General features: G+C 59.7%; 49 protein-coding genes (1 of these 49 running past the window's edge). 33 read left to right on the top strand and 16 right to left on the bottom strand.

What is annotated here, in order from left to right; translation table 11 throughout:
• The 5 genes from AB4P91_RS17195 to AB4P91_RS17175 form a co-directional block, all read left to right on the top strand.
• Positions 1 to 830: the 3' portion of a PLP-dependent aminotransferase family protein gene (locus AB4P91_RS17195; protein ID WP_150592117.1), read on the top strand. The gene continues 604 nt to the left of window position 1, outside the view; 830 of the gene's 1434 nt are visible here — the last part of the coding sequence; its start codon lies beyond the left edge, outside the window; it ends in the stop codon at positions 828 to 830.
• Between the two features lie 123 nt (positions 831 to 953).
• Positions 954 to 1247, top strand: a complete 294-nt coding sequence (locus tag AB4P91_RS17190; protein WP_150592118.1) for a putative quinol monooxygenase — start codon at positions 954 to 956, stop codon at positions 1245 to 1247.
• Between the two features lie 227 nt (positions 1248 to 1474).
• Positions 1475 to 1879, top strand: a complete 405-nt coding sequence (locus AB4P91_RS17185; RefSeq protein WP_395603280.1) for a cupin domain-containing protein — start codon at positions 1475 to 1477, stop codon at positions 1877 to 1879.
• 217 nt (positions 1880 to 2096) lie between these two features.
• Positions 2097 to 2792 carry an ATPase gene (locus tag AB4P91_RS17180; protein WP_395603279.1) on the top strand — a complete coding sequence of 232 codons (696 nt, stop codon included), beginning with the start codon at positions 2097 to 2099 and terminating at the stop codon, positions 2790 to 2792.
• A 249-nt stretch (positions 2793 to 3041) separates the two neighbouring features.
• Positions 3042 to 3632 (top strand): hypothetical protein, encoded by a 591-nt coding sequence (locus AB4P91_RS17175; RefSeq protein WP_395603278.1) that lies wholly within the window; start codon positions 3042 to 3044, stop codon positions 3630 to 3632.
• 145 nt (positions 3633 to 3777) lie between these two features.
• Here the strand turns inward: AB4P91_RS17175 and AB4P91_RS17170 are convergent, their stop codons facing one another.
• The gene (locus AB4P91_RS17170) at positions 3778 to 8685 is read right to left on the bottom strand and encodes an NAD-glutamate dehydrogenase (RefSeq protein WP_395603277.1); all 4908 of its coding nucleotides are present in this window, start codon (positions 8683 to 8685) and stop codon (positions 3778 to 3780) included.
• 504 nt (positions 8686 to 9189) lie between these two features.
• Between AB4P91_RS17170 and AB4P91_RS17165 the strand changes: the two genes are divergently transcribed.
• The 11 genes from AB4P91_RS17165 to AB4P91_RS17115 all read left to right on the top strand — a co-directional run bounded on the left by AB4P91_RS17165 (position 9190) and on the right by AB4P91_RS17115 (position 24909).
• Entirely contained in the window at positions 9190 to 9543 is a 354-nt protein-coding gene (locus tag AB4P91_RS17165) for a hypothetical protein (protein ID WP_150687140.1), read from the top strand.
• Positions 9544 to 10475: 932 nt separating this feature from the next.
• Positions 10476 to 12185 carry an ATP-binding cassette domain-containing protein gene (locus tag AB4P91_RS17160; RefSeq protein ID WP_395603276.1) on the top strand — a complete coding sequence of 570 codons (1710 nt, stop codon included), beginning with the start codon at positions 10476 to 10478 and terminating at the stop codon, positions 12183 to 12185.
• A 199-nt stretch (positions 12186 to 12384) separates the two neighbouring features.
• Positions 12385 to 13344, top strand: a complete 960-nt coding sequence (locus AB4P91_RS17155; protein ID WP_003218556.1) for a MoxR family ATPase — start codon at positions 12385 to 12387, stop codon at positions 13342 to 13344.
• Between the two features lie 5 nt (positions 13345 to 13349).
• A complete protein-coding gene (locus AB4P91_RS17150) occupies positions 13350 to 14294 on the top strand; it encodes a DUF58 domain-containing protein (RefSeq protein ID WP_395603275.1) in 945 nt (314 codons plus the stop codon).
• Positions 14291 to 14788, top strand: coding sequence for a DUF4381 domain-containing protein (locus AB4P91_RS17145; RefSeq protein ID WP_395603274.1), 498 nt, complete (start codon positions 14291 to 14293; stop codon positions 14786 to 14788). The genes AB4P91_RS17150 and AB4P91_RS17145 overlap by 4 nt, the downstream gene beginning before the upstream one ends.
• Positions 14781 to 15860, top strand: a complete 1080-nt coding sequence (locus AB4P91_RS17140; RefSeq protein ID WP_395603273.1) for a vWA domain-containing protein — start codon at positions 14781 to 14783, stop codon at positions 15858 to 15860. The genes AB4P91_RS17145 and AB4P91_RS17140 overlap by 8 nt, the downstream gene beginning before the upstream one ends.
• Positions 15857 to 17593: a tetratricopeptide repeat protein gene (locus tag AB4P91_RS17135; RefSeq protein ID WP_395603272.1), complete on the top strand. Its 1737-nt coding sequence runs from the start codon at positions 15857 to 15859 to the stop codon at positions 17591 to 17593. The genes AB4P91_RS17140 and AB4P91_RS17135 overlap by 4 nt, the downstream gene beginning before the upstream one ends.
• Positions 17590 to 19227 (top strand): BatD family protein, encoded by a 1638-nt coding sequence (locus tag AB4P91_RS17130; RefSeq protein ID WP_395603271.1) that lies wholly within the window; start codon positions 17590 to 17592, stop codon positions 19225 to 19227. Before AB4P91_RS17135 ends, AB4P91_RS17130 begins: the two co-directional genes overlap by 4 nt.
• A 218-nt stretch (positions 19228 to 19445) precedes the next feature.
• The gene (locus AB4P91_RS17125; RefSeq protein ID WP_395603270.1) at positions 19446 to 20690 is read left to right on the top strand and encodes an exonuclease SbcCD subunit D C-terminal domain-containing protein; all 1245 of its coding nucleotides are present in this window, start codon (positions 19446 to 19448) and stop codon (positions 20688 to 20690) included.
• Positions 20687 to 24328, top strand: coding sequence for an AAA family ATPase (locus tag AB4P91_RS17120; protein WP_395603269.1), 3642 nt, complete (start codon positions 20687 to 20689; stop codon positions 24326 to 24328). The genes AB4P91_RS17125 and AB4P91_RS17120 overlap by 4 nt, the downstream gene beginning before the upstream one ends.
• Positions 24325 to 24909 (top strand): glutathione S-transferase, encoded by a 585-nt coding sequence (locus tag AB4P91_RS17115; RefSeq protein ID WP_395603268.1) that lies wholly within the window; start codon positions 24325 to 24327, stop codon positions 24907 to 24909. Before AB4P91_RS17120 ends, AB4P91_RS17115 begins: the two co-directional genes overlap by 4 nt.
• A gap of 8 nt (positions 24910 to 24917) precedes the next feature.
• Here the strand turns inward: AB4P91_RS17115 and AB4P91_RS17110 are convergent, their stop codons facing one another.
• The 8 genes from AB4P91_RS17110 to AB4P91_RS17075 all read right to left on the bottom strand — a co-directional run bounded on the left by AB4P91_RS17110 (position 24918) and on the right by AB4P91_RS17075 (position 31668).
• Positions 24918 to 25175 (bottom strand): hypothetical protein, encoded by a 258-nt coding sequence (locus AB4P91_RS17110; protein ID WP_042559497.1) that lies wholly within the window; start codon positions 25173 to 25175, stop codon positions 24918 to 24920.
• Positions 25172 to 25384: a hypothetical protein gene (locus tag AB4P91_RS17105; protein WP_150592131.1), complete on the bottom strand. Its 213-nt coding sequence runs from the start codon at positions 25382 to 25384 to the stop codon at positions 25172 to 25174. The genes AB4P91_RS17110 and AB4P91_RS17105 overlap by 4 nt, the downstream gene beginning before the upstream one ends.
• A 258-nt stretch (positions 25385 to 25642) precedes the next feature.
• Positions 25643 to 25822 carry a hypothetical protein gene (locus AB4P91_RS17100; RefSeq protein ID WP_042559499.1) on the bottom strand — a complete coding sequence of 60 codons (180 nt, stop codon included), beginning with the start codon at positions 25820 to 25822 and terminating at the stop codon, positions 25643 to 25645.
• Between the two features lie 156 nt (positions 25823 to 25978).
• Positions 25979 to 27154, bottom strand: coding sequence for a lactonase family protein (locus AB4P91_RS17095; protein ID WP_150592132.1), 1176 nt, complete (start codon positions 27152 to 27154; stop codon positions 25979 to 25981).
• Positions 27141 to 27452 (bottom strand): DUF5629 family protein, encoded by a 312-nt coding sequence (locus tag AB4P91_RS17090; RefSeq protein WP_038368119.1) that lies wholly within the window; start codon positions 27450 to 27452, stop codon positions 27141 to 27143. Before AB4P91_RS17090 ends, AB4P91_RS17095 begins: the two co-directional genes overlap by 14 nt.
• A 165-nt stretch (positions 27453 to 27617) precedes the next feature.
• Positions 27618 to 29198, bottom strand: a complete 1581-nt coding sequence (locus tag AB4P91_RS17085; protein WP_395603267.1) for an aldehyde dehydrogenase (NADP(+)) — start codon at positions 29196 to 29198, stop codon at positions 27618 to 27620.
• A gap of 9 nt (positions 29199 to 29207) precedes the next feature.
• Positions 29208 to 30200: an AraD1 family protein gene (araD1, locus tag AB4P91_RS17080; protein ID WP_395603266.1), complete on the bottom strand. Its 993-nt coding sequence runs from the start codon at positions 30198 to 30200 to the stop codon at positions 29208 to 29210.
• Positions 30201 to 30345: 145 nt separating this feature from the next.
• Positions 30346 to 31668, bottom strand: coding sequence for an MFS transporter (locus tag AB4P91_RS17075; protein ID WP_150592135.1), 1323 nt, complete (start codon positions 31666 to 31668; stop codon positions 30346 to 30348).
• 193 nt (positions 31669 to 31861) lie between these two features.
• On the opposite strand from AB4P91_RS17075, the gene AB4P91_RS17070 reads away from it, so the two are divergent.
• Together AB4P91_RS17070 and AB4P91_RS17065 are read left to right on the top strand one after the other, a co-directional pair.
• Complete coding sequence (locus AB4P91_RS17070) at positions 31862 to 33598, top strand: IlvD/Edd family dehydratase (protein ID WP_395603265.1); 1737 nt, start codon at positions 31862 to 31864, stop codon at positions 33596 to 33598.
• 186 nt (positions 33599 to 33784) lie between these two features.
• Positions 33785 to 34504 carry a FadR/GntR family transcriptional regulator gene (locus tag AB4P91_RS17065; protein WP_150592137.1) on the top strand — a complete coding sequence of 240 codons (720 nt, stop codon included), beginning with the start codon at positions 33785 to 33787 and terminating at the stop codon, positions 34502 to 34504.
• Between the two features lie 262 nt (positions 34505 to 34766).
• On the opposite strand, the gene AB4P91_RS17060 is transcribed toward AB4P91_RS17065, so the two are convergent.
• Positions 34767 to 37151 carry an RND family transporter gene (locus AB4P91_RS17060; RefSeq protein ID WP_395603264.1) on the bottom strand — a complete coding sequence of 795 codons (2385 nt, stop codon included), beginning with the start codon at positions 37149 to 37151 and terminating at the stop codon, positions 34767 to 34769.
• Positions 37148 to 38191, bottom strand: a complete 1044-nt coding sequence (locus tag AB4P91_RS17055; protein ID WP_150598187.1) for a YCF48-related protein — start codon at positions 38189 to 38191, stop codon at positions 37148 to 37150. The genes AB4P91_RS17060 and AB4P91_RS17055 overlap by 4 nt, the downstream gene beginning before the upstream one ends.
• A gap of 451 nt (positions 38192 to 38642) precedes the next feature.
• Here AB4P91_RS17055 and AB4P91_RS17050 point away from each other — a divergent pair, with 451 nt between their 5' ends.
• From AB4P91_RS17050 to AB4P91_RS17020, 7 genes are all read left to right on the top strand, one after another.
• Complete coding sequence (locus tag AB4P91_RS17050) at positions 38643 to 39233, top strand: amino acid synthesis family protein (protein WP_098964278.1); 591 nt, start codon at positions 38643 to 38645, stop codon at positions 39231 to 39233.
• A 31-nt stretch (positions 39234 to 39264) separates the two neighbouring features.
• Complete coding sequence (locus AB4P91_RS17045) at positions 39265 to 40098, top strand: alpha/beta fold hydrolase (RefSeq protein WP_150592140.1); 834 nt, start codon at positions 39265 to 39267, stop codon at positions 40096 to 40098.
• Positions 40095 to 41576: an aldehyde dehydrogenase gene (locus AB4P91_RS17040; protein WP_395603263.1), complete on the top strand. Its 1482-nt coding sequence runs from the start codon at positions 40095 to 40097 to the stop codon at positions 41574 to 41576. The genes AB4P91_RS17045 and AB4P91_RS17040 overlap by 4 nt, the downstream gene beginning before the upstream one ends.
• Before the next feature lie 12 nt (positions 41577 to 41588).
• Entirely contained in the window at positions 41589 to 42074 is a 486-nt protein-coding gene (locus AB4P91_RS17035) for a flavin reductase family protein (protein ID WP_395603262.1), read from the top strand.
• Between the two features lie 130 nt (positions 42075 to 42204).
• The gene (locus AB4P91_RS17030; RefSeq protein ID WP_395603261.1) at positions 42205 to 42594 is read left to right on the top strand and encodes a carboxymuconolactone decarboxylase family protein; all 390 of its coding nucleotides are present in this window, start codon (positions 42205 to 42207) and stop codon (positions 42592 to 42594) included.
• 58 nt (positions 42595 to 42652) lie between these two features.
• Positions 42653 to 43417 carry a GntR family transcriptional regulator gene (locus AB4P91_RS17025; protein WP_150592144.1) on the top strand — a complete coding sequence of 255 codons (765 nt, stop codon included), beginning with the start codon at positions 42653 to 42655 and terminating at the stop codon, positions 43415 to 43417.
• Between the two features lies 1 nt (position 43418).
• On the top strand, positions 43419 to 43982 hold the full coding sequence (locus AB4P91_RS17020; RefSeq protein WP_150592145.1) for an NUDIX hydrolase: 564 nt from the start codon (positions 43419 to 43421) through the stop codon (positions 43980 to 43982).
• A 125-nt stretch (positions 43983 to 44107) separates the two neighbouring features.
• Here AB4P91_RS17020 and AB4P91_RS17015 read toward each other — a convergent pair whose 3' ends face one another.
• Positions 44108 to 44404, bottom strand: coding sequence for a DUF1330 domain-containing protein (locus AB4P91_RS17015; protein ID WP_150598182.1), 297 nt, complete (start codon positions 44402 to 44404; stop codon positions 44108 to 44110).
• Positions 44405 to 44474: 70 nt separating this feature from the next.
• Between AB4P91_RS17015 and ribBA the strand changes: the two genes are divergently transcribed.
• The 5 genes from ribBA (at position 44475) to AB4P91_RS16990 (ending at position 49931) form a co-directional block, all read left to right on the top strand.
• On the top strand, positions 44475 to 45584 hold the full coding sequence (gene ribBA / locus AB4P91_RS17010; protein WP_395603260.1) for a bifunctional 3,4-dihydroxy-2-butanone-4-phosphate synthase/GTP cyclohydrolase II: 1110 nt from the start codon (positions 44475 to 44477) through the stop codon (positions 45582 to 45584).
• Between the two features lie 389 nt (positions 45585 to 45973).
• Positions 45974 to 46999: an ABC transporter substrate-binding protein gene (locus AB4P91_RS17005; RefSeq protein WP_395603259.1), complete on the top strand. Its 1026-nt coding sequence runs from the start codon at positions 45974 to 45976 to the stop codon at positions 46997 to 46999.
• On the top strand, positions 46996 to 47943 hold the full coding sequence (locus AB4P91_RS17000; protein WP_042559517.1) for an ABC transporter permease: 948 nt from the start codon (positions 46996 to 46998) through the stop codon (positions 47941 to 47943). Before AB4P91_RS17005 ends, AB4P91_RS17000 begins: the two co-directional genes overlap by 4 nt.
• 6 nt (positions 47944 to 47949) lie before the next feature.
• Entirely contained in the window at positions 47950 to 48759 is an 810-nt protein-coding gene (locus AB4P91_RS16995; RefSeq protein WP_047301679.1) for an ABC transporter permease, read from the top strand.
• A 17-nt stretch (positions 48760 to 48776) separates the two neighbouring features.
• Positions 48777 to 49931 (top strand): ABC transporter ATP-binding protein, encoded by a 1155-nt coding sequence (locus AB4P91_RS16990; protein WP_395603258.1) that lies wholly within the window; start codon positions 48777 to 48779, stop codon positions 49929 to 49931.
• A gap of 221 nt (positions 49932 to 50152) precedes the next feature.
• Here AB4P91_RS16990 and map read toward each other — a convergent pair whose 3' ends face one another.
• Together map and AB4P91_RS16980 are read right to left on the bottom strand one after the other, a co-directional pair.
• On the bottom strand, positions 50153 to 50944 hold the full coding sequence (gene map / locus AB4P91_RS16985; protein ID WP_150592151.1) for a type I methionyl aminopeptidase: 792 nt from the start codon (positions 50942 to 50944) through the stop codon (positions 50153 to 50155).
• Entirely contained in the window at positions 50941 to 51168 is a 228-nt protein-coding gene (locus AB4P91_RS16980; RefSeq protein ID WP_150687125.1) for a ParD-like family protein, read from the bottom strand. The genes map and AB4P91_RS16980 overlap by 4 nt, the downstream gene beginning before the upstream one ends.
• Before the next feature lie 506 nt (positions 51169 to 51674).
• Here AB4P91_RS16980 and AB4P91_RS16975 point away from each other — a divergent pair.
• On the top strand, positions 51675 to 53051 hold the full coding sequence (locus tag AB4P91_RS16975; protein ID WP_115147322.1) for a pyridoxal-phosphate dependent enzyme: 1377 nt from the start codon (positions 51675 to 51677) through the stop codon (positions 53049 to 53051).
• Positions 53048 to 54220, top strand: a complete 1173-nt coding sequence (locus tag AB4P91_RS16970; protein WP_395603257.1) for a cystathionine gamma-synthase — start codon at positions 53048 to 53050, stop codon at positions 54218 to 54220. The genes AB4P91_RS16975 and AB4P91_RS16970 overlap by 4 nt, the downstream gene beginning before the upstream one ends.
• A 395-nt stretch (positions 54221 to 54615) precedes the next feature.
• Here the strand turns inward: AB4P91_RS16970 and AB4P91_RS16965 are convergent, their stop codons facing one another.
• Entirely contained in the window at positions 54616 to 55614 is a 999-nt protein-coding gene (locus AB4P91_RS16965) for a toll/interleukin-1 receptor domain-containing protein (RefSeq protein WP_395603256.1), read from the bottom strand.
• Between the two features lie 69 nt (positions 55615 to 55683).
• Positions 55684 to 56682, bottom strand: coding sequence for a bile acid:sodium symporter family protein (locus AB4P91_RS16960; RefSeq protein WP_150598175.1), 999 nt, complete (start codon positions 56680 to 56682; stop codon positions 55684 to 55686).
• A gap of 85 nt (positions 56683 to 56767) precedes the next feature.
• Between AB4P91_RS16960 and AB4P91_RS16955 the strand changes: the two genes are divergently transcribed.
• Positions 56768 to 57556 (top strand): helix-turn-helix domain-containing protein, encoded by a 789-nt coding sequence (locus AB4P91_RS16955; RefSeq protein WP_150592156.1) that lies wholly within the window; start codon positions 56768 to 56770, stop codon positions 57554 to 57556.
• Positions 57557 to 57671: the final 115 nt, after the last annotated feature.

Genomic DNA, 57671 nt, shown 5'->3' with positions numbered 1-57671 from the left:
TCAGCCCCGGCAGCCTGGTGGCGATGGAAGACCCGGGTTATCCGCCGGCACGCCTGTTGTTCGGCACTCATGGCGCCGAGGTAGTCGGTATTCCCGTGGATGCCGAGGGGATACAGGTCGAACACATCCCTGATGGGACGCGGCTGATTTATGTCACGCCGTCGCATCAGTTTCCGCTGAGCATGCCGATGAGCCCGGCGCGCCGCGAAGCCTTGCTGGCTCGCGCGCATGAACTGGGGGCGATCATCATCGAGGACGACTACGACAGCGAATTTCGCTACGAAGGGCGTCCGACCGATTCGCTGCATAGCCTCGACCAGCGCGGCATCGTCGCCTACGTCGGCACCTTCTCCAAAACCCTGCTGCCGGAGCTGCGCCTGGGTTACGCGATCCTGCCGCCATCGATCCTCGAAGCGGTGATCCGCGCCAAGCAACTTACCGACCTGCATGCCTCGACCCTGCCGCAATGGGCGCTGGCCAAATTCATCGCCGAGGGCTGCCTGCTCAAGCACATCCGCCGCTGCCATACGATTTACGCCCAGCGGCGCGAACGGATTCTGGCGCGCATGGCCAGCGATCTGTCGCCGTGGTTCGAGGCCGTGCCGCCCAGTGCCGGGTTCCACATGGCCGCGTTGTGCAAGGTGCCGATCGACCTGCCGCTGCTGATCGAACTGGCGAAAAAAGTCGAGGTCGGGCTGTATTCCATCGACGGTTTCTATTACCAGCAACCCGTGCGCAGCGGTTTGTATTTCGGCTTCGGCGCCATCGAGACTTTGGACATCGATATCGCCCTGGATCGCCTGCGCGACATTCTGCAACAAGTTGCCTGAATGATTGGTCTCGGCGATTAACCGCCGATTGGTTATTGGTGATCGACAAGGGCAGGCCTATTCTGCACAGGCGTTATCCCTCAATGAGCAGGATTCGTCCGGCCTGATTCAGGAGTGTGAGTAATGTCCAACGAAGTGATCAACACGGTGCAACTGCAGGCTGCCGCCGGCCGCTCGGATGAGCTGGGCAAGCAACTGCAGAAGATCGTCGACACCCTGCGCGAAACGCCGGGCTGCGATTCCTATCTGGTCGACCGCTGCCCCGAAGACAACCACCGCTGGATGGTCAGTGCACGATGGCAGTCGGAGGCGGCAATGCAGGCCCATTTCAACCGGCCCGAGGCGCAGGGGTTTATCGACCTGATCGACAGTCGATTGGCCAACAGTGTGGATTTCAATAGTTTCCCCATCGTTTGATCTGACGCCATCGCTGGCAAGCCAGGCTCCCACAGGGTTTCGTGCCGTTCATTAATCATATGAACGACACAAAAACCTGTGGGAGCCTGGCTTGCCAGCGATGGCTTATCTGGAAGCGCTGAAAATCCACAGATTGGTCACCCAATCTTCCCGAATATTGGCCGTTTGAATGCCCCGTCCTGCGGACTACTGTGATTGCACCCCCCAATCATCACAGGTAACCCGCCATGAAAGCCCTGCCCTTGTTCACCGCTGCCCTCGCCTTGAGCTTTTGCGCTTGTGCCGCTTTCGCTCATGACCCGTCCGAGAAAATCACCGTCCTGCAAGACCAGATGTTGAAAAACGTCCCTGGCAAAAAAGCCATGATGATCGAAGTCGATTACAAACCGGGACAATCGTCCATCGCCCACAAACACGAGGGCACTGCCATGGCCTATGTGCTGGAGGGCGAGGTGATCTCCCAGGTCAAGGGCGAAGAAGCGGTCACTTACAAGAAGGGTCAGTTCTGGTACGAACCGGCCGGCTCCGAGCATCTGGTGTCAAAAAATGCCAGCCAAAGCAAACCGGCGAAGTTGCTGGTGTTCATGGTGCTGGCCCCGGATGAACAAGTGTTGATCCCGCTGAAAAACTGATGGCTGTTTAGTCGGCCATAAATAAAAAGGCGCAAACCGACAATCGGCGCCTTTTTATTTCCTGCAGCAATTACCCGCAACGGGTTACAGCAAATGAAACTATTCAAGTCGTTTTAACCCAGCAAAGGATCAGCTCGGTGGGTTTAGTCTGGATCAACTGTCGCCAAGAACGACATTGAAAACATTCCGACTGATGTTGTTTCACGGGAGAAACACCATGAAACTTGCGCTCACCAGTGTATTAGCGATATCGGTTCTGGCCCTGTCAGCCTGTTCGATCCCCACCGCCCCCAGAGCGGTTTCATCACTGGACACTCTGCTTCCTCACCCCACCGGCCGCAGCAGCGCCACCCTGGTAAAAAGTGGCCCCGGCGTTTCGCTCGGCGTGGTCTACAGCCCAGGCACCCAGATCAATCGCGAATACCTGCGCGACTATCAGGCCAACGCCGGCACCGGGTTCGGCCAAAGCCTACTGGTGCAATCGATCCATGACGCCTACGTCGCCAGCTCGAAACCGGACATGGCGGTGGACTGGGTCAACACCTCCCTTAAGCGTCAGTTCGGCTCGGTGACGGTGTATCCGGACATCCAGAGCCTGCGTGCGGCCAAGCCTGATGTGGTAGCCATCGTCGATACCCATAGCCAATTGATCACGTCACGCAGTTCTGACATCAAGGCCGATGTCAGCGCCGATTTTTATGACGCCCAATTGAACTATATCGCTACCGCAAAGGGCTCCGAGGCAAGAGAACTGACACCACTCTGGGCGGACTTCAAACGTTCGGAAGAAATTGTTGCGGATATTAATCAGCAGCAGGATGTGCAAACAAGCGCTCTGAAAAAATTCGACCAGTCGCTAAACAACGTGTTGAAACCTTCTGCAAATACCGTATCAATGCTAAAAAACAATTAAGACCATTGATAACAAGTGTCGCCTCTGGCTGGATAATAAGCAGAGGCGATGCTTTATACGCACACAACATCATAAAAGAATCCGCAATCCGACTGCACTACGTCACATCTTTACCAGTTATGCCAAACCGATAACGTAATCTTAGTTGGTGCAATACCAAGTAACCGTTCCAGGCTTTTAAAAAACTCAATGAATTGCATACTGTCGTTGCAACACAGAACTTAAACCCAACCAAACAAGGACGAACCCATGGGTATTTCGCATAGCCGATCTTTTCTGGCAAAAATCAAATTCGATGATGCCGACATCGTATTCTTCGACAAACATCCTTTCGGAAAAAACTACGAGTTTCGCAAGAGTCATATCACTACATCCCACGGCCCCGAAAAATCCGGTGACGCCCTGCTGAGTTACTCTCCAGCCAGGTGGGATGGCCCGGACTACGCTTACTTTATTGGCCATGACGATTACACGTACACGATACAATTTCGCAGCGGCACAAACCATGCGTTATATCTCGGTACCGGCGTCAAAAGCAGCTTTCCTCTGGGAGCCTTCCCTGAATCGAACACTACGAGCTCTTTCGCACTGTTCGATGACAATTTGAATGTCGTCACTCTGGATGACATGACATCAAACAATGCCAGCGTTTATTTGAAATTGAACCAGGGCGATTTCATCAAGAGGCAATTGCTCGACGATAAGATCTACACTTTCAGCGGGCAACAGGGGACCTTGGTCAAACTCAATATTGAAATCGTCGAACGCGGCTTTGATGACCTGGCGGATTACGGATTCTCGCGCTCGGCGCAACAATTCCTCAGACTGGATTCGAACTAAAGTTCGTGTATTTCGAATGAAGGTGCAGTCGACGCGTAATAGCACCGACTGTATCCGAGAGATTTTCGCGGCTGCATTTGTTGAGCCCGCATAAACAAAAAAGCCCCGCATCTCACGATGCGGGGCTTTTTCATTCACTTGCCGATCAGACAGCCGGCTCGAGCTCGGCGTTGGCCGAGGTCGTCGTCGGTGCAGGAACGACTGCCTGGCCGCTCAACGCCAGATCCAGCAGTTCACGGTTGGCGACTGCATACATGGCGTAGTCAGTGCCGCTCGCGGCACGGATTTCCACCAGCATGGCGCGCCAGCGCGAGATCATGCTTTCGTGCTGCGCCATCCACAGCGCCAGACGTGTTTCCACGTCCTGAGTGCCGTCGCCCTGCTGCAGGACAGAGATGGTGATCGCACGTTGCTGCCAGTCGACATCATCACGGAACGCTTCACGGGCCAGCGCCTGCCAGTTGTTTTCAACCGGCAGAGCACTGATCTGTTGCAGGTACCAGGTGATGTCCAGCGCACTGCCCACGGCGAAGTAGGCCTTGGCCACTTCGGCAGGGTTCTGGCCAGTCACGTCGGACGCTTCGATGATCGGCAGCAGGGTGTACAGGTGCGAGGTGCCCGCCACCATACGCGCCAGCAACTCCGGCACACCGGCTGCGACGTAAGCCTGATAACGCGCCTGCCAGTTTTCACGGATTTCGCCGCTCAGCAGTTCGTCGAGCTTCAGACCCAGCTCTTTGAGGTGCGGACCGAAATGCGCGACGTCACGGGCAGCGTTCTGCTCGTTACGACGGGCACGCAGGAACCAGCGAGTGGCACGACGCCCCAGACGCATCAACTCGTCCATCAGCTCAAGTTGCACGTCAGCGGAAACCTGGTAGTCCAGCGCTTCGATCTGACGGAACCAGTGCGGGAGGTGGAAGATGTCGCGCACGATCACATAAGCGCCGGCCACGTTCGCCGGGCTCATGCCGGTCGACTCTTTGAGTCGTTGAACGAAGGTGATGCCCATGTGGTTGACCAGATCGTTGGCGATCTGGGTGCTGACGATCTCGCGCTTCAGGCGGTGACGACGCATGGCTTCAGAGAACTTGCTGACCAGTGTCGGCGGGAACGCCGTTTCCATGTCGCGGGTCAGGTAATCATCATCCGGCACCTGGGAGCCCAGCAGCTGCTCCTTGAGGTCGATCTTGCTGTAGGAGATCAGCACCGACAGCTCAGGACGCGTCAGGCCGTGGCCTTCAGCGATACGCTCAGCCAGTTGCTCTTCGGTCGGCAGGAACTCGATGGCACGGTCGAGCTTGCCACGGCCTTCCAGATCGCCCATCAGACGCTTGTACTCAGCGATGCGCTCATATGCACGACGCGCCGCCAGGGACAAGGCCTGAGTCTGCTTGTAGTTGTTGCCCAGCACCAGATTGCCGACTTCGTCGGTCATGCTCGCCAGCAACTGGTTGCGTTGCTTGTCGGTCATGTCTCCGGCCTGAACCACTTCGTTCAGCAGGATCTTGATGTTCACTTCGTGGTCGGAGCAGTCCACACCACCGGCGTTGTCGATGAAGTCGGTGTTGGAGCCGCCGCCATTGAGGCCGAATTCCACACGACCCAGCTGGGTCATGCCGAGGTTACCGCCCTCGCCCACGACTTTGCAGCGCAGTTCGTTGCCATTCACGCGCAGCGCATCGTTGGCCTTGTCGCCGACATCGGCGTGGCTTTCGGTGCTGGCCTTGACGTAAGTACCGATGCCGCCGTTCCACAGCAGATCCACCGGCGCCTTGAGCAAGGCGTTCAGCAGCTCGGTCGGGGTCAGCTTGTCAGCCTTGATGTCGAAGCGTTCCTGCATCTGCGGGGAGATCGCGATGCTCTTCGCGCTGCGCGAGAAGATACCGCCACCTTCAGACATGATGCTGGTGTCGTAATCGGTCCAGGCCGAACGCGGCAGGTCGAACATGCGCTGACGCTCGACGAAGCTGGTCGCCGGATTCGGGTTCGGGTCGATGAAGATGTGCAGGTGGTTGAACGCAGCAACCAGTTGCAGCTTGTCCGACATCAACAGACCGTTACCGAACACGTCACCGGCCATGTCGCCGACGCCAACCACCGTGATGCTGTCTTCCTGGACATTGATGCCGCGCTCGCGGAAGTGGCGCTGTACGCCAACCCATGCGCCTTTGGCGGTGATGCCCATTTTCTTGTGGTCGTAACCGGCCGAACCACCGGAGGCGAACGCGTCACCCAGCCAGAAGCCGTAGTCGATGGCGATGCCGTTGGCGATGTCGGAGAAGGTTGCAGTGCCCTTGTCCGCTGCTACTACCAGGTATGGGTCGTCATCGTCGTGGCGAACCACGTTCAATGGCGGAACCAGCGCGCCGTCTTTCAGGTTGTCGGTGATGTCCAACAGACCCGAAATGAAGATGCGGTAGCAGGCGATGCCTTCGGCCGCGATCTCGTCACGGCTGCCGCCCAGTGGCAGACGACGCGGCAGGAAGCCGCCCTTCGCACCCACCGGCACGATGACCGAGTTTTTCACTTGCTGGGCTTTTACCAGGCCGAGGACTTCAGTGCGGAAGTCTTCTTCACGGTCGGACCAGCGCAGACCACCGCGAGCAACGTTGCCGAAGCGCAGGTGCACGCCTTCAACGCGTGGCGAGTAAACGAAGATTTCGAACTTCGGTACTGGCTTCGGCAGCTCTGGAATGGCGTGCGGGTTGAACTTGAAGCTGAAGTACGACTTGTTCTGGCCGTTGGCGTCAGTCTGGTAGAAGTTGGTACGCAGCGTGGCTTTGATCAGGTCGAGGTAACGACGCAGGATGCGGTCTTCGTTGAGCACCTGAACGTCGTCCAGTGCCGTCAGAATCGCTTGCTCCAGACGCTGTTGCTTGTCTTCCAGATCGTCTTCGCTGAGCTTGCGCGCCAGATAGAAGCGGGTTTTGAACAACCGGGTCAGTTCGCGAGCGATGTCGGTGTGGTTATTCAGGGTGCTGGCGATGTAACCCAGATCGAAGCCCAGACGAATCTGCTTCAGATAACGGGCGTAGGCACGCAGCAGCGCCACGTCGCGCCACGGCAGGCCGGCAGTCAGGACCAGACGGTTGAACGCATCGTTCTCGGCTTCGCCACGCACGATGTGGACGAAGGCGTCCTGCAGGGTGTCGTTGAGTTGCTGGATGTCGAGGTCCAGGCCTTCAGCGGCCGTGAACGCGAAATCGTGAATCCAGAACTCGCGGCCGTTGGTGTGACGCAGGCGATACGGGAACTCACCCAGAACGCGCAGGCCAAGGTTTTCCAGAATCGGCAGCACGTCGGACAGTGCCAGCGGCGTGTCGGCGTGATACAGCTTGCAATGCAGCTCGCGCTGGCCGGAAACCTGACCCAGCGGCTGATAGAAACTCATCACCAGCGGATTTTTTTCGTTCAGGCTTAGCAGGTGCTGCATGTCGACCACGGCCGAATGCGCAGCGAAACGCTCGCGGTAGCCGGCCGGGAAGCCTTTCGGGAAGTCAGCCAGCACGTTGGTGCCGTGGGCTTCGCCGAAGCTTTCGACGGTCAGTGCGGCGTAGTCGTCCTGCCAGCTGCGGCAGGCCTGAACCACTTCTTTTTCCAGCAGCAGCGGGTCGATGTCGAGACGGTTTCTCGGATCGACACGCAGGATCAACTGCACGCGCGCCAGTACCGACTCAGAGAAGAACGTCCAGAACTCGCAGTCGGAGGCCTTCAGACGCTCCATCAATACTTGCTGGATCTTCTGACGCACTTCGGTGGAATAGATATCGCGCGGCACATAGGCCAGGCAGTAGCAGAAACGACCGTACGGGTCTTTGCGCAGGAACACGCGGATTTTGTTGCGTTCCTGGATCTGCACGATCGACATCACGGTGGTGAACAGTTCGTCGACCGGAGTCTGGAACAGATCATCACGCGGCAGCACTTCGAGCACCTGCGCCAGTTCCTTGCCCAGGTGAGCCTTGGACTGGAAGCCGGAGCGGTGTTCGATTTCCTCGACCTTGCGGCGGATGAACGGAATGACCCGCACGCTCTCGCCATACACCGAGGAGGTGTACAGGCCCATGAAACGGTGTTCTTTGATGACTTTGCCGTCGGCGTCGATTTCACGGATCGACACGTAGTCCGGGTAAGCCGGACGGTGTACACGGCTTGGGTGCGCAGCCTTGGCGAACGACAGCAGAGTCGGTTCGCGCAAGTAGTTCACGGCGTAGTCTTCGATGCGCAGGTCATCGTAGGTCAGCCCGGTGCGCAGCAGTTTGGTCAGGCCGAGGAAGGAGCTCTGGTCGTACTCGATGTGGCCGCCATCGGCCTGATCGGTAACCACGAACTCTTCATAGCCGAGGAAGGTGAAGTGGTTGCCCACCAGCCATTCCAGGAAACTTTTGACTTCGTTCTTCTCGTCGGCATCGACGGCAAAGGCACTGTTGTCGAGCTTGGTGAGGATTTCCTGCACCTTGGTTTTCATCGGTTCAAAATCGGCGACCGCAACGCGGACTTCACCGAGAACCTGCTCCAGCTCTTTGCTCAGCACATTCAATTCGGCCGCGTTGGCGCAGCGGTCGATTTCCAGGTACATCAGCGATTCGTGCAATACGCCTTCGCCGGTGCTGCCTTTTGGCAGGATTTCCAGCAACTCGCCCTTGCTGCCACGACGCACGCTGAGCACGGTGGTTTGCAGGGTGTGGATGCTGTAGCCGCGGCGGTTCAGCTCGGTACGGACCGAGTCGACCAGAAATGGCAGGTCATGGTGCAGGACTTCGACCGCGGTGTGGGTCGACTGCCAGCCATGACGCTCGTAATCGGGGTTGTAGACGCGCACTTGCGGTTGCGCGTGATCGAAGCGCTCAAGCAGGCGCCACGCAGAAAGAGTACAGCCAGCGAGGTCGGAGAGGCGACGCTGGGTCAGCTCGTCCAGGGAAATGATGCCGAAGAATTGTTCAGCGAACAGCGCCACTTGTGGCAGTGCCTGTTCACTGATGTGCTGCGCCAGTGCCGCTTGCAGTTGGTGCTGGAAGTCGGCTTTGCTGGCTGCGGTGAAGAACGCCATCTGTGGTACTCCGCTTAAGCTTGTTATTGATGGAAAGCGTCGCGTGCAACACCCCTTTCGGGGCTTGTGTCGCCCTGTTCCTGATTCTCGGGCAGAGGAAACAGGGGGACAGGTGGGTGAAGCTGGACGGGACACTCAGGTCACATTCACCTTCCATGAATGAGCATCTGCAAAAACGACTGTCCGAGGCTGCCGGCAATGCCTTTACGGGTGCTCATCCGATGCGCAGCTTAATGGGTGCGACAATGTGTCTGCTTGCGGTGCTGCGACATATTCGGTCATTGGCACGTAAACCAAGGCTCTGGCTGGGTTAAACACTAGCATCCGTGGCGCAGAACGTCGGTCTGAATGCCCGGTTTCACGGTACATCCGTGCCAGAAATGACCATTGACCCATGTCGCGTTCACGACACATCCTCTGACACTCTCACATGCAGAAATTCCCGAGGGCTGGCAGAATCGCGCCCAATTGCGACCCACACGCCCCTTGAGGCAGGAATTCCCCATGCAAATGACCACCGCCCTACTGATCGTCAACCCGTGCGACGACGAAGAAGACAACATGGCCATGCTCTGCTGCCACAGCGACAAGGGCGACATGTTCCTGATGAGCCGTTATCCGGACGAGGATGAGCTGGAGATTACGCTGGATGGCGAGCCTTCGACGCTCGATGGCGTCAAAGTCACCCTCACCTCGTCACTGCTGAAGATCGAGATTGCGGCGGCAGATGCCGATGCGTTGAACGGAGATGATGTGCTGGAGATCAGCTTCAACCCGGATATGGTGGATATGGATGAGGTTGTGGAGACTCTGAAGAACATCCTTGATGGCACCGGGACCTTCGTCAGCGAAGTTTGATGGCGTCTGGACGGGCCCCATCGCTGGCAAGCCAGCTCTCACAGGGATCGCTTGTTGCACTAATCCCATGCACAACGCCGAAACCTGTGGGAGCTGGCTTGCCAGCGATGAGGCCAGAACTGGCAGCTCGATAGTCCCCTGCTACAAAAATCCAATAATCCCCCGAAGCATTTCCCGCACTTTGCGCGAAACATTATTAAACGTTGCAACTCATTGAAGTGGAAAGTTAAAAACCACCACCTCTTACAACCGAAAAAACCGTAAGCAACCCCCTACTCAGCAGCAAGAACAATCCCACAGAAGCTGGGGAAATATCGCTGCCGGTCTCGATTGAAAAATCAGATAGCCCACTGTTATTAATAAATCACTTGCATTCCTATCGCTGCAAGTGCGCCAACTACCGGTTAGCGCCACATCAATAACAAGGAGTTAATATCATGGGTAAAAAATGTACCGAGATCGGTCCTTGGGATAGTCTTCAAGAGATGCTGTATACATCAGACAGTTTTGTGGCTTCTGAAGTGAGCTTCTTTGCCTCACTAACTAACTGACCGACACTGCAGGAAAGTGCCGGAGGAACCCTCCGGCATTTATACTATAGGAGACTGTTATGTCTGAGCGGGAGTTTTGTCCTTTTGTAGCGCAATCAAAAATTGAGAAGATAATACACTCCTTAGATCTAGAGGCGATCACACGCTATACCGACAACCGTTACAACTAAAAACCCTGAACAACAACATCACAGACTCAGGCCGGAAACTTTACTATAGAGTCATTACCGACTTCCCCGGAAACGGCATTGTTTGCCAAAGCTATATACCTGGCCTTGAACGCTTTAACATTATAAGGAATGGAAGTTTGGTAGCACCACAGGCCATCTTGCGTCAATTACCCGCGAGATGATGTTAGCGCTACACCACTGAAGACATTCAATGCAAACACTCATCAGAACCGCTTGCAAAAATCACGCATGGTTATTGATCTCAACCATCACCACTGTCATAGCGCTGAAAATCCTTGCATTAGCACCGCCACTGCTCCTAGGCAAAGTCGTCGACGCACTAAACAGCCAAACCCCGACAGCGCTCAACCTACTGCTGTTTTTGACAGCAGGAATTACCTTGGCCGGATGCATTCAAGCCGCCATCAATCCGTTGCAAATCTTTTTCCTTTCCAAGTTGGTACAACAGGTCGTGATGGACGCGTCAATTGGCTGGATAGCACAGCTGATGCGCAAAGAGTTCCAGCAATTCAACACGTGGCGTATTGGCCATTTCATTAAGTCAGTAGAGCGTGGGATTACCGCTCATGAGCAATTGCTGACGTTTTTCATCACCACAGGTTTGCCTCTTTGTCTGGAGTTCATCATCGTCGGGCTGGCTTTTTACTACATGGGTGGGGCAGATATTTTTCTGGCAATGACTGGCATGGCGATCGTTTACTTGTTTGCCGCCCACCGAATCATCAAATGGCGCAGAAAGCACATTGATGCGGTTAATGAGCAGGAGGACGAACTAAGTGCGCTGCTTTTCAGCACCCTGAATACCGGCAAATCGATAAAGCTGGAAAGCGCCCAGCACACGGCAACTCAACCCTTGAACCATGCCTTTCGGCAGTACGCCAAAGCGGCAGTGACGGTGGCCAGTTCCGGAGGGTTCTTGAGTGGAGCGAAAATCCTCTTTGTCAGCCTTTCTACTGGAGGGTTGCTGGGTTGGGGAGTCATTGACCAGTTGTCAGGCGAACCAAGTATCAGCGTGGGCCAACTGGTTGCCGTATTCGCCATTGCCGGAAGCTTTTTGCTCAACATCTCGGCGTTGACTGAAGGTTATCGAGTGCTCGATCAGTTTTTGGCTGATCAGCGAAGACTACGCTACTTGCTGTCACTGCCAGACTTTGATGATAACAGTCGACAAGCCGGTATCACGTCGCAGAACGAGTCGACGCTCGCACTTGATCCTTGCACAGTCAGCGACAACAACGCTGTGCAGTTGACCATCAGCAAAACCATGACGTTTTACCAAGGCCAGTCGGTTGCAATTACCGGCCCCAGTGGTGCCGGCAAATCCACCCTGCTTGAAGCGCTGGCCGGGCTGAACGCTTCAGCGAGAGTCCACCTGAGTATCGATGAAGTGCAAATCGGCAAACTGAACGCCCAGACTCACTTGGAGGTGTTGAGGTATTGCCCTCAATTGCCGCAGTTTCTGGAGGGTAGTTTTGCCAAGTCGGTGTTATTTGGTATGGAACTATCACCAGAGCTGCACTTGGCGATTGAACGTTTAAATCTTGAGGACATTGTTTCGCAACGCAAACTCACCGAGAACGCCTCCAATATTTCCGGTGGGGAGGCGAAACGCCTGTCTTTGCTTCGCCTGATAAACAGGCCGGGGCGGTTCAATCTGTTCGACGAACCCAGCGCCTCCATTGAACCGAAGTTGGCCGCACCGGTTTGGGATCTTTTGTTCGATACGTTTGCGACTCGCGGATTGATCTGTGTCACCCATGATGTCGCCCACCTGTACCGCTTTGATCGAGTCATCGTCATGCAGAGCGGCGCGATTATTGAAGATGGTCCCTGGCAGGAATTGGTCGACACAGCCGCAGTCAAACTTCTGTTAACTGATCTTCAGATGGTTGATGAGTAAAAAACTTCAAAAGATGACCGCCTTCGGCACCTCCTACACGTGATCGCATTCCAATGCAGCAGCTGCCGCAGGCTGCGATCTTTTGCTCTTTTCTACAAAATGCCGTTAGTCGCCACCCCCCGCGATGGATTAAAGTAACGCCCCCAGCCCCGGCGTTACCCGAACGCCTGTGGCCACCCCTTTCCAGGAACAGTCACCGATGGAACATCGTGAAGCGCTGCTGGCGCTGCGAACCTTTCTTTCAACGCAGATTCTCGGCCAGGAAAAACTCATCGAGCGTTTGCTCATCGCCCTGCTCGCTGACGGCCACATGCTGGTCGAGGGCGCTCCGGGTCTGGCCAAGACCAAAGCGATCAAAGAACTCGCCGAGGGCATCGAAGCCCAGTTCCATCGCATCCAGTTCACCCCCGACCTGTTGCCTGCCGACATCACCGGCACCGAGATCTATCGCCCGGAAACCGGCAGTTTCGTGTTTCAGCAGGGGCCGATTTTCCACAACCTGGTGCTGGCGGACGAAATCAACCGGGCCCCGGCCAAGGTGCAATCGGCGTTGCTTGAAGCGATGGCCGAGCGTCAGGTCAGCGTCGGGCGCAGCACCTATGAGCTGTCGCCGCTGTTTCTGGTGATGGCCACGCAGAACCCGATCGAGCAGGAAGGCACCTATCCGTTGCCGGAAGCGCAACTCGACCGCTTCCTGATGCACGTCAAAATCGGCTTCCCCGACGCCGCCGTCGAACGGCGCATCCTCCAGCAAGCCCGTGGCGAAGCGCTGAACGGCGAGACCAAACCCGAGCGCCGGGTCAGCCAGCAGGCGATCTTCGCCGCCCGCAAGGAAATCCTTGGCCTGTACATGGCTGACGCCGTGGAGGAATACCTCGTGCAACTGGTCATGGCCACGCGCACCCCGGCCAAGTTCGACCCGGAAATGGCTGAATGGATCGCCTATGGCGCCAGCCCGCGCGGTTCGATCGCCCTCGATCGCTGCGCCCGGGCCCACGCCTGGCTGGCCGGGCGCGACTTTGTCAGCCCCGAAGACATTCAGGCGGTGCTGTTTGATGTGCTGCGTCACCGCATCATTCTGTCGTTTGAAGCCGAGGCCGCCGGTATCGACCAGGATCGCGTGGTGCAGCGGATTCTCGACGTCGTAGCCGTCGCTTGACCCCCATGAACGCCCCTCTGCCGTCCGAACCGGGCATCCGCGTCAGCCTCGCCGAGCTGATCGAGATGCGCCACCGGGTTCGCGAAGTGCAGCTGTTTTCCACGCCGAGCCAGCGCAGCCCGCTGATCGGCTTGCATCACTCGAAATTCCGCGGGCGTGGCGTCGACTTCGATCAGGTACGGGTTTATCAGGCCGGCGACGACGTGCGCACCATCGACTGGCGTGTCACCGCTCGCACCCAGGAGCCGCACACCAAGCTGTTCCATGAAGAACGCGAACGGCCGATCTTTATCATGGTCGAGCAAAGCACGCGGTTGTTTTTCGGCTCGGGGCTGATGTTCAAGTCGGTGCTGGCGGCGCAAGTGGCGGCGTTGATCGGCTGGGCCGCGCTGGGTCATAACGACCGGGTCGGCGGCCTGGTGTTCGGCGACAACGAGCACTACGAAATAAAGCCACGACGGAGCAAACAGAGCCTGCTGCAACTGCTCAACCGTCTGGTGAAGGTCAACCAGTCGCTGCACACCGAGCGCGAACCGGATCGCGACACGCTCGGCGTGGCCCTGCGCCGTGCCCGTGAAGTGCTGCGTCCGGGCAGTCTGGTGATCGTGATTTGCGATGAGCGCGCACTGTCTGACAGCGCCGAGCAGCAACTGAGTCTGCTCTCGCGGCATTGCGACCTGCTGATGCTGCCGCTGTCCGACCCGCTTGATCACGCCCTGCCCGCCGCCGGCCTTTTACGATTCGCCGAACGAGGCGCGCAACTGGAACTCGACACGCTCAATTATGACTTGCGCCAGACCTATCGCGCCCAGGCCGAAGCACGCATCGCCCGTTGGGAATTGCTCGCGCAAAAGCTGCGGGTGTTGCTGATGCCGCTGAGCACCCAAAGCGAGATGGTCGAGCAGATGCGCGAGTTCCTCAACCCGCAGCGACCGGGGAAAGGTCGATGAACGCTCTCGAACAACTGCAACCGCTGATCTCCCCGCCGCCGATTGCCTTCTGGCCGCCGGCGCCGGGCTGGTGGCTGCTGCTTTTGTTGTTACCGCTGCTCGGCTTCGCCGTGTGGCGTCTGCGCCGTTTCATCCCGATGAAAAAACGTCCGGTCGTGCGCGCCGAACAGCCGCTCGACCCGGTGCGCATCGCCGCCCTCGCCGAACTGGCACAAATGCCCAAACCCTACGACGGCGCTCCGGCCGGGGCCTGGCTGCAACAACTCAACGGCCTGCTCAAACGCCTGTGCCGCAACCATTACCCCTACAGCCAGAGCCACACGCTCAATGGCCGCAAGTGGCTGGCGTTTCTCGACAACCGTTGCCCGGCCGCCGGCCTGACGCGCTGGATGGTGCTGGTCGAAGGCGCCTACAAACCGGAATGCAAACTCGACGACAAAGCCATCGCCGGCCTGACCCAAGCGGTCGACACGTGGATTCGCAAGCATGTTTGAATTCGCCTGGCCGTGGATCTTCGTCCTGTTGCCGCTGCCGTGGCTGATGCGCCTCGTGCTGCCGGTGGCCGACAGCGGCGAGCCGGCATTGAAAGTCAGCTTCCTCTCCGACCTTGAAGGCCTTGCGCGTCGTCGTGCTCGGGCCAACCTGCCGGCGTGGCGCCAACAGGCACCGTTTATTTTGCTGTGGCTATTGCTGTTGAGCGCCGCTGCGCGCCCGCAATGGCTTGGCGAACCGCTACCGATTGCGGCCAGCGGGCGGGATCTGCTGGTCGCGGTGGACGTGTCCGGATCGATGGACTTCCCCGACATGCAATGGCAGGACGAAGACGTCAGCCGCCTGGCTCTGGTGCAACACTTGCTGGGCGATTTCCTCGAAAGCCGCGACGGCGATCGCGTTGGCCTGATCCTCTTCGGCAGCCAGGCTTATCTGCAAGCCCCCCTGACCTTCGATCGCCACACAGTACGCGTCTGGCTCGACGAAGCGCGGATCGGCATCGCTGGCAAGAACACCGCCATCGGCGACGCCATCGGTCTGGCCCTGAAACGCCTGCGCCTGCGCCCGGCGCAAAGTCGCGTGCTGATTCTGGTCACGGACGGCGCCAACAATGGCGGCGAGATCGATCCACTGACCGCTGCCAGACTCGCGGCCAGCGAAGGCGTGAAGATCTACCCGATCGGCATCGGCGCCAACCCTGAAGACAGCGGCTCCACCGCGTTGCTAGGGGTCAATCCGAGCTTGGACCTCGACGAGCCGGCGCTCAAAGCCATTGCTGAAGTGACCGGCGGCCAGTATTTCCGCGCCCACGATGGTCTCGAGCTGCAAGCGATCAAGGACACCCTCGACCAACTAGAGCCGGTGACCCAGCAACCGACCCAGGCACGACCGGCGCAAGCCTTGTATCACTGGCCGCTGGCGTTGACCTTGTGGCTGAGCCTGCTGTTGGTCGTGCGCGAATTGTGGCCGGACAACCCGTTGCAACGCCTGTTCAACAAGGAGCTGTACCTGCAAAGTCCGCTGCCTGACTGGCGTGAGCGCCTCAAACGCTTGCGTCTGCGGAGGCGCCGATGATCGCTCTTTGGCCGCACTGGTTCCGTCCGTGGTGGTTGCTGTTGCTGCCGCTGCTCGGCTGGCTGATCTGGCAACTCTGGCATCGGCAAAAACGCGCTGGCCGCTGGCAGATGATTTTGCCGCCGGCATTCCACGCCACCCTGCTCAGCGGCGGTAGTGGTCGCGACAGCAAACTGCCGTGGGTCGCCTTGGGCGTGGCATGGCTGCTGACGATTCTGGCGTTGCTCGGGCCGAGTTGGGAGCGCGTCGAACAGACCAGTCAGAAACCCGCCGACCCGTTGGTGGTGGTGCTGGAACTGACTCCGGAAATGCTCGCCACCGACTCGCCGCCAACCCGGCTTGAGCAGGCGCGGCGCAAGTTGTTTGACCTGTTGCAGGCACGCAGCGATGCGCAAACCGCGATTGTCGTCTACGCCGGCAGTGCCCACACGCTGGTGCCGCTGTCGGATGACCTGGCGACCAGTCGCAACCTGCTCGACGCCCTCAAACCTTCGCTGATGCCGCAAAGCGGTCATCGCGCTGACCTTGCGGTGAGCAAGGCGCTGGCATTGCTCAAACAAGGCGCGCTCGGCCAAGGGCGGATTCTGTTGATCGGCTCATCCCTGAATGAAGAAGAGCGCCAAGGCATTCGCCGTGCGCTGAGCGGTGAGTCGGCGCAACTGTTGATGCTCGGCGTCGGCACCGCTGAAGGCGCACCGATTGCTCAGGAGGACGGCAGTTTCCTCAAGGACGAACAAGGCGCAATCCGCGTGCCGCAACTCGACAGTCCGGGCCTCGGCGCCTTCCTCAACAGCGTTGGCGGCGACTATCACGTCACACGGCTGGACGAAGGCGATCTGGGCGCCCTCGGCCTGCTCAATGGCCCGCGCAGTTTGCGCGACGACGGCCAGACCGTGCGCCTCGACACCTGGGCTGATCAGGGTTACTGGCTGCTGCTGCCGCTGTTATTGCTGGCGGCGTGTGCCGGGCGTCGCGGCTGGTTGTTCTGTCTGCCGCTGCTGTTCTGCCTGCCGCAGCCCAGCTACGCTTTTGACTTCGAAGACCTGTGGCTGCGCCCCGACCAGCGCGGACTGCACTTGCTCAAGCAGAAACGCCCCGCCGAAGCGGCGCAACATTTTGCCGATCATCAATGGCAAGGGGTGGCGTTGTACGAGGCCGGCGACTACAGTGGCGCCGCCCAGCGTTTCGCCGAAGGCAGCGATGCCCGCGCCCACTACAATCGAGGCAACGCGCTGGCGAAAAGCGGTGAGCTGGACGCCGCCATCGATGCCTATGAACAGGCCCTGGAGTTGCAACCGGACTTGCGCCCGGCGCAGACCAACAAGGCGCTGGTGGAAAATCTGCTGAAGCTGCAAAAAACACCACCGCCCGCTGAACCGGAGCGCAAACCGACGGAGCAAAACCTGCCCGGCGATGAACCGCCGCCAGCGACCGCGCCGCCACCGGCGGTACAAAGTGAAACCCAAAGCGAGGCTCAGCCCGCCGAGTCGGCCAGCGAACCACCACCGACCGCCCCGCCGCTGCCAGGCCCCGACGAATTGCCAGGCAGTGACGAGGAAGAAGAAACGAACACCGTGCCGACGCTGCGTCCCAGCGAGGACAACCTCGAAGGCGAGCAACGTCAGGCACTGGAACAATGGCTGGGCAAGATCCCGGATGACCCCGGCGAATTGCTGCGACGCAAATTCTGGTACGAACAGCAACAACATCAGGATCAGGAAACCATTCGATGACCCGCTTCACCGTGCTCTTGCTGCCCCTGCTGATCTACACGGCCACCGCGCACGCGGCCGAGTTGATCGCCAGCGTGGATCGCAGTCGCCTGAATTCCGGCGAGACGGTCGAACTCACCCTCGAAACCAGCGACGTCACCCAGTTCGGCAAACCCGACCTGACACCGCTGGAACCGCTGTTCGAAGTACGCGGTACGCGGCAGGTCAACCAGTTGAACACCCTCAGCGGCGACAACCGCGCCACCACGCGCTGGATCATCACCCTGTTGCCAAAGGAAAACGGCAGCGTGCTGATTCCACCGCTGCAACTGGGCGATGTCCAGAGCCAGCCGATCACCGTGCAAGTGGTCGAAAGCGATGTTCGCGAGGACAAGAACAGCCTCGATCCGGTGTTCATCGAGGCCAGTCTCGATCAGTCCAGCGTTTACGTGCAGGCCCAGGCGATCCTGACCTTGCGCATCTACCATTCGGTGTCGCTGTATGACGACAGCAGCCTGACCCCGCTGCAAATCGCCGACGCGCGCGTCGAGCAACTGGGTGACACGCGCACCTACGAGAAAGACATCAATGGCGTGCGCCATGGCGTGATCGAAATGCGCTATGCGATCTACCCTCAGCACAGCGGCTTGTTGACCATTGCGCCGCAGACGTTCAGCGCAACGCTGGTCGAGACTCAGCCCGCCCAGGACTCGACCGCACAAGGGCCGAAACCCGGCAAGTTGATGCGAGTCAGCTCCGCGCAAATCCCCCTCACGGTCAAACCCAAGCCGCTGACCTACCCGATCGATGCGCCATGGCTGCCGGCCCGCAGCTTGAGCCTGAGCGAAAGCTGGAACCCTGAGCCAGAACACACTCAGGTCGGCGATTCGCTGACACGCAGCCTGACCCTGAAGGTCGAAGGCCTGGCCAGCTCTCAATTGCCCGCCATGCCCGCCACCGAAGTCAACGGCCTGCGGCGCTACCCGGATCAACCGGTGCTGAGCAACCAGAGCAGCGACCGTGGTCTGATCGGCAGCCGGGAAGAACGCGAAGCGCTGGTCCCGAGCCGCAGCGGTTTAATCGACCTGCCAACGGTGGACGTCGTGTGGTGGAACACTTTCGAAGATCACCTGGAACACACGAGCTTGCCGGCGCGCACCCTGCAAGTGGCCAACAACCCGAGCCTGCAAGTCGACACCCCGACCGGCAGCCTGCAACCGAACGCGGTCGACAATGATGTGTTGTGGTGGTGGAAACTCAGCACACTGATTCTGGCCTGCACCACCCTGCTCGGCTTCGGCCTGTGGTGGCGTGCGCGCTGGCAACCGGCGATCCTGCGCGCCACACAAACCGGCCCGAGCCCGCGCACGTTGATGGACGACATCAAGCGTGCGAGCCAGGCCAACGACCCGCACGCCACCCGTCAGGCGCTGGATGCCTGGGCGCGTCAGCAACCGGAAACCCTGGCCGATATGGCGGCGCGTTTTGTGCCGTTGTCGGATGCGCTGGATGGGCTCAATGGTGCGCTGTACAGCGAGACTGGCCAGCACTGGCAAGGCGAGGATCTGTGGCGGGCGATCCGCACGATTCCTGCGGCGGAACGGGTGCAGGACCCGGTGGGTGACAGTGGGTTGCCGCCGCTTTATCCAAAGTAAAATCAAAAGACCGTTGCCTTCGGCAACGCCTACAGGGCATCAATGTTCACCCCGCCATTTCGCTGAGAACGGCCCCCTGTAGGCCCGGCGGCAGCTCGCGAACTCCAGATCCATCACGCCTTTGGGCAAGTCGGCGCTTTTGCCAGTAAACTCTCCCCTCTTTCGCCGCCCCTCATTTCCCCGCGGCCATCACCTCTTTAATTGTTGCGGAGTCCACCTTGCGTCTGTTTCACACCTCCGACTGGCACCTTGGGCAAAACCTGCACGGCCAGGAGCGCGATTTCGAGCATGCGTGCTTCCTCGAATGGCTGCTGCGCCAGCTGAAACTGGCACAGCCGGATGTGCTGTTGATTGCCGGTGACATCTTTGACACGGTCAATCCGCCGGTCAAAGCCCAGGAACGCCTTTACGACTTCATCGTCAGCGCCCACGAGCAGCAACCGTTGCTGACCATCGTGATGATCGCCGGCAACCACGATTCCGGCTCGCGGATCGAACTGCCCGCGCCGTTGATGCGCCGTTTGCGCACCCACGCACTGGGTCGCGTGCTGTGGCTGGACGATGGCCAACTCGATGCCGAACGTCTGTTGCTGCCGCTGCCGAATGCCCAAGGCGAAATCGCCGCGTGGTGCCTGGCGTTGCCGTTCCTGCGTCCGGCCGAAGTGACTGGCGCGCACTTGGGTGACAACTATTTGCGTGGCATTGGCCAAGTGCATGAATGGCTGATCGAAGCGGCCAACGCCAAGCGCCAACCCGGTCAGGCATTGATCGCCATCAGCCACGCACACATGGCCGGCGGCTCCGTTTCAGAGGATTCCGAGCGCAGCCTGATTATCGGTAACGCCGAAGCCCTGCCCGCCAGTCTGTTCGGGCCGAGCATCAGCTACGTCGCCCTCGGCCACTTGCACAAACCGCAGAAGGTCAACGGTGAGGAGCGCATTCGCTACAGCGGCTCGCCGATTCCGTTGTCGTTCTCGGAGATCGGTTATCAGCACCAGATTCTCGACGTCACCCTCGACGGCGAAACGCTGGTCAGCGTCGAACCGAAACTGATCCCCCGCGCCGTCAACTTGCAGCGCATCGGCCCGGCACCTTTGGCCGAGATTCTGCTGCAACTGGCGGACTTGCCGAACGTCGATCTGCTGGCTGAAACCCAGCGCCAACCCTGGCTGGAAGTGCGCGTGCGCCTCGACGAGCCGCAACCGGATCTGCGCCATCAGGTGGAAACCGCCCTGCAAGGCAAAGCCGTGCGTCTGGTGCGCATCGCCGCCGAATACGCCGGCAACCGGGGTGCCGATGGCGTGGAGGACGGCACCGCGTTGATCGAACTTGACCAACTCACGCCCCAGGAATTGTTCAGCCGCGCGTGGCTCGACAACTACGGCAGCGAGGTCGATGAGCAAACGCTCAAGGACTTCGCCGAACTGTTGCAAGACGTGCAAATGGAGGGCGAGCAGCCATGAAGATTCTCGCCATTCGTTTGAAGAACCTCGCCTCGCTGGCCGGGCCGTTTGAAATCGACTTCACCGCCGAGCCGCTGGCCAGCGCGGGTCTGTTCGCGATCACCGGCCCGACCGGCGCTGGTAAAAGTACCCTGCTTGATGCCTTGTGCCTGGCGCTGTTCGGCGCCGTGCCGCGTTTGAACAACACCGGCCGTGACGCCAAAGTCCCGGATGCCGACGGCGAAATCGCCACCGGCGACCCGCGCACGTTGCTGCGTCGCGGCACCGGTGAAGGCTACGCCGAGGTGGATTTTGTCGGTATAGATGGCCGTCGTTATCGCGCGCGCTGGGAAGCCAATCGTGCACGGGAAAAGGCTGGCGGGAAGTTACAGGCCAGTCGGCAGAGCCTGCGCGACATCGATCAGGATCAACTGCTCGCCAGCCAGAAAGGTGAATACAAGACTCAACTGGAAGCCGCGCTGGGCCTGAATTTCGAACAGTTCACCCGCGCCGTGCTGCTGGCCCAGAGCGAGTTCAGTGCCTTCCTCAAGGCTGACGACAACGATCGCAGCGAACTGCTGGAAAAACTCACCGACACCGCGCTGTACACCCAGCTCGGGCGCCGCGCCTTCGACAAGACCAAGGAGGCCCGCGAAGCGCACAAGCTGTTGCAGGATCAGGCCACCGGCGTCACCCCGCTTGCGCCCGAAGCCCGGGCGGAACTGGATGAGCGTTTCAATGCCGCGCAACAACAGCTGAAGCTGCAGCAGACGCAGCTCAAGCAGCTTGAACAGCAGCACGGCTGGCTCAAGGAGTTGCGCCTGTTGCAGGAATCGCAGCAAGCCGCGACCGAGCAACTGCACGGCGCGCAACAACAATGGGAAAGTCTGGCCGGCGAGCGCGTGAAACTGACGCGCCTGGAGCAACTCGGCCCGCAACGCCACCAGTTCGCGCGTAAAACCGACCTGGATGCGCTGCTGACACCGCTGGCGGCACAGATTGCCGCGCATACCCAGCAACACGCAGAACTGGGCAAGCAGCAGACGCTGCTGGAGCAAAACCTGGCGGCGGCGAAAGTCGCCCTGAGCGAGGCACAACAGCGCCAAAGCGAGAATGCCCCGCTGTTGCGTCAGGCGTTTGAAGAACAAAGCACCCTCACCCGTCTGGCCAAAGAAGCAGCCAGCAGCGCCGATGCCAAACAGCGTGCACAGCACGCCTGCACACAAGGCCAGAGTGACATACAAGCCTTGCTGGAAAAGCAGGGCCAGGTCGCTGAACGCCTGCAACACATCGCCGCCGGACTTGAGAAAAGCGCGCACCTGGCGCCATTGAGCGATGCGTGGAATGCCTATCGCGATCGCCTGCAACAGCTGATGCTGATCGGCAACCGTTTGAACAAAGGTCAGGCCGAACTGGCCTCGCTCGAAGAGAGCGCCACGCGCAACGCTGAAGCATTCGCCGCACAAAAGCAGCAGCTCGAAGTGCTGTTCAAGGAGGCCGGTGCCGAACCCGATGCCGTCGCCGAGCAGATCGGCATCCTCGGCAATCTGTTGCAGGACAATCGCAAGCAACTGCGCGCCTTTGAAGACCTGTCGCGCCTGTGGGCCAGCCAACAGGATCTGCACAAGCGCAGCAGCGAGCTGCAACAACGCCAGCTCAGCGCCCAACAGGAGCGTGAGCGGCTGACCCAGGACGGCGTAAAAACCAAGGCCGAACTGACCGTCGCCGAACAAACCCTCAATGTCACCCGCGAACTGCTGGAGCGTCAGCGTCTGGCCCGCAGTGCCAGTGTCGAAGAGCTGCGCGCGCAGTTGCAGGACGATCAGCCCTGCCCGGTCTGCGGCAGCAACGAGCACCCGTATCATCAGCCCGAAGCGTTGCTGCAAAGCCTTGGTCGCCACGATGAAAGCGAACAGGCCAACGCCCAGCAAGTGGTCGATCAGCTCAAGGAAAAGCTGGTTGAACTGCGCGCTGAGGTCGGTGGTGTCATTGCTCAGCAAAAAGAGCTGCTGCAACAACAGGAACAATTGGCCGCTCAGCAACAGGCGCTGGCGCCGAGCCTCGACGCTCATCCGCTGTCCGCGCAGTTGCATAATCAGGACGCCGATAAACGCGACGCCTGGCTCACCCGCCAAAACGAGCAATTGAATCAGAGCATCGCTCAGGACGAACAACGCCAAGGCGCCCTGCTCACCCTGCAACAGGATGCCGCGCGCCTGACCCAACAATTGCGGCAGGCCGAAACCGCGCATCAGCAAGCGGCGCAGCACTTGAGTAACCAGCAGCGCGAGTTGAGCAGCGATCGCCAGCGCCTTGATGAAGAACTCACCGCGTTTGGCAGCCTGCTGCCGGCGGACACGCTTCAAGCCTTGCGCCTGGAACCGGCCGCGACGTTCATGCAGCTCGACCAGCAGATTGCCGAGCGCCTGGCGCAAGTCGAGCAGCAGAAGGAAGAACTGGCCGAGCAGCAACAACGTCAGCAAACGCTGGAGAAAGAACAGGACCGCCAGCAGACCCGCCTGCAGCAATCGCAAGCCGCCGAGCAGCAATTCAATGCGCTGGCCGAGCAACAACAGGCTTGCCAGCAAAAGCTCACGCAACTGCTCGGTGAGCACAGCAGCGCCGAGCACTGGCAGCAGCAACTCGAACACGCCGTTGAACAGGCTCGCAACGCCGAAACCGGCACGGCTCAAGAGCTGCAAAATATCAGCACGCAACTGGTGCAGATCGCCGCCGAACTCAAGGCCCGGCGTGAACGTTTACAAGCGCTGGAAAGTGAAGACAAGGATCTCACCGGCAAGATTGCCGACTGGCGCGCCCGCCATCCCGAGCTGGACGACGGCGGTCTCGAAGACCTGTTGCGGGTCGATGACGCGCAACTGACTGAATTGCGCCAACACTTGCAGCGCAACGAAAAAGCCATCGAACAGGCCAACGTGCTGTTGCAGGAACGCGATCAGCGCTTGCTCGATCATCAGGCCCAGCACAACGGCGATCTCGATGCCGAACAACTCGCCAGCGCCCTTGTTGATCTGCAGAACCAGTTCAACGTCAGCGAGCAGCACTGCGCTGAATTGCGCGCCGAGCAGGCTGAAGACCAGCGCCGGCAGAACGCCAATCAGGCACTGGCGCAGCAAATCGCCGACGCCTACGCCGAGTACCAGCGCTGGGCACGTCTGAGTGCGCTGATTGGTTCGGCGACGGGCGACACTTTCCGCAAGATCGCCCAGGCCTACAACCTCGATTTGCTCGTGCACCACGCCAACGTGCAGTTGCGCCAACTGGTCAAACGCTATCGCCTGAAACGCGGTGGCAGCATGCTTGGCCTGCTGGTGATGGACACGGAGATGGGCGACGAATTGCGTTCGGTGCATTCGTTGTCCGGCGGCGAGACGTTCCTGGTGTCGCTGGCCCTTGCGCTGGGCCTGGCCTCGATGGCGTCGAGCACGCTGAAAATCGAATCACTGTTTATCGACGAAGGCTTTGGCAGCCTTGATCCGGAATCCCTGCAACTGGCGATGGATGCCCTCGACGGCTTGCAGGCGCAGGGCCGCAAGGTCGCGGTGATTTCTCACGTGCAGGAAATGCACGAGCGGATCCCGGTACAGATTCAAGTGCTGCGTCAGGGCAACGGCTTGAGCACGCTGGAGGTGAAATGAACACGCTGTATTCATTCCGCCGCTGCCCCTACGCCATGCGCGCGCGGATGGCCCTGCGTTATTGCGGCGTGCCGGTGGAGATTATCGAGGTCAGCCTCAAGGCCAAACCCGCCGAGATGCTCGCGATCTCGCCCAAAGGCACGGTGCCCGTGCTGGATGCGGACGGTCGGGTGATCGATGAAAGCCTGGAAATCATGCGCTGGGCGCTGGCACAGAATGATCCGCAGGATTGGTTGCTCGGCGGTGATGCTCGGATTGCCGAGTTGATCGAAGCCAATGATCAGGTGTTCAAGGGCCACTTGAACCGCTACAAATATGCCGAGCGCTATCCCGAGCAGCCGATGGAAGTTTATCGGGCCGAGGGCGAGATGTTTTTGCGCAGGCTCGAAGAGTTGCTTGAAGGGCGCGATTACTTGCTGAGTGATCATCCGAGCCTGGCGGATGTGGCGTTATTGCCGTTCGTACGCCAGTTCGCCCATGTCGATCGGGAGTGGTTCGCGCAAACGCCGTACGTTCGCTTGCAGGCGTGGCTTCAGCGATTCCTCGAATCCGAGCTCTTCACCTCGATCATGAAGAAGTAACCACGGGGTCAGGCCAAAACCTGGCACATGCCCAGGGCCGAGCAATCCACTTCGAACGGCCCGAGGAAATTCGCTGCGGCCTTGCTCGGCGGATTGCCGGCCAGCAGCCCCAGCGTATTCGCCCGTTCGATGTCGTGGGCGATGTTGTGATTGGCCTCTATGGCCCGCGCCAGCGCTCCCACCGAGCCTTGACCAATGCCCAGCAACGATGCGCCGTTAGTCATCAATGCGAGACTGGCGATAACCCAAAGTCTGTAGCCTTTCATGCGCCGCCGACTCCTGCGAGTTCCGCCCGGTCTACCATCGCGCTTTGCGAGCGGTGTTCGAACTGAATACCGGGACTTGCGACCTGAATCGGTGCGTCGAAGCGGTGTTCCATCTGCGATGAGAGGCTGACGATCAGTACCAGCGCCAGGTAAAGGCCGATGGCCAGGTAGGCGCCGAATTTGGCAGAAGAGATGATTGTGCTGGCCATGGTGTTCTCCCGTGGGCATGTGTCGATGCCCACAGAATCGATCAAAAAAGCTGTGGCAACCACTCAGGGTTTTCCATAGTGAACATCAGCTTCGTTGATCATTAAGCCAATCTATTTCGTCGTTGAATAAAACCTATGACACAAGGATTTTTCGCACCCACAAACGTGCAGGAGCTGCCGAAGGCTGCGATCTTTTGACGTTGAGGATCAAAAGATCGCAGCCTTCGGCAGCTCCTGCAGGGAGTTTTGTCTGTGTGTTCAGTGCTGGGCTTTGTGATCCAGCGCAGCGTAGAAGTTGGCGCTCTGTTGCAGATATTTCTGGGTGTAGCTCTGGGCGTGGGATTTTTTGCCGTTGATTTCGACGTTGGCACTGGCTGGCAGAACCACGGTGGCGGAGATGGCGGAAGCGGCGATGACGGAGAAGAGATTGAAGTTCATGGCGGTAACCCTCGTGTTCGGTTGGCTTGCTTGCCCGGTTGGGCTGTGGAGCCAACTTAACGCTCGAGGGTTGATCGCTTGAAATGCTTTGTAACAGTAGCAGTTATCAGCGCGATTAATACATAGAGACAGGCCCCGTGAATCGGGGCCTGTGGCTTATTGTCGCACTACAAATTTGAGGTCGCTGGGCGCATCCATTGGCAGTTTCTGCACGGTTTTACCGAGCAGGCCGGTCTTGCCATCGCGTTCGACGACGACAATCTCATTGCTCTTCTGATTGGCAATCAACAGGAATTTGCCACTCGGGTCGAGGCTGAATTCGCGCGGGTGATCACCGTCCACCGAACGTTTTTGCAGTTCCTTGAGCTGGCCGGTGGCCGGATCAATGCTGAACACGACCAACTGATTGGCGGTGCCACGGTTGCTGACGTAGAGGAATTTACCGTCAGCGCTGGCATGCAAAGCAGCGGCAGCCTTGTCCGAGGTCGGCTGGCCAGCCGCCAGATCAACCAATTGCGTCTGGGTCAGCACGCCGTCGTTGTAATCGAACACGGCAACCTGAGCGCTCATTTCCATGGTCAGCCAGGCGTGTTTGCCATCAGCGCTGAACAGCAGGTGACGCGGACCACTGCCCGCCGGCATAGGCACGGCAGCGGTTTTCGCCGGTGTCAGCGGCAGCTCCGGGTTGGCCTTCGGGTCGAACTGGTAGATGAAGACCTTGTCCGCGCCCAGATCATTGGAGAACACGTAGCGACCGTCCGGCGAAGAGACCGTTGAGTGCACATGGTTCGACGCCTGACGCTCGGGATTGACCCGGCTCGCCGGGTGCGCGCTCATCTGCACCACCGGTTTGAGTTTGCCGTCGGCCGCTACCGGCAACACCGCCAGGGTGCCGCCCGGATCTTCCATCACCGAATAGTTGCTGACGAACAAATGGCTGGCGTCATGGCTGAGGCTTGAATGGGTCGGTTCGTTGCCCAGGCTTTGGACTTGATTGATCAAACTCAGCGCATGGGTTTTCGGATCAATCGCATAACTGCTGACGCGACCGACCGGATCGGTCTGGCCCGGACCGTTTTCGTTGACCACGAACAAGCGTTTCTGGTCTTTGGACAGAGTGAGCCACGACGGGTTTTCGCTTTTCACCACTTGCAGTGGTTTGGCTTCGATCTGACCGGTGGCGCTATCGAAGCTCATCCGATAGATGCCTTGGCTGGCGCCGGCAGTGTAAGAGCCGACCAGCAGCTGAAAGCTTTCAGCGGATGCACTGGAAAGGCCCATCGCACCGACGCTGCCGGCCATCAGCAACGGCCAGAATTTACGCATTTTCATCAGTTTCATCCTCGTCATCGCTACTGCTGACGACGTCGCCGTGGCAGACCAGGCGGTGTTCGCCAATAGCTTTGGTCTCATTGAAATAACCGACGATCAACCAGCTCTGCAGAGAATCATCGAAGGTGGCTGCAGCGACCTGCGCCGGCGTGAATTCCCAATGCTTGGCCGCTCGGCCATCGATGCATTCGATGTGCAGATTGTCGTCTTCATCGAGGGCGAATTCGAAAGCGTGCAGGCCGTCGATTTCGACCATACCGCAGTGTTCGAGGGCGTTGAGAAGAGTTTGGGCAGTCATGGTGAACAGTCTTTCTAGGGGGGAAAGAGCGAATGATAGCTTATTGTCGATACAGATCCCTGTGGGAGCTGGCTTGCCAGCGATAGCAATCTGTCTGACACATCAATGTGGGATGTGCCGCAGTCATCGCTGGCAAGCCAGCTCCCACAGGTTATGGGTGTTGCCTTACAACGCTTCGCGCGAAGGCTTGCCATCCACCAGGCGCTGGATACGCAACGGGTTGGCGTTTTTCAGCGGTTCCGGCAGCAAGGTGTCGGGGTAGTTCTGGAAACACACCGGACGCAGGAACCGATCAATGGCCAGTGTGCCGACCGAAGTGCCACGGGCATCGGACGTCGCAGGGTACGGGCCGCCATGGACTATCGAATCACACACCTCGACACCGGTCGGATAGCCGTTGAGCAGGATGCGCCCGACCTTCTGTTCCAGCAGCGGCGTCAACTCCGCGAACGCTTGGAAGTCCGCCGGCTCGCCGATGATCGTCGCCGTGAGCTGCCCGTGCAAACCGTTCAATGCGGCACTGAGTTGCGCCTGATCGGCCACCTCGACAATCACCGTGGTTGGGCCGAAGACTTCTTCCTGCAGCACTTCATCGCCGTTGATCAACAGGCTGGCGTCCGCTTTGAACAGCTGCGGCTGCGCTTGATTACCCTGCTGCGGATTACCGGCCAGATGTTCAATGCCCTGGTGCGCGAGAAGCTTCTGCAAGCCGTTGCCGTAACTGCCAAGGGTGCCGGCATTGAGCATGGTTTGCGCCGGTTGGTCGCCGATCAAACCTGCCACCTGTTGCACGAATGCGTTGAACTCAGGCGAGCGAATGCCGATGACCAAACCCGGATTGGTGCAGAACTGACCGCAGCCCTGCACGACCGACGCGGTGAGGTCGCGAGCGACGCTTTCCGAGCGAGCGGCCAGCGCCTGTGGCAAGACGATCACCGGGTTGATGCTCGACATCTCGGCAAATACCGGGATCGGTTGCGGGCGTGCCGCGGCCATGTCGCACAGCGCCCGTCCACCCTTGAGCGAACCGGTGAAACCCACAGCCTGAATCGCCGGATGCTTGACCAGCCACTCGCCGACGCCACCGCCGTAGATCATGTTGAACACACCCGCTGGCACCTCGGTTTTTTCCGCCGCACGAATCAATGCATCAGCCACCAGTTCGGCCGTGGCCATGTGACCGCTGTGCGCCTTGAACACCACCGGGCAACCGGCAGCGAGTGCCGATGCGGTGTCGCCACCGGCAGTCGAAAACGCCAGCGGAAAATTGCTCGCGCCGAACACGGCAACTGGACCGAGGCCGATGCGGTACTGACGCAGATCCGGGCGCGGCAATGGCTGGCGATCCGGCAACGGCAAATCGATCCGTGCCCCATAGAAATCGCCACGGCGCAGCACTTTGGCGAACAGACGCATCTGGCCGCTGGTGCGACCGCGTTCGCCCTGAATACGGCCAGCCGGCAACGCGGTTTCGCGGCAGACAACGGCGACGAAATCATCACCGAGCGCGTCCAGTTCATCGGCAATCGCGTCGAGAAACTGCGCGCGGCGCTCGGCGCTGAGGCTGCGATAGGCCGGGTAGGCGGCAGCGGCGGCTTTGGCGGCGGCATCAACTTCTTCGGCCGTGGCCTGGATGAAATCGTGAGGCAGCTGTTCGCCCGTCGTCGCGTCAACGCTTTGCAGTTTGACGTTGCCGGCAGCACTACGCTGACCGCCGATGTAGTTGTGACCGAGAATCTGAGTCATGGGATCTCCTTAAAGGGTGCCGATGCTGTCCGGTTCGAAAACGGCCTGAACCGGGGCGATGCCATTGATCAGCGGTGCGCCGAATTCGGCCTGGCTGATTTCGAAAACGTCACCCGGTTGGGTGCGAATGCCATCGGCGAACGACAGGGTCGCGGTGCCGAAAAAGTGAATGTGCACGTCGCCCGGGCGCAGGAATTGGCTGTACTTGAAGTGGTGGTATTCGAGGTTCGCCAGGCTGTGGCACATGTTGGCCTCGCCACTGAGGAACTCGTTCTGCCACAACACTTCGCCATCACGCAGGATACGACTGGTGCCTGCAAGGTGTTGGGGTAGCTCACCGACGCGAAGTTCCGGACCATAACTGCAACTGCGCAATTTCGAGTGGGCCAGGTACAGGTAATTCTTGCGCTCCATGACGTGATCGGAGAACTCGTTGCCGACGGCGAACCCCAGGCGATACGGCTTGCCGTCGTGGCCGATGATGTACAGACCGGCCATTTCCGGCTCTTCGCCAGCGTCTTCGGCAAACGGCGGCAACGGGAAGGCTTCGCCGGGACGCACGACGATGCTGCCGTCGCCCTTGTAGAACCATTCCGGCTGAACACCGGCCTGCCCCGCCACCGGCTTGCCGCCCTCGACGCCCCATTTGAAGATTTTCATGGTGTCGGTCATCGCGGTTTCGTCACCGGCCTGCTGGTGCATCTTGTCGCGGGCCGAGGCGCTGCCCAGATGCGTCAGACCGGTGCCGCTGACCAGCATGTGTGCCGGGTCCGGGTGATCGAGCGGCGGCAGAATGCGCAGGTCTTTGAGCAATTGCGCATAGTCGTGGCTGCTGCCCAGGCCGAGGGTTTTGACTTGCTGCTCCAGAGTGCCGCCGGCTTCGATGGCGGCCAGGGCCAGATCACGCACGCTGCGGGCGTCCTGCACTTCGCGCACCACAGCGCCTTCGACCACGCCGACGCGGCGTTCGCCGTTACTCAATTCGAATTGAACCAGATGCATAAGGTTTCTCCTGTTCTTTCAAAATCACCGTAAATCCCTGTGGGAGCGAGCTTGCTCGCGAAGACGGTGTGTCAGTCACCAATAATTCTCAATGTGCCGGCCTCTTCGCGAGCAAGCTCGCTCCCACAAGGGCCAGCGCCAGTCTTTAGGTTCTGGTCGCACCGCGGGCACTCGCGGCAAACTGGTCAGCCGGCAACACGTGCTTACGCTCCAGCACGCGATACACCACGCCGGTCAGAATCAAACCAAACACCATCACCCCCGACAGGAAATACAACCCCGAAGCCAGATTGCCGGTGTGTTCCTTCAGCGCCCCGATCACGAACGGCCCGATGTAGCCGCCCAGGTTGCCCACCGAGTTGATCAGCGCGATCCCCGCCGCCGCACTCGCACCGGCAAAGAACCGCCCCGGCAGCGTCCAGAACACCGCCGTGCAGGAAAACAGCGCAAACGCCACCAGACACAGCGCCGCCAGTTGCGCCACCGGCAATGACAGCCAGGCGCTGAGGAACAAACCGATCGCGCCCAGCACATACAACACCGCCAAATGCCCGTAGCGATCGTTCAAGCGATCGGAACTGCGCGGGATGATCAGCAGGCCGATGATCCCGAAGATGTAAGGCACCGACGACACGAAACCGGTCACCAGATCGCTGCCGCCGAACTGTTTGATCAACGTCGGCAGCCACAAGCCGAGTCCGTAGATGCTCAGGGTCACCGGCAGATAGAACAGCGCCAGCAGCAACACGCGTTTGTCTTTCAGCGCATGCAAAGGATTGCCGTGACGGGTCTGGCCGTATTCCTGCAGATCCTTTTTCAGCTCGCCGGTTAGCCAGTCTTTCTCGGCCTGATCCATCCATTTCACCTGTTGCGGGCCGTCAGGCAACCAGCGCAGCACCGGCCAGGTCAGCAGGATCGCCGGGGTGCCGATGACGATGAACAGCCACTGCCAGCCGTGCAGACCAAGAATGCCGTCCATGCCCAGCAAACCGCCGGACACGGGACCGGTGATCATCATGGCGATGGGTTGCGAAAGAATGAACAGCCCGAGGATCTTGCCGCGATGGCGCACCGGGAACCATTGGGTGATGTAATAGAGAACGCCGGGGAAGAACCCTGCCTCTGCCGCGCCGAGCAAAAAGCGCATGACATAAAAGCTGTGCGGGCCCTGGACGAAGGCCATGCCGATGGTGATCGCGCCCCAGGTGATCATGATCCGCGCAAACCAACGCCGCGCGCCGAAGCGTTCGAGCATCAGGTTGCTGGGAATTTCAAAAAGGAAATAACCAATGAAGAACAGCCCGGCACCGAGGCCATAGGCCGCATCGCCGATGCCGATGTCGGCGCCCATGTGCAGCTTGGCGAAGCCGACGGCGGAGCGATCCACATAGGCGATCAGGTACAGCAGGATCAGGAAGGGAATCAGTTTCAGTGTGATGCGCCGAATCAGGCGCAATTCCTGGCTCATGAGATCGGTCTCCGATTGTTGTTGTTATAGAACCTCGGGGGACGCCTCTCACGGAAAACCGCCAGGGCCATCCCTCCGTCGAAAACGACTATATAGTATTACTAATTACCCAACAACACTTCCAAACGGTCGAATTTGAGCTTATGTTAGGCCATCGCTGGAACACTATAGTCATACAATAAGAGAATCGATCATGTCTGATAAGAAACCCACCCTGCGCTCCGCCCAATGGTTTGGCACGGCCGACAAGAACGGCTTCATGTACCGCAGCTGGATGAAGAATCAGGGCATCGCCGACCACCAGTTTCATGGCAAGCCGATCATCGGCATCTGCAACACCTGGTCGGAATTGACCCCGTGCAACGCGCATTTCCGCCAGATCGCGGAGCACGTCAAACGCGGGGTGATCGAGGCCGGGGGCTTCCCGGTGGAATTCCCGGTGTTCTCCAACGGCGAATCCAACCTGCGCCCGACCGCCATGCTCACCCGCAACCTGGCGAGCATGGACGTTGAGGAAGCGATTCGCGGTAACCCGATTGACGGCGTGGTGCTGCTGACCGGTTGCGACAAAACCACTCCGGCGCTGCTCATGGGCGCAGCCAGTTGCGACGTCCCGGCCATCGTCGTCACCGGCGGGCCGATGCTCAACGGCAAGCACAAGGGCAAGGACATCGGCTCCGGCACCGTGGTTTGGCAGCTCAGCGAACAGGTCAAGGCCGGCACCATCACCATCGACGATTTCCTCGCGGCCGAGGGCGGCATGTCGCGTTCGGCGGGCACCTGCAACACCATGGGCACGGCGTCGACCATGGCGTGCATGGCCGAAGCACTGGGCACTTCGCTGCCCCACAACGCGGCAATTCCAGCGGTGGATGCGCGGCGTTATGTGCTGGCGCACATGTCCGGCATGCGGGCGGTGGAGATGGTTCGCGAGGATCTGAAACTGTCGAAGATCCTGACCAAGGAAGCCTTTGAAAACGCGATTCGCGTCAACGCTGCCATCGGCGGTTCGACCAACGCCGTGATTCACTTGAAAGCCATCGCCGGGCGCATTGGCGTCGAGCTGGATCTGGACGACTGGACGCGCATCGGCCGCGGCATGCCGACCATCGTCGATCTGCAACCGTCCGGGCGTTTCCTGATGGAAGAGTTTTACTACGCCGGTGGCTTGCCAGCCGTGCTGCGTCGCCTGGGTGAAGCCAACCTGATTCCGCATCCGAATGCCCTGACCGTCAACGGCAAGTCCATCGGCGAGAACACCAAGGACGCGCCGATCTATGGCGAAGACGAAGTGATCCGCACGCTCGACAATCCGATCCGTGCTGACGGCGGTATCTGCGTGCTGCGCGGTAATCTCGCGCCACTGGGTGCGGTGCTCAAGCCGTCCGCCGCCAGCGCCGAACTGATGCAACATCGCGGCCGTGCAGTGGTGTTCGAGAACTTCGACATGTACAAGGCGCGAATCAATGATCCGGAACTGGAGGTTGATAAAGATTCGATTCTGGTGATGAAGAACTGCGGGCCGAAGGGTTATCCGGGCATGGCCGAAGTCGGCAACATGGGCCTACCGGCCAAGCTGTTGGCACAAGGCGTGACCGACATGGTGCGCATTTCCGATGCGCGGATGAGCGGCACGGCGTACGGCACGGTGGTTTTGCACGTGGCGCCGGAAGCGGCAGCCGGTGGGCCGTTGGCCACGGTGAAGGAAGGCGACTGGATCGAGCTCGATTGCGCCACTGGCCGTTTGCACCTGGACATTCCGGATGCCGAACTGGCGGCGCGCATGGCCGATCTGCAACCACCGCAACAATTGCTGGTGGGCGGTTATCGTCAGCTGTACATCGACCATGTGTTACAGGCGGATCAGGGCTGTGACTTTGACTTCCTGGTAGGTTGCCGTGGAGCAGAAGTACCGCGTCACTCCCATTAAGAACCCCGCCCTTCCCTGTGGGAGCGAGCTTGCTCGCGAAAGCGGTGGGTCAGTCAACCACGTGGCGTCTGACACTCCGTATTCGCGAGCAAGCTCGCTCCCACAGTTGTCTTTGTCTGCCTCAAGATTGTGCCGTGCCTGCTATGATGCGCGGCATCTCCATCGCTCAGGATCGCGCCGCCCCCCATGGATTACCGTAAACCTTCCGACCGCAAAAGCATGCACTCGCGCATTGTCCAGGAACTGGGCAAGCAGATCGTCTCCGGACGCTTTTTGCCCGATGACAAACTGCCCGCCGAAGCCTTGTTGTGCGAGGAGTACGCGGTCAGCCGGCCGGTGTTGCGTGAAGCCACGCGGGTGTTGGTGGCCAAGGGTCTGGTGTATTCGAAGCCGCGCGTCGGCACGGTGGTCAAGGCGCGCCGCGAATGGCACATGCTCGACCCGGACGTGCTGCACTGGCTGATGCAAAGCAGCCCGCAGAATGAGTTTTTCAACGTGCTGACCAGCGTGCGCAGCATCATCGAACCTGCCGCCGCCGCCCTCGCCGCCCAGCATGCGACCGATGCCGACATTGCCGCCATTGGCGAAGCCTACCAACGCATGGAAGCGGCGCCGACGCCGGAAGCACTGCTGCAACCGGATCTGGATTTTCATAGCCGCATTGCCGATGCGACGCACAATGATTTGTTGGCGAACCTGTGCAACATGTTGTCGGTGGCGATTGCCGAGGCGTTGAAACATTCGAATCAGCGGCCGAATCTGCATGAATTGGCGCTGCCAAGGCACAAGGCGATTTTGACGGCCATTGAAAATCGCGATGCGCTGGGGGCGCGGCATGCGACGTTGGTGCAGCTGGATGATGCGCGCAGTGCGTTGAGTGTTGTGTTGGGGGCTGAGCTTTCTTAAGACTTTAGATTGATTGCCCTCACCCTAGCCCTCTCCCAGAGGTAGAGGGGACTGACCGAGTTGTGCTTCTTGATACATCGACCTGAAAAACCGAGTCGATTATGGATTCACAGCAGGACGTTCAGATCGGCGAAAATTCCCAATATCCCCCGTTCGGTTCCCTCTCCCTCGGGGAGAGGGCTAGGGTGAGGGGCTCTTGATCTTCACCCACAAAAAAAGCCGCAACCCTAAGGTTGCGGCTTTTTCATTTCAGCCCTTCAGATCAATGCGCAAACAGCGAATTGCCCTTCTGCCCCGCCAGTTTCTCTGGCTTGATCAGGAACTTCGCCAGTGCCGGCAGCAGCCACAGCGCACCGAACATGTTCCACAGCAGCATGAAGGTCAGCATCAGGCCCATGTCGGCCTGGAACTTGATCGCGGAGAAGATCCAGGTGCACACGCCGATGGCCAGGCACAGACCGGTGAACAGCACCGCTTTACCGGTGGACTTCAGGGTCTGGTAGTAGGCTTCCTGCAACGGCAGACCGGCACGCAGGAAACTTTCCAGACGGCTGTAGATGTAGATCCCGTAGTCGACGCCGATACCCACGCCCAGCGCCACCACCGGCAACGTTGCCACTTTTACACCGATGCCCATGAACGCCATCAGCGCGTTGCCGAGTACCGAGGTCAGCACCAGCGGCAGCACGATGCACAAGGTCGCCGCCCACGAGCGGAAGGTGATCATGCACATCACCGCCACGCAGATGTACACCAGGATCAGGATGGTCAACTCAGCCTGTTTGATGACTTCGTTGGTGGCCGCTTCGATGCCGGCGTTACCCGCGGCGAGGATGAATTCCAGGCCGTCCTTGTTGTTGTCCTTGGCGAACTCCTGCACTGCATGCACCGCCCGATCAAGGGTTTCCGCCTTGTGGTCGTTGAGGAACACCAGCACCGGCGCCAGCGAGCAGCTGTTGTTGTACAAACCATCAGCACGGGCAATCGAGTTGTTCAGCACGTCCGGATTGCGCGACAGGGTTTCCCATTTCAGGTTGCCCTCGTTCATGCCTTTGATCATCTGCTTGGACACCGTCACCAACGAGATCGCCGACTGCACGCCCTCGGTGTTCTGCATCTTCCACATCAGTTCATCGATCGGTGCCATGGCTTCAATGCGTGAACAGCCTTCAGCCTTGGTCTTGACCATCACCACCAGCACGTCGGAACTGGTCGAATAGTTGCTGATGATGAAGTTGTTGTCCTTGTTGTAGCGCGAATCAGGACGCAACTCCGGCGCGCCTTGGTCGAGGTCGCCGATTTTCAGGTTCTGGCTGTACCAGAGGCCACCACCGAAGGCGACCAGCGCCAGGGCTACAGAGATCGGTGCAACTTTCGGGCTGGCAAAGTTCGACAGCAGGCGCCAGAACGGGTGTTCGCGGTTCGCATCCTTCTTGCTCTTGGCGATAGCGCGTTTGCTGATGCCGACATAGGAGATGGCGACCGGCAACAGGATCAGGTTGGTGAACACGATCACCGCCACGCCGATGGACGCACCGATGGCCAATTCACGGATAACACCGATGTCGATGATCAGCAGCGTGATGAAGCCGACCGCATCCGCGAGAATCGCAATCATCCCCGGCAGGAACAGTTGCCGGAACGTGCGTCGTGCAGCCGTAAGCGCGTTGTCCGCCTCGCTGGATTGCAGCGCGATGCCGTTGATCTTCTGCACGCCATGAGAGATGCCGATGGCGAAAATCAGGAACGGCACCAGCATCGAATACGGATCGAGTCCGAAGCCGAAGAAGTGCATCAAGCCGAGTTGCCAGACCACCGCCACCAGCGTTGTGCTCAATACCGCGATGGTGCTGCGCACGCAGTTGGTGAACCACAGCAGCAGAATCAGGGTGATCACGAAGGCGACGCCGAAGAACAGCACCACCATCACCAGACCGTCAATCAGGTCGCCGACCTTCTTGGCGAAACCGACGATGTGGATCTTGATGTTCGGGTTCTGCGCTTCGAACTTGTTGCGGATCTTGTCTTCGAGTTCATGAGAGAACTTGCGGTAATCCAGCGCCAGCAACTTGCCCTGATCCTGCGGGTCCGGGTAGGACTCCAGCAGCGGGATGTCGACGATGCTCGACTTGAAGTCGTTGGCCACCAGACGGCCGACCTGACCGGACTTGAGCACGTTGTTGCGCAGCAGATCGAGGCTGTCCTGCGAGCCGTTGTAGCTCTGCGGAATCACCTCACCGCCGGCGAAACCCTCCTCGGTCACTTCGGTCCAGCGCACGCTCGGGCTCCACAGCGACTTCAGCCCGGAGCGGTCAACGCCCGAGATGTAGAACACCTCGTCGTTGATCTGGCGCAGGGTCTCCATGTACTCCTTGGAGAAGATATCGCCATCGGTGGCTTCCACCGAAATCCGCACGGTGTTGCCCAGGTTCGCCAGATCGTTGCGGTGCTCCATCATCTTCTCGATGAACGGATGCTGCAGCGGGATCATTTTTTCGAAACTGGTGGACGGCCGGATCAACGTGGCCTGCCAGAACAGGAAAATGCTCACCACCAGGCAGATGAGGATCACCGCCGGGCGGTTGTTGAAAATCAGGCGTTCGAGGACCGTCGCCTTTTCCTGGGTTTGTGTGTTCAAGGAAGTCATAGCCCCGCCTTCTTATTATTGATCTCGGCGCCGTTCGGCAGCGTGGTGTGGACGCCACCCTGCCCGGTCAGAATCAGGTTGCCATTGCCGGCGGCGGTGACCGACGACAGGGATATGCGATCCGCGCGGTTGAACACACTGAAAGTTTCACCGTTGTCGCTGCTGCTGATCACCGAACCGCCGTTGCCGACGATCACGATAGAGCCGTCGTCGAGCAAGGCAGCGCCGGAAAGGCCGAATTCCAGTGTTCCGCGCGCGGCTTTCAGCTCGATCTGTTCCCAGCTGCTGCCGAAATCGCTCGAGCGGTAGAGGTTGCCGCGCAAGCCGTAAGCCAGCAGCGTCTGCGGTTGAGCCGTGCCGATCACGCCGAAGAGCGAGCCTTCGTATGGGCCTTCGAGTTTTTCCCAGGTCTGGCCCTCGTCGGCGGAGCGAAACATGCTGCCCGACTCGCCGACGATGAACAGGCCGGCGTCTTTCACTGCAGCGATGGCGTTGAGGTGGAACTGGTCTTCGTTGTCGAGGCGGTCACTGACGTCTTCCCAGTTTTTGCCGCCATCGGTGGTTTCCAGCAGCGCGCCGTAAGCGCCCACGGCAAAGCCGCTGTTGGCGTCCTTGAACCAGACGTCGAGCAGCGGCGATTCGCGTTTGAGGTCTTCAAATTGTTTGGTCCAGGTCAGACCGCCGTCCTCGCTGGCGAGAATCTGCGCGTCATGGCCGACCGCCCAGCCGTGCTTGTCGTCGACAAAATACACGGCCGTCAGCAACTGCCGGCTCGGCACCTTCGCCTGCGTCCAGGTCTTGCCCTGGTCGTCGGAATACAGAATGTGCCCGCGATCCCCGACTGCGACCAAACGGGCGCCGGCGTGGACGACGTCAAGAATGAGGCTTTTCGCGGCTTTGGCTGATTCGGTGGCATAAACCACGTCGGCTGGAGCCTGGGCGGCAATCACAGGTGCCGACAAGATGGCAAAGCCCAGCATCGAGAGTGCTGTGGCCAGCAACGCGGTGTTGCGTAACGCCGGCGGGCGGCAACGACTCATAGACCTTCCCCTATTTATTATTGTTAGGCCATTTGGCCTTAAAGGGCGCCGCAAGGGTGTTCGAGCGATCGCTGGTCAGAAGCATAGTCCTGAAACCCGCAATCCAGAGCCCCTTCGGAAGCTGGCTCATCCTATCGGGCTTTGGAAACGTCTGACAATCGGCGCCACGTTATCTTTTGTTAACCGCACGGATCAGGTGTCAGTGAATTCCAAGGTGGGAGCGAGCTTGCTCGCGAAGGCGCCGGAGCAGCCACCTTCTTTATTGGCTGGCCCGCCGCTTTCGCGAGCAAGCTCGCTCCCACAGGGGCGTGGTCGGGATTTGCAGTGACGGCTGAATGCACCGCCATTCGCCGGATAGATGATTCGAAACTCGCTTGGGGGACTTGCACGATAGGTATTATGGTATACCATCAGACGGGAAGACACTTTCAATCCCCCACCGGAGCAGCTCATGAGTTTCGAAATTCGCAAGATCGTCAGCTATGTCGAAGAAACCTTCATCGAAGGCGGCAAAGCCACCGACAAGCCAGTGACCATGGTTGGCCTCGCCGTGGTGATGAAAAACCCTTGGGTGGGCAACGGCTTTGTGGAAGACCTCAAGCCGCAGATCCGCGCCAACTGCTCCGACCTCGGCGCGCTGATGGTCGAGCGTCTGGTCGGGATCATTGGCGGCGCAGAAAAAATCGAGGCTTACGGCAAAGCCGCTGTGGTCGGCGCTGATGGCGAGATCGAGCATGCCTCCGCCGTGATCCACACCCTGCGCTTCGGCAACCACTACCGCGAAGCGGTCAAGGCCAAGAGCTACCTGAGCTTCACCAACAAGCGCGGCGGCCCGGGTACCTCGATTCAAATCCCGATGATGCACAAGGACGACGAAGGCCAGCGTTCGCACTACATCACCCTGGAAATGCAGATCGAAGACGCGCCGCGTGCCGATGAAATCGTCGTGGTGCTGGGTTGCGCCGACGGTGGTCGCCTGCACCCGCGCATCGGTAACCGTTACATCGACCTGGAAGAACTGGCCGCCGAAAAAGCCCAGTAATCACAATAAAAAAGGCAAGCAGGAGCGCTCCATGATTCGGCTCACCGCTGAACTCACCCCGGCTGGCACCAGTTACCTGGCGACCGGCGAAGGCCAGCCCGTGGTTTTGATCCACGGCGTGGGCCTGAACAAAGAAATGTGGGGCGGCCAGATTGTCGGCCTCGCCAGCCAGTATCAGGTGATCGCCTACGACATGCTCGGCCACGGCGCGAGTCCGCGACCGGCCAGCGGCACCAACCTGCTCGGTTACGCCGACCAGTTGCTGGAGCTGCTCGATCACCTGAACTTGCCTCAGGCAGCGGTGATCGGTTTTTCCATGGGCGGCCTGGTCGCGCGGGCATTTGCCCTGCACTACCCACAGCGCCTGCAAAGCCTGGTGGTGCTCAACAGCGTGTTCAACCGCAGCGAAGCGCAGCGCGCCGGCGTCATCGCCCGCACTGCGCAAGCCGCCGAACACGGGCCCGACGCGAATGCCGAAGCGGCCCTGTCGCGCTGGTTCAGCCGCGAATATCAGGCGGCGAATCCGGCGCAGATCGCCGCGTTGCGGCAAACCCTGGCCAACAATGATCCGCAGGGTTACCTGACCACATACGAGCTGTTCGCCACGCAAGACATGTATCGCGCCGACGACCTGGGCAGCATTCAGGCGCCGACGCTGATTGCCACCGGTGAGCTCGATCCGGGCTCGACCCCGGAAATGGCCGAGCAACTGGCCCTGCGCATCCCCGGCGCCAAGGTTGCCGTGCTGCCCGAGCAACGGCATATGATGCCCGTAGAGTCGCCGCGTCTGGTCAACCAGACACTGCTGGAATTTCTCGAATTCGCACACGCCCGACAAAATCAAATAAAGGGGATCGTTGCATGACGCTCGCACGCTTCCAGATGTGCATCGGCGGAGAATGGGTCGACGCCCTCTCCGGCAAGACTTTCGAAAGCCTCAACCCGGCCACGGCCCAAGCCTGGGCCGAATTGCCCGACGCTGATGAAGCTGACGTCGAACGCGCCGTGCAATCGGCGCATAACGCTTTCGACAGCCCGGCGTGGCGTGGTCTGACCGCCACTGCGCGCAGCAAAATGCTGCGTCGTCTCGGTGACTTGATCGCTGAGAACAAGGAACAACTGGCGCAACTGGAAAGCCGCGACAACGGCAAACTGATCCGCGAAACCCGTGGTCAGGTCAGTTATCTGCCTGAGTTTTTCCACTACACCGCAGGCCTTGCCGACAAGCTCGAAGGCGGCACCTTGCCGCTGGATAAGCCGGATCTGTTCGCCTACACGGTTCACGAAGCCATGGGTGTGGTCGCCGCGATCATTCCCTGGAACAGCCCGCTCTATCTGACCGCGATCAAACTCGCCCCGGCCCTCGCCGCCGGCAACACGATTGTGATCAAACCGTCCGAACATGCTTCGGCGACCATTCTTGAATTGGCGCGACTGGCCCTTGAAGCCGGGATTCCGCCGGGCGTGGTCAACGTCGTCACCGGTTACGGCCCGAGCACCGGCGCCGCCCTCACCCGTCATCCGCTGATCCGCAAGATCGCCTTCACCGGCGGCGCGGCCACGGCACGGCATGTGGTGCGCAGCAGTGCCGAGAACTTCGCCAAGCTGTCGCTGGAACTGGGCGGAAAATCGCCGAACATCATCTTCGCCGACGCCGATCTCGACAGCGCGATCAACGGGGCGATTGCCGGGATTTACGCGGCATCCGGTCAGAGTTGTGTGTCCGGCTCGCGACTGTTGGTGCAGGACGAAATCTACGACGAGTTCGTCAGTCGACTGGTGGAGCGCGCCCAGCGCATTCGCATCGGCAACCCGCAGGAAGACAGCAGCGAAATGGGCCCGATGGCCACCGCGCAGCAGCTCGCGGTGGTTGAAGGTCTGGTCGCCGATGCCCTTGCCGAAGGTGCGATTTTGCGTACCGGTGGCAAACGCCCGACGGGGCTCGGTGACGGCTGGTTTTATGAACCGACGCTGTTCGAGTGCGACAGCAATTCGATGAAGATCATGCAGGAAGAAGTCTTCGGCCCCGTCGCATCAGTCATTCGCTTTAAAGATGAAGCCCAAGCGCTGGCGATTGCCAACGACTCACAGTTCGGTCTCGCCGCCGGCATCTGGACCCGTGATTTGGGCCGTGCCCATCGCCTGGCTCGGGATGTGCGGTCGGGAATCATCTGGGTCAACACCTACCGCGCGGTGTCGGCGATGGCACCGATCGGCGGCTTCAAGAACAGTGGCTATGGACGCGAAAGCGGCATCGATTCGGTGCTGGCCTACACCGAACTGAAAACGGTGTGGATCAACCTTTCTCAGGCGCCAATGCCTGATCCGTTTGTGATGCGCTAGGAGACCTGCGACATGATCGAACCCGGCATATATAAAGAAGTGATGAGCTCATTTCCGTCCGGCGTCACGGTGGTCACCGCCCTCGACCCGGATGGCGGCATCGTCGGCATCACCGCGAGCGCCTTCAGCGCCCTGTCGATTGACCCGGCATTGGTGCTGTTCTGCCCCAACTACGCCTCCGACACCTACCCGATCTTGCGCGACAGCAAGCGCTTCGCCATTCACCTGCTCTCAGCCGAGCAGACTGCCGAGGCCTACGCCTTTGCCGGTAAAGGCAAGGACAAGGCCAAAGACATCGAGTGGCATTTGAGCGAACTGGGCAACCCGATTCTGGCCAGGGCTACGGCGATCATCGAGTGCGAGTTGTGGCGCGAATACGATGGTGGCGATCACGCGATCATCGTTGGCGCGGTGAAGAATCTGATTCTGCCGGCACAACCGGTGACACCGATGATTTATCACAAGGGCAAGCTCGGGCCGCTGCCGACCCTGGCCTGAGACAACAATGCAAAACCCGGTGGGAGCTGGCTTGCCAGCGATGAGGGCTTAACATTCAACATTGATGTTGGCTGATAGTCCGCCATCGCTGGCAAGCCAGCTCCCACAGGGACTGAGGTGAGGCAAGAATATGAGTAACGAAAAGTACGAAAAAGGCCTGAAGATCCGCTCTCAGGTATTGGGCGAAGCCTATGTGCAACGCTCTATAGAGAACGCCGACGACTTCACCCGCCCGTTGCAGGAAATGGTCACCGAATACTGCTGGGGCCATGTCTGGGGTCGCGAGGGTTTGTCGCTCAAGGAGCGCGGCATGATCAACCTGGCGATGATCTCGGCGCTCAACCGCCCGCACGAACTCAAGCTGCATGTGCGTGGCGCCTTGCGTAACGGCCTGAGTCGTGAGCAAATACGCGAAATTCTGCTTCAAGTCGGCATTTATTGCGGCGTCCCGGCGGCCGTGGACAGTTTCCGGCTGGCCCGCGAAGCCTTTGCCGACGCCGACGCCGAGGCCTCCAGTTAACCCCTCGGCTGTTTTGATGCCCGTCTGGCATGGACAGCCACAGTAAAGAGCGGACCCCATGAAACGCCAGCCACTCGACGACAGCTTCAAGGTCAATCGCAACCCCGTTACCCTGCGCGAAATCGTGCTGGATAAACTGCGTAGCGCGATCATGAATTTCCAGCTTATGCCGGGCGACCGTCTGGTCGAACGCGATCTGTGCGATCGTCTGGGCGTCAGCCGCACGTCGGTGCGCGAAGCCTTGCGTCACCTCGAATCCGAAGGCCTGGTGGAGTTCGCCGATGCCAAGGGCCCGCGCGTCGCCATCATCACCCTCGCCGATGCCGTCGATATCTACGAACTGCGTTGCGTGCTGGAAGGCCTGATCGTGCAGCTGTTCACCCTGCGCGCCAAAGCCAAGGACATCAAAGCACTGGAGAAAGCCCTCGACGAGAACCGCAAGGCGCTCAAGGACGGCGAATTGCAGCAAGTGATCGACTCGGTACAAGGTTTCTACGATGTGCTGTTGGAAGGTTCAGGCAACCACGTCGCGGCCACGCAATTGCGTCAGTTGCAGGCACGCATTAGCTACCTGCGCGCGACCTCGGTGTCTCAGGAAAACCGTCGCGGCGCGAGTAACCAGGAAATGGAAAAAATGGTCGAGGCGATCAAGAGCGGCGATCCGCTGCTGGCGCATCAGGCTTGCGTGGACCACGTTCGCGCTGCCGCTGCCGTTGCGCTCGACTACCTCAAGCGCAAGCAGGAAGAAACCGGCATCGCTGTCAAAGGCACGCCACCGATCACCCTGCCCATCCCGCTCAAAGAACCTCGTATAGGTCACTGACATGTTCAGCCCGAGCTTTTGCCCAAAATGCGGTGGACCTGATCTCGGTCAGCAGGTACCGCCGGGCGATACGCACGAGCGCCTGATGTGCCGCGGTTGCGGCTTCATCCACTACGTCAATCCGAAGATCATTGCCGGCTGCATCATTGAGCAGGACGGTAAATACCTCCTGTGCCAACGGGCAATTCCCCCGCGCCCGGGGACCTGGACGCTGCCCGCAGGCTTCATGGAAAGCGGCGAAACCACCGAGCAGGCCGCGCTGCGTGAAGTCTGGGAAGAAAGCGGCGTGCGCGCGGAAATCCTCTCGCCCTACTCGATTTTCAGCGTGCCGAAGATCAGCGAGGTGTACATCATCTTCCGCGCCATCGCGCTGGAGATCACCGGCCAGTTCGGGCCGGAAACCCTCGACTATAAATTCTTCGCCCCCGAAGACATCCCGTGGGAGCAGATCTATTACCCGGCGATCCGGCAGATCCTCGAACGCTATATCGAGGAACGCCAGGCCGGGGTTTACGGGATCTATGTGGGCAACGACGACAGCGGCAAGATCCATTTCATCCGCTAAAAAATCCCCATACCCCTGTGGGAGCGAGCTTGCTCGCGAATGCGGTCGGACATTCAGCATGTGTATCGACTGACGCGACGCCTTCGCGAGCAAGCTCGCGCCCACAGGGGTTTAGTGGTGTTTGCTTAAACTGGGGCCACGCCTTCGACAATGATGATTTCCGCCCTCGCCCATTCCTCGCGGTAACGTTTCGCCTCTTGATACGCCGCCGAGTGGTAGCACGCTACCGCTTGTTCATAGCTATCAAACTCGATCACCACGCTGCGCTGCGGCGCCTGGCGTCCTTCCATCGCCTCGCTGCGACCCCCTCTGGCCAGAAACCGCCCGCCAAACTCGGCGAAGGCGGCCGGTGCACGCTGGGTGTATTGGCTGTAGTGGTCGGGATCGGCAATGTCTACGTGAGCAATCCAGTACGCCTTCATAGTGACCTCTTTTGTCGATTATGTATTATGGTATACCAATAATATTTCCAACAAACACTGAGAGTCCAGCATGGCCTTCAACAGCATCGAAGAAATCATCGCAGATTATCGCCTCGGCAAAATGGTCTTGCTGGTCGATGACGAAGATCGGGAAAACGAAGGCGACCTGTTGCTGGCCGCCGACTGTTGCACGCCCGAGGCGATCAGCTTCATGGCCCGTGAAGCACGCGGTCTGATCTGCCTGACGTTGACCGACGAACATTGCCAGCGGCTAGGGCTTGAACAAATGGTGCCGAGCAATGGCAGCGTGTTCAGCACCGCGTTTACCGTGTCGATTGAAGCGGCGGTTGGCGTGACCACCGGTATTTCCGCCGCTGACCGTGCCTGCACGGTCGCCGCTGCCGTGGCGAAAGACGCCCGCGCCGAAGACCTGGTGCAGCCCGGCCACATCTTTCCACTGCGCGCCAAGGAAGGAGGCGTGCTGACCCGTGCGGGCCATACAGAGGCGGGGTGCGATCTGGCCAAACTGGCCGGTTTTACGCCGGCCTCGGTCATCGTCGAAGTGATGAACGACGACGGCACCATGGCACGTCGCCCGGATCTGGAAGTGTTTGCGCGCCTGCACGGGATCAAGATCGGCACCATTGCCGACCTGATTCACCATCGCTTGAGCACCGAGCACACCATCGAACGCATTGGCGAACGCGATTTGCCGACAGTGCATGGCACGTTCCGCCTGATCACATTTGAGGACCGCATCGAGGGCGGCGTGCACATGGCGATGGTCATGGGTGATTTGCGCCGGGAAGAACCGACGCTGGTGCGCGTGCATGTGATCGATCCGCTGCGCGATCTGGTTGGTGCCGACTACAGCGGGCCAAGCAACTGGACGCTGTGGGCGGCGCTGCAACGGGTCGCGGCAGAGGGTCATGGCGTTGTGGTGGTGCTGGCCAATCATGAGTCTTCGCAGGCGTTGCTGGAGCGGGTTCCACAACTCACTCAACCGCCACGGCAGTTCAGCCGCTCGCAGTCGCGAATCTATTCAGAAGTGGGGACGGGGGCGCAGATTCTGCAGAACCTTGGGGTTGGCAAACTGCGGCATCTGGGGCCGCCGTTGAAGTATGCGGGGTTGACGGGGTATGACCTTGAAGTGGTTGAGAGTATTCCGTTTGCTGGATGACGCTGCCCTCACCCCAGCCCTCTCCCAGAGGTAGAGGGGGCCGACCGCGTTGACTGGCCGCTATACACCGACCTGAGATACCGAGTCGAACTCAGATTTTGACCAGCCTGGAGATCGGCTCCCTTTCCCCCTCTCCCATTGGGAGAGGGCTGGGCGGGCGGCGTTCCGATGAGGGGCTGGATCTAAAAGCCAACCCAATAACTGGAGCCGAACAAGCCAGAAATCCCCTTTCGCCAGATAACCGGTCAGGCAAAGTGCTTGCAGAAAACTTGGAATACCATAATATGATATTCCATAGACCGGACACTTCCACGAACGTCCATCTACTGCTCCCGACAGGCGGGCAACAACGCAAGCCCGCTCAAAAACACAACAATGAGGGCGTGAAAATGGTGTTGAACAAAGCTGCAACCGCGATCTTTTTTGCGGGACTGCTCAGCGTTACCGGCCAGGCCGCGATGGCCGCCGAGAGCGTGAATTTTGTCAGTTGGGGCGGAAGCACCCAGGAGGCGCAAAAACAGGCCTGGGCTGATCCGTTCAGCAAGGCCAGCGGCATCACTGTCGTACAGGATGGCCCAACCGACTACGGCAAACTCAAAGCCATGGTTGAAAGCGGCAACGTGCAATGGGACGTGGTCGATGTTGAAGCCGATTTCGCCCTGCGCGCCGCAGCTGAAGGCCTGCTCGAACCCCTCGATTTCAACGTCATCCAGCGCGACAAAATCGACCCGCGTTTTGTCAGCGATCACGGCGTGGGCTCGTTCTTCTTCTCCTTCGTCCTCGGCTACAACGAGAGCAAACTCGGCGCCAACAAGCCGCAGGACTGGAGCGCCCTGTTCGACACCAAGACTTACCCCGGCAAACGCGCCCTGTACAAATGGCCAAGCCCCGGCGTACTCGAACTGGCGCTGCTGGCCGACGGCGTAGCTGCCGACAAACTCTATCCGCTGGATCTGGATCGCGCCTTCAAGAAACTCGACACCATCAAGAAAAACATCGTCTGGTGGGGCGGCGGCGCGCAGTCGCAGCAACTGCTGGCGTCCGGTGAAGCGAGCATGGGCCAGTTCTGGAACGGCCGCATTCATGCTCTGCAAGAGGACGGCGCGCCAGTCGGCGTGAGCTGGAAACAGAACCTGGTCATGGCCGACATTCTGGTCATTCCCAAAGGCTCGAAAAACAAGGATGCAGCGATGAAGTTTCTGGCCAACGCCAGCAGCGCCAAGGGCCAGGCCGACTTCTCCAACCTGACCGCGTACGCCCCGGTCAACCTCGACAGTGTGGAGCGTCTGGATTCGACGCTGGCCCCCAACCTGCCGACTGCCTACGCTAAGGATCAGATCACTCTTGATTTCGCGTACTGGGCCAAGAACGGTCCGGCCATCGCGACACGGTGGAACGAATGGCTGGTCAAATGAAAATGGCGGCCACTGCGTCCCGTCCCTCCACTGCCACCGGGAGCGCCGCCCGCGCTGCCGGCTCGGCCGAAGGCAAAAAGGCGATTGCGATGCCGCAAGCCGAGTCCCTCAAACAACGCTGGCGCGGTGCCGGCAACCTCCTCCCGGCGCTGCTGTTCCTTGGCCTGTTCTTTCTTGCGCCGCTGATTGGCCTGCTGTTGCGCGGCGTTCTGGAACCTGTGCCTGGCCTGGGCAACTATGAACAACTGTTCGCCAACTCAGCGTACGCCCGCGTGCTGCTCAACACCTTTTCGGTGGCCGGGCTGGTAACGGTGTTCAGTCTGCTGCTGGGCTTCCCGCTGGCCTGGGCGATCACGTTGGTGCCACGCGGCTGGGGGCGCTGGATTCTCAACATCGTGCTGCTCTCGATGTGGACCAGCCTCCTCGCTCGCACCTACTCATGGCTGGTGCTGCTGCAAGCTTCGGGGGTGATCAACAAAGCCTTGATGGCGATGGGCATCATCGATCAGCCGCTGGAAATGGTGCACAACCTCACCGGCGTAGTGATCGGCATGAGCTACATCATGATCCCGTTCATCGTGCTGCCGTTGCAGGCGACCATGCAGGCCATCGATCCGATGATCCTGCAGGCCGGCTCGATCTGCGGCGCCAGTCCCTGGACCAACTTCTTCCGGGTGTTCCTGCCGCTGTGCCGGCCAGGTCTGGCGTCCGGCGGCTTGATGGTGTTCGTGATGTCGCTCGGATACTACGTCACCCCGGCGCTGCTCGGCGGGGCGCAGAACATGATGCTGCCGGAGTTCATCATTCAGCAGGTGCAATCGTTCCTCAATTGGGGCCTGGCCAGTGCCGGCGCCGCGTTGCTGATCGCGATCACGCTGGTGCTGTTCTACTTCTACCTGAAGCTTCAGCCGGAATCCCCGGTTGGCGCCAGTAACGCGAGGTAAGCCGACATGCTCCTGACTCCCAACGCAATGAGCCGGCGCATGCGTTTCGGCCTCTACGCCACCACCGGGCTGATCGGCTTGTTCCTGCTGTTGCCGATCGTCTTTATCGTGCTGCTGTCGTTCGGTTCATCCCAGTGGCTGGTGTTCCCACCACCGGGTTGGACGCTGAAATGGTACGGCCAGTTCTTTTCCAACCCGGACTGGATGAACGCTGCAGCGGCCAGCCTCAAGGTCGCGGTACTGACGACGATCTGCGCCGTGGCCCTCGGTTTGCCGACGGCGTTTGCCTTGGTGCGCGGGCGCTTCCCCGGCCGCGAGATGCTCTATGGCCTGTTCACCCTGCCGATGATCGTACCGTTGGTGATTATTGCTGTGGCGGTGTACGCGCTGTTTCTCAAGCTCGGTTACACCGGGACGATGTTCGCCTTCGTCGTCAGCCATGTGATCGTCGCGCTGCCGTTCACCATCATCTCGATCATCAACTCGTTGAAGCTGTTCGATCAGTCGATTGAAGACGCGGCGGTGATCTGCGGGGCCTCGCGCCTGCAAGCGGTGTTCAAGGTGACGTTCCCGGCGATTCGTCCGGGCATGGTCGCCGGCGCCCTCTTCGCCTTTCTGGTTTCGTGGGACGAAGTGGTGCTCAGCGTGATGATGGCCAGCCCGACGCTGCAGACCCTCCCCGTAAAAATGTGGACCACCCTGCGTCAAGACCTGACACCGGTGATCGCCGTCGCTTCGACGCTGCTGATCGGCCTGTCGGTATTGGTCATGGTGATCGCCGCCGCCCTGCGCCGGCGCAATCAAATCAGCGCCTGAGCGCCCAGGAGTACGACATGAGTGCCGTGATCAAAGACGCATCCCAGCAGAACGACAAACCCCTGGTCAGCCTGCGCAACCTGAACAAGCACTACGGCGATTTCGCGGCCGTGGACAACATCTCGCTGGACATCAAGGACGGTGAATTCCTCACCTTCCTCGGCTCCAGCGGCTCCGGCAAAAGCACCACGCTGTCGATGCTCGCCGGCTTCGAAACGCCGAGCAGCGGCGAGATCCTCGTCAACGGTCAGTCGCTGGTCAACGTGCCGCCGCACAAGCGCGACATCGGCATGGTGTTCCAGCGCTACTCGCTGTTCCCGCATCTGTCGGTGCGCGACAACATTGCGTTCCCGTTGGCGATCCGCAAACTCGCGACTGCCGAACGCGAACGGCGTGTCGATGCGATGTTGAAACTGGTGCAGCTCGAACAGTTCGCCCACCGCCGCCCTTCGCAACTGTCCGGTGGCCAGCAGCAAAGGGTCGCGATTGCTCGCGCACTGGTTTACGAGCCACGCATTCTGCTGATGGACGAACCGCTGGGTGCGCTGGACAAAAAGCTGCGTGAAGATTTGCAGGATGAACTGCGCCAGTTGCATCGGCGTCTGGGCATCACCATCGTCTACGTGACCCACGATCAGGAAGAGGCGATGCGTTTGTCGCAGCGCATCGCGATTTTCAGTCACGGCAAGATTGTCGGTTTGGGCAGCGGGTATGACCTCTACCAGAATCCGCCGAATGCCTTCGTCGCGTCGTTCCTTGGCAACTCGAACTTCCTCAAGCTCAAGGCGCAGGGCAATGCGGCGGCTTCGTTTGAAGGGCAATCGTTGTCGATTCGACTGACGGCCGGATTGCATACTGACCAGGATGTGTTGCTGATGGTGCGCCCGGAAAAGGCGCTGGCGTTGAGCGTGTCGCAGGCAATCAGTGAACCGCTGGCGGCGGGTTGGAATGAGGTTTCAGCGAAGGTGGTGGAAGTGCTGTTTCTGGGTGAGAGCCAGACGTGCAGTGTGGTGACGTCGGGCGGAACTTCGATGACGGTCAAGGCGTTGTCGGCGGCGGGTATGCCGCTCAAGGCTGGGGATCCGGTGCAAGTGCGTTGGGCCACTGCAGACGCCTGCGTCTATACCGAATGGACTGAAAGCGATCTGAACAAGGCAGCTGGCGCTCACTGATAGCGTGTTGTCTGCGGGATTTACCCCCTCACCCCAGCCCTCTCCCAGAGGTAGAGGGAGCAGATCCGGGGATATTGAAGAAGTACGTCGACCTGAAAGTTCTGCAGTGAATCCATATTCACCGCGAATCTTTCAGGTCGATATCTGACGCCGGGCAACTCGGTCAGTCCCCTCTCCCTCCGGGAGAGGGTTAGGGTGAGGGGCAAGCAGGCGACGCGGTATCACCTGATCGGCGCAAACCCTTCAATCTCATCCGGCCACGCCGTCAGCACTTCAAACCCCGTTTCCGTCACCGCCACCATGTGCTCCCACTGCGCCGACAACGAGCCATCCTTGGTCAGCACGGTCCAGCCATCCGGCATGTTCTTCACATGGCGCTTACCGGCATTGAGCATCGGCTCAACGGTAAAAATCATCCCGGCCTTGAGCTTCATGCCCTGATTCGGGAAGCCGTAATGCAGGATCTGCGGGTCATCGTGATAAACCTTGCCAATGCCGTGGCCGCAATACTCACGCACCACACTGAAGCCTTCTTTCTCCGCCAGGCTCTGGATCGCGTGGCCGATATCGCCCAACGTCGCGCCCGGTTTTACCACGCGAATGCCCGCGCACATGGCGTCGTACGTCGTTTTGATCAGGTGCTGCGCCTCAGGCGTCGCCTCCCCGACCACGTACATGCGGCTGGTATCGCCAAACCAGCCATCCTTGATCACGGCGATGTCGAGGTTGACGATGTCGCCATCCTTGAGCGGCGTGCCCGACGGGATGCCATGGCAGACCACATCGTTGACCGAGGCGCACACGGTTTTCGGGAATCCGTGATAGCCGACATTGGCGGGAATGGCTTTCTGCACATTGACGATGTAGTCGTTGCACAACCGATCCAGGTCATCGGTAGTGACGCCTGCCTTGACGTGCGGCACCAGCATCGCCAGCACTTGCGCGGCGAGGTTGCCGGCGGCGCGCGATTGAGCGATGTCGCTCGGGGTGTTGATCTTGATCTGGTTTCTCATGCCGTGACGTCTTCCTGAGTCAGTTGTTGCAGGTCCAGCCCGCCGTTTTGTTCAGCACGAATCAGCAAACGGCAGATCGCGTGGTGATCGAGGTTGGGGTGCAGTTCGGCGAGCATGCCAATGCGCATCCAGTGCTCGGCTTGCGCGTTGATCGAGCGGCTGAGTGCGTTGCTGGAGATGCGCAGGTTCTCGTGCATGTCCTCTGAAATCTTTACGATGCCCATGGCAGTACCCGATACGAAATGTATATGGTTCGTATATTAGCCAAGCCTGTTGAGGAATTGCAAACCGAACCCGATAGGCACCAAATTTCGGGCAAAAAAAAGCTGCCGGGAATGGCAGCCAAAAACTTTGAAGAACACGCGATGTGTTGCGCTCAGTATGGTTGTCGAATAATGACAGTGTCATGACAGCAACACTTCACCGCTGCCCCCTGTGGGAGCTGGCTTGCCAGCGATGAGGCCCGGACATTCGACATTGATGCTGACTGATCCACCGCCGTCGCTGGCCAGCAGCTCGCACATTTTTTTCTGTACCGCGCTCGAACTCCCATGACCCTCCGCCCGCTGATAACGCCCGGCCCTTCGGCAAATTCAGTTCTATAGTTAGATCAAAATCGCTGAGCTTTTTAGCTCACTGGGTGGTTGCGGCGGATCCCTTCACGGCCTATGTTGCAGGCGAGCTTTTCCCCGCGAATGGAACGCGATCAATCACCAACAAGAGGTGAAGAATGTCAAAGGAATCCCGCCCTGCCGTACTTGGGCTCATAGGAAATACGCCGCTGGTGCAAGTGACCCGCTTCGATACCGGCCCGTGCACACTCTTTCTCAAACTCGAATCACAAAACCCTGGCGGCTCGATCAAGGACCGAATCGGTCTGGCGATGATCGACGCCGCCGAGCGTGACGGGCGCCTCACCCCCGGCGGCACCATCGTCGAAGCCACCGCCGGCAACACCGGCCTGGGCCTGGCACTGGTTGGCCGCGCCAAGGGTTATCGCGTGGTGCTGGTGGTCCCGGACAAAATGTCCACGGAAAAAGTCCTGCACTTGAAGGCCATGGGCGCCGAGGTGCACATTACCCGCTCCGACGTCGGCAAGGGGCATCCCGAGTATTACCAGGACGTCGCCGCGCGGTTGGCGAAAGACATTCCCGGCGCATTTTTTGCCGATCAGTTCAACAACCCGGCCAACCCACTGGCCCATGAATGCAGCACCGCGCCGGAAATCTGGGCGCAAACCGAACACGATCTGGATGCAATTGTGGTCGGCGTCGGCTCGGCCGGCACCCTGACCGGGCTGACCCGTTTTTTCAAACGGGTGCAACCGGATCTGGAAATGGTTCTGGCCGATCCGGTCGGTTCGGTGATGGCGCAATACAGCCGCGACGGCTCGCTGCCAACGCCCGGCTCATGGGCGGTTGAAGGCATTGGCGAGGACTTTATTCCATCCATCACCGACCTCTCCAGCGTACGCCACGCCTATTCGATCAGCGATGAAGAAAGCTTCGACCATGCCCGTCAGTTGCTGCGTGCCGAGGGCATTCTCGGTGGGTCGTCGACCGGCACCCTGCTCGCTGCCGCGCTGCGTTATTGCCGCGAACAGACCGAGCCAAAACGCGTGGTGAGTTTCGTCTGCGACACCGGCACGCGCTATTTGTCGAAGGTCTACAACGACCAGTGGATGACCGATCAGGGCCTGTTGCAGCGCAAAGGCTATGGCGACCTGCGGGACTTGATCGCCCGACGTTTTGAAGACGGTCGGGTCATCAGCGTCGGCCCCGATGACACGCTGCTGACCGCCTTCCAGCGCATGCGCCTGGCGGATGTCTCGCAACTGCCCGTGCTGGTGGAAGGCAAACAACTGGTCGGCGTGATCGACGAATCGGACATTTTGCTGGGGGTGCACGAGGACGCCGCACGCTTCAGCCAATCGGTCTCCAGCGTGATGACCGACAAACTGCAAACCCTCGCGCCCGACGCCCCCCTCGCTGAGCTGGAATCGGTGCTCAGCCGTGGCCTCGTCGCCATCATCGCCGACGCATCGGGCTTCCATGGCCTGATCACCCGCGTCGACATGCTCAACCAATTACGGAGATCCCTCGCATGAGTCAGCAGGACAACAAATCCCAAGGTTTCGCGACCCGGGTAATCCATGCCGGGCAAGAGCCCGACCCGACCACCGGCGCGTTGATGCCGCCCATTTATGCCAACTCCACTTACCTGCAAGACAGCCCCGGCGTGCACAAGGGTTTCGACTACGGGCGCTCGCACAACCCGACGCGTTTTGCCCTTGAGCGTTGCGTGGCGGATCTGGAGGGAGGGACTCGAGCGTTTGCGTTCGCCTCCGGGCTGGCGACAATTTCCACCGTTCTCGAGTTGATCGACGCCGGCTCGCACGTGATTTCCGGCAACGACTTGTACGGCGGCACCTTTCGCTTGTTCGACAAGGTGCGCCAACGCAGCGCCGGGCATCGCTTCAGCTACGTCGACCTGACCGACCTGTCGGCATTCGAAGCGTCGTTACAGGACGACACGCGCATGGTCATGGTCGAGACACCGACCAATCCGCTGCTGAGCCTGTCGGACCTGGCCGCCATCGCCCGCATCTGCCGCGCCCGCGGGATCATCAGCGTGGCCGACAACACCTTTGCCAGCCCGTACATCCAGCGCCCGCTGGAGCTAGGTTTCGACATCGTGCTGCACTCGACCACCAAGTATCTGAACGGTCACTCCGACGTGATCGGCGGGATCGCCGTGGTCGGCGAGAACGCCGAACTGGCCGAGCGTCTGGGCTTTTTGCAGAACGCGGTCGGTGCGATATCCGGGCCGTTCGATGCGTTTCTTACCTTGCGTGGCGTGAAAACCCTGGCGCTGCGCATGGAGCGTCATTGCAGCAACGCGCAGGATCTGGCGCAGTGGCTGGAACAGCAACCGCAGGTCAAACGCGTCTACTACCCAGGTCTTGAATCGCACCCGCAGCATGAATTGGCCAAGCGGCAGATGCGCGGTTTCGGCGGGATGATTTCCGTGGACCTGAACAGTGATCTGGCTGGCGCACGGCGCTTTCTGGAGAACGTGAAAATCTTCGCCCTGGCGGAAAGTCTGGGCGGCGTGGAAAGCCTGATCGAGCACCCGGCGATCATGACGCACGCCACCATTCCCCCCGAAACTCGCGCGAAACTGGGGATTGGCGATGGCTTGGTACGCCTGTCGGTGGGCGTCGAAGACGTCGAAGACCTGCGCGCCGATCTGGCGTATGCCCTGACGAAAATCTAGCGCTGCAAGCACGACAAAGCCCGCACGAAGCGGGCTTTGGTGTCCGAGTAGGCGGCCAGTGCTGGTCTCTGGCTTACAAGGTTTATCAGGCTTCTCACAGTACCGGGCCCAATTGAAAAAGGGAGTGCCTCGGCTGCTTCACACGGCATAAGGGCTGGATCTCAGCGCGGAGATCTTTCTAACCGTGCACCCTTCGGAACGCGCCCCACGTCCCCTTGCTATCCGTTTGCGCATCAGTCTGCGTCTTCACCTACAAAATTGAGACTAGCAAATGCCCCGGACCACGGCGCCATTTTTTTAGATCGATTGGCCACCAGTGGAGATCGGGTTGGAAGCCGATGGACTATCCCGACCGGCACCAGCCGGACACGCTGCAAGGACAGCAACGTGTCTGACTAAGCGGCCGATGGCACCAGATGCTCAAGCGCGGCGTAGCCATCGGCGTCATTGATCAGAATATTGATCACTTCGGCAGGTGCGAGGTTGAAGGCCTCGGTCTTGTAGGTCATGGCGAATACGCATCGGGCAAGAACGGCACCGGCTGAGGCCAGAAACGCTTGGTCGTCCGGGTCTTCACGACCCGGGAAAAACGCCGACATGACCGCTGTTCCCAGCGCACGCATGCCGCGTGACGGAGTGAAGTAGTCCCAATGCCAGCGTCCCTTCGAAGGGCAGTATGTCGGGTTCTCGTCACCCAGCATGAATCCCCACTCGTCGCTGTCCCACATCCACTGAGCTGGAAGCAGTAAACGAGGCGCCTGCCCACTTTCATGTACGCGCACCTCATGAGTGCGCGCATTACCCCAAAACTCCAGGCTTTGCTGGCTGAAATAAGCGTCAGCGAGTCGCCGCAGGTCATTCGCCTTGAGTCTCCCGGCGATATAGCTGTTCACTTGCGCCTGCGTCGCGCCGTCAGCCACACCGAGCAACACGGTGCTCAAGTCCAGGCCGCGCTCATGCAAAGAGTGAACATTCAGATAAGCCCTCCCTGCCAGCGGGTCGGGCAGGTCCACTGCACTGTCAGAGTCGAAAATCAACGGAATGATCCTGACCCCATCGAGATCAGCGATTTGCGTCAGCATTTGCAGTTCCCGGTACAGGCCTGAGTTGACCCGCTGCGCCGCCACGAGGTAGTCGCTGTCACAAATACAGAACACGTTGATCGGGCGCTGCGCCAGCGCACGGGTAATGGTCTTGTCGATGGACTCACCGAACCCGATGCTGTCCCGATCCCAGAACACGCGGTACTTCCAGTCCAGAGGCTTGACGATACGCTGGCGTATCCATTCCTTGTGCTGAAGGGGCCCGCCCCATGCGTATGAAATAAAAATCGCGTCCTTCTGTTGCTCTTCCTGCATCCGCACAAATCCCTTGAGTATCAGTGGCGCCGGCATCCATCACCGGGCGTGCGAATAATGGCCGATCAACCATCTGCACGCCACTTTCGAATTCAAGGACGATGTTCACGGATCCACCTGCGCCATCAGCTCCGGCACCGATTCCGGTCGTTTCGCATAGCGCTGCGCCAACACTGCACAGACCATCAATTGAATCTGATGGAACAGCATCAGCGGCAGGATCAGCACGCCAATGGTGCTGCCGGCAAACAATACCTGAGCCATCGGCACGCCAGTGGCCAGACTCTTTTTAGAGCCGCAGAACAGAATGGTGATGCGGTCTTCCTGGCTGAAACCAAAGGCCTTGCCCAACAACGTCGCCGCCACCAGCACCAGTGCCAGCAAAATGCAGCAGACCACCACCAGTCCGAGCAATTCGATCAGCGGGATCTGATGCCAGATGCCTTCGTTGACTGCCTCGCTGAACGCGCCGTAAACCACCAGCAGAATCGACCCCTGATCGACAAACTTCAGCCAGTTCTTGTTGCGCCCTACCCACGCGCCGATCCAGCGACGGGCGATCTGACCCACGATGAATGGCAGTAGCAACTGCACGCTGATTTTGAGGATCGCATCGAGGGTCGAACCGCCGTCACCATGGACGTCGAGCAGCAGCGTCACCAGCAACGGCGTGAGGAAGATCCCGAAGAGGCTGGATGCCGCCGCGCTGCAAATCGCCGCCGGAATATTGCCCCGCGCCAGCGACGTGAACGCGATCGCCGATTGCACCGTTGCGGGTAACGCGCACAGGTAAAGCATGCCCATGTACAACGTGTCGCCAATCAGCGGCGACAGCAGCGGTTTCAAGGCAAACCCCAGCAGCGGGAACAGCGCGAAAGTCAGACCGAACACCAGCAAATGCAGGCGCCAGTGACCGGCGCCGGCGATGATCGATTCACGCGAGAGTTTGGCGCCGTGGAGGAAAAACAGCAGCGCGATGGCGACGTTGGTCAGCCAGCCGAAACCGACCGCGACCTGACCGCTGGCAGGTAGAAAACTCGCCAGTAGCACGACGCCGATCAGCGTCAGGGTGAAGTTGTCGGGCAGGAATCTTGGGCGCGTCATGGTGTGTTCATCCGGGGGGTTGCCAGTGCGTGCCGACGACTCTAACGTGAGCGGGAATTACCGACTAACGCCGATGAGCCTGCAGATGCCGCCTAAAGGACATATCAAGAGTATCCGGCGCAGCATTCCCGGGCTGCCCAGCCTTCCGCGTCCGCTGTACGGGCGCACTGAATCCCTGCCCAATCGCGCACTGACCCGACGCCACAGCCATTCGTGGGTGCAATTGTCGTACGCCATTCAAGGGGTGCTTGAGGTCCAGACCAGTGCCGGACGCTTCGTTGCGCCGCCTGAGCGCGCCGTATGGATTCCGGCCGGGGTGCCGCATCGGGTATTCAGCTCGCCACACACCGAAATGCGCAGCCTGTATATCGATTGCAGCGTCGCCGGTTGGGCCGTTGAGCACTGTCATGTCCTCGGTGTCAGCGACTTGCTGCGTGAACTGATCCGCGCCTTCAGCCAGGTTCCCGTGGAGTACGATCAATCCGGCCCACACGGACGGCTGGCCCAGGTGATCCTCGATCAACTCGCCGAAGCGCCACAGATCGACCTGATGTTGCCGCTGCCGCAAGACCCGCGTCTTCGGCAGATCTACCAGAGCCTGGAGCAACATCCCGAACAGCAGACCACGCTGAGTCATTGGAGCGAGAAGTTCGGTGTCACCGAAAAAACCCTTACGCGCCTGTTTCTGCGCGACACGGGCCTGACCTTCCGCGCCTGGCGCCAACGCTTGCGCCTGCTCGGAGCACTGACGCCGCTGGAAAAAGGCGAACGCGTCACCGACGTCGCGCTGGCTTGCGGCTACGACTCGACGTCAGCATTTATTGCCGCGTTCCGCCAGCAGTTTGGGGAGACCCCGGGGGAGTTTTTTCGCTAGGTTTTGCTGTCGAGAAACCCAGCCATTGGCTTACCACTGAAACTTTCCCATAGTATTTTTATAATCTGTCAACTGTCAGATCTTACAGTTGTGCCGCGCGTTACGGAAAAGTAGC

Source organism: Pseudomonas sp. B21128 (genome assembly GCF_044218865.1).
GTDB classification, from domain to species: Bacteria; Pseudomonadota; Gammaproteobacteria; order Pseudomonadales; family Pseudomonadaceae; genus Aquipseudomonas; species Aquipseudomonas iridis.
Note: the sequence above shows the minus strand (reverse complement) of the source record. Positions and strands in the feature narration are given on the sequence as shown.

Excerpts from the sequence above, each read along its gene's own strand:
- AB4P91_RS17190 (WP_150592118.1), top strand. The coding sequence starts at position 954 with ATGTCCAACGAAGTGATCAACACGGTGCAACTGCAGGCTGCCGCCGGC.
- AB4P91_RS17185 (WP_395603280.1), top strand. The coding sequence starts at position 1,475 with ATGAAAGCCCTGCCCTTGTTCACCGCTGCCCTCGCCTTGAGCTTTTGC.
- AB4P91_RS17180 (WP_395603279.1), top strand. The coding sequence starts at position 2,097 with ATGAAACTTGCGCTCACCAGTGTATTAGCGATATCGGTTCTGGCCCTG.
- AB4P91_RS17175 (WP_395603278.1), top strand. The coding sequence starts at position 3,042 with ATGGGTATTTCGCATAGCCGATCTTTTCTGGCAAAAATCAAATTCGAT.
- AB4P91_RS17170 (WP_395603277.1), bottom strand. The coding sequence starts at position 8,685 with ATGGCGTTCTTCACCGCAGCCAGCAAAGCCGACTTCCAGCACCAACTG.
- AB4P91_RS17165 (WP_150687140.1), top strand. The coding sequence starts at position 9,190 with ATGCAAATGACCACCGCCCTACTGATCGTCAACCCGTGCGACGACGAA.
- AB4P91_RS17160 (WP_395603276.1), top strand. The coding sequence starts at position 10,476 with ATGCAAACACTCATCAGAACCGCTTGCAAAAATCACGCATGGTTATTG.
- AB4P91_RS17155 (WP_003218556.1), top strand. The coding sequence starts at position 12,385 with ATGGAACATCGTGAAGCGCTGCTGGCGCTGCGAACCTTTCTTTCAACG.
- AB4P91_RS17150 (WP_395603275.1), top strand. The coding sequence starts at position 13,350 with ATGAACGCCCCTCTGCCGTCCGAACCGGGCATCCGCGTCAGCCTCGCC.
- AB4P91_RS17145 (WP_395603274.1), top strand. The coding sequence starts at position 14,291 with ATGAACGCTCTCGAACAACTGCAACCGCTGATCTCCCCGCCGCCGATT.
- AB4P91_RS17140 (WP_395603273.1), top strand. The coding sequence starts at position 14,781 with ATGTTTGAATTCGCCTGGCCGTGGATCTTCGTCCTGTTGCCGCTGCCG.
- AB4P91_RS17135 (WP_395603272.1), top strand. The coding sequence starts at position 15,857 with ATGATCGCTCTTTGGCCGCACTGGTTCCGTCCGTGGTGGTTGCTGTTG.
- AB4P91_RS17130 (WP_395603271.1), top strand. The coding sequence starts at position 17,590 with ATGACCCGCTTCACCGTGCTCTTGCTGCCCCTGCTGATCTACACGGCC.
- AB4P91_RS17120 (WP_395603269.1), top strand. The coding sequence starts at position 20,687 with ATGAAGATTCTCGCCATTCGTTTGAAGAACCTCGCCTCGCTGGCCGGG.
- AB4P91_RS17115 (WP_395603268.1), top strand. The coding sequence starts at position 24,325 with ATGAACACGCTGTATTCATTCCGCCGCTGCCCCTACGCCATGCGCGCG.
- AB4P91_RS17110 (WP_042559497.1), bottom strand. The coding sequence starts at position 25,175 with ATGAAAGGCTACAGACTTTGGGTTATCGCCAGTCTCGCATTGATGACT.
- AB4P91_RS17105 (WP_150592131.1), bottom strand. The coding sequence starts at position 25,384 with ATGGCCAGCACAATCATCTCTTCTGCCAAATTCGGCGCCTACCTGGCC.
- AB4P91_RS17100 (WP_042559499.1), bottom strand. The coding sequence starts at position 25,822 with ATGAACTTCAATCTCTTCTCCGTCATCGCCGCTTCCGCCATCTCCGCC.
- AB4P91_RS17095 (WP_150592132.1), bottom strand. The coding sequence starts at position 27,154 with ATGAAAATGCGTAAATTCTGGCCGTTGCTGATGGCCGGCAGCGTCGGT.
- AB4P91_RS17090 (WP_038368119.1), bottom strand. The coding sequence starts at position 27,452 with ATGACTGCCCAAACTCTTCTCAACGCCCTCGAACACTGCGGTATGGTC.
- AB4P91_RS17085 (WP_395603267.1), bottom strand. The coding sequence starts at position 29,198 with ATGACTCAGATTCTCGGTCACAACTACATCGGCGGTCAGCGTAGTGCT.
- araD1 (WP_395603266.1), bottom strand. The coding sequence starts at position 30,200 with ATGCATCTGGTTCAATTCGAATTGAGTAACGGCGAACGCCGCGTCGGC.
- AB4P91_RS17075 (WP_150592135.1), bottom strand. The coding sequence starts at position 31,668 with ATGAGCCAGGAATTGCGCCTGATTCGGCGCATCACACTGAAACTGATT.
- AB4P91_RS17070 (WP_395603265.1), top strand. The coding sequence starts at position 31,862 with ATGTCTGATAAGAAACCCACCCTGCGCTCCGCCCAATGGTTTGGCACG.
- AB4P91_RS17065 (WP_150592137.1), top strand. The coding sequence starts at position 33,785 with ATGGATTACCGTAAACCTTCCGACCGCAAAAGCATGCACTCGCGCATT.
- AB4P91_RS17060 (WP_395603264.1), bottom strand. The coding sequence starts at position 37,151 with ATGACTTCCTTGAACACACAAACCCAGGAAAAGGCGACGGTCCTCGAA.
- AB4P91_RS17055 (WP_150598187.1), bottom strand. The coding sequence starts at position 38,191 with ATGAGTCGTTGCCGCCCGCCGGCGTTACGCAACACCGCGTTGCTGGCC.
- AB4P91_RS17050 (WP_098964278.1), top strand. The coding sequence starts at position 38,643 with ATGAGTTTCGAAATTCGCAAGATCGTCAGCTATGTCGAAGAAACCTTC.
- AB4P91_RS17045 (WP_150592140.1), top strand. The coding sequence starts at position 39,265 with ATGATTCGGCTCACCGCTGAACTCACCCCGGCTGGCACCAGTTACCTG.
- AB4P91_RS17040 (WP_395603263.1), top strand. The coding sequence starts at position 40,095 with ATGACGCTCGCACGCTTCCAGATGTGCATCGGCGGAGAATGGGTCGAC.
- AB4P91_RS17035 (WP_395603262.1), top strand. The coding sequence starts at position 41,589 with ATGATCGAACCCGGCATATATAAAGAAGTGATGAGCTCATTTCCGTCC.
- AB4P91_RS17030 (WP_395603261.1), top strand. The coding sequence starts at position 42,205 with ATGAGTAACGAAAAGTACGAAAAAGGCCTGAAGATCCGCTCTCAGGTA.
- AB4P91_RS17025 (WP_150592144.1), top strand. The coding sequence starts at position 42,653 with ATGAAACGCCAGCCACTCGACGACAGCTTCAAGGTCAATCGCAACCCC.
- AB4P91_RS17020 (WP_150592145.1), top strand. The coding sequence starts at position 43,419 with ATGTTCAGCCCGAGCTTTTGCCCAAAATGCGGTGGACCTGATCTCGGT.
- AB4P91_RS17015 (WP_150598182.1), bottom strand. The coding sequence starts at position 44,404 with ATGAAGGCGTACTGGATTGCTCACGTAGACATTGCCGATCCCGACCAC.
- ribBA (WP_395603260.1), top strand. The coding sequence starts at position 44,475 with ATGGCCTTCAACAGCATCGAAGAAATCATCGCAGATTATCGCCTCGGC.
- AB4P91_RS17005 (WP_395603259.1), top strand. The coding sequence starts at position 45,974 with ATGGTGTTGAACAAAGCTGCAACCGCGATCTTTTTTGCGGGACTGCTC.
- AB4P91_RS17000 (WP_042559517.1), top strand. The coding sequence starts at position 46,996 with ATGAAAATGGCGGCCACTGCGTCCCGTCCCTCCACTGCCACCGGGAGC.
- AB4P91_RS16995 (WP_047301679.1), top strand. The coding sequence starts at position 47,950 with ATGCTCCTGACTCCCAACGCAATGAGCCGGCGCATGCGTTTCGGCCTC.
- AB4P91_RS16990 (WP_395603258.1), top strand. The coding sequence starts at position 48,777 with ATGAGTGCCGTGATCAAAGACGCATCCCAGCAGAACGACAAACCCCTG.
- map (WP_150592151.1), bottom strand. The coding sequence starts at position 50,944 with ATGAGAAACCAGATCAAGATCAACACCCCGAGCGACATCGCTCAATCG.
- AB4P91_RS16980 (WP_150687125.1), bottom strand. The coding sequence starts at position 51,168 with ATGGGCATCGTAAAGATTTCAGAGGACATGCACGAGAACCTGCGCATC.
- AB4P91_RS16975 (WP_115147322.1), top strand. The coding sequence starts at position 51,675 with ATGTCAAAGGAATCCCGCCCTGCCGTACTTGGGCTCATAGGAAATACG.
- AB4P91_RS16970 (WP_395603257.1), top strand. The coding sequence starts at position 53,048 with ATGAGTCAGCAGGACAACAAATCCCAAGGTTTCGCGACCCGGGTAATC.
- AB4P91_RS16965 (WP_395603256.1), bottom strand. The coding sequence starts at position 55,614 with ATGCCGGCGCCACTGATACTCAAGGGATTTGTGCGGATGCAGGAAGAG.
- AB4P91_RS16960 (WP_150598175.1), bottom strand. The coding sequence starts at position 56,682 with ATGACGCGCCCAAGATTCCTGCCCGACAACTTCACCCTGACGCTGATC.
- AB4P91_RS16955 (WP_150592156.1), top strand. The coding sequence starts at position 56,768 with ATGCCGCCTAAAGGACATATCAAGAGTATCCGGCGCAGCATTCCCGGG.